This is a genomic window from uncultured Metabacillus sp., from assembly GCF_947503125.1.
Lineage (GTDB): Bacteria > Bacillota > Bacilli > Bacillales > Bacillaceae > Metabacillus.
This window is the reverse complement of sequence record NZ_CANNCR010000004.1, coordinates 1-57,671: the sequence shown is the minus strand read 5'-3', so window position 1 is coordinate 57,671 and position 57,671 is coordinate 1. Positions and strand designations below refer to the sequence as shown.

Annotated in this window: 53 protein-coding genes, 1 pseudogene and 1 riboswitch (1 of these 55 running past the window's edge); of the genes and pseudogenes, 50 read left to right on the top strand and 4 right to left on the bottom strand. The window is 38.1% G+C overall.

What is annotated here, in order from left to right; genetic code table 11:
- From kynB to hxlB, 29 genes and pseudogenes are all read left to right on the top strand, one after another.
- A protein-coding gene (gene kynB, locus Q1B07_RS04755; RefSeq protein ID WP_299089066.1) for an arylformamidase crosses the window boundary here: on the top strand, positions 1 to 52 show its 3' portion. Its footprint begins 575 nt before the window's first position; only the last 52 of its 627 coding nucleotides appear in the window; the start codon falls outside the window, past its left edge; the stop codon is at positions 50 to 52.
- A 205-nt stretch (positions 53 to 257) separates the two neighbouring features.
- Positions 258 to 1,937 (top strand): urocanate hydratase, encoded by a 1,680-nt coding sequence (hutU, locus tag Q1B07_RS04750; RefSeq protein WP_299089069.1) that lies wholly within the window; start codon positions 258 to 260, stop codon positions 1,935 to 1,937.
- A complete protein-coding gene (hutI, locus tag Q1B07_RS04745) occupies positions 1,934 to 3,190 on the top strand; it encodes an imidazolonepropionase (protein WP_299089071.1) in 1,257 nt (418 codons plus the stop codon). The genes hutU and hutI overlap by 4 nt, the downstream gene beginning before the upstream one ends.
- Before the next feature lie 4 nt (positions 3,191 to 3,194).
- Positions 3,195 to 4,169, top strand: coding sequence for an agmatinase family protein (locus tag Q1B07_RS04740; protein ID WP_299089072.1), 975 nt, complete (start codon positions 3,195 to 3,197; stop codon positions 4,167 to 4,169).
- Positions 4,170 to 4,247: 78 nt separating this feature from the next.
- Positions 4,248 to 4,357, top strand: a riboswitch (TPP riboswitch).
- A gap of 73 nt (positions 4,358 to 4,430) precedes the next feature.
- Positions 4,431 to 5,237, top strand: coding sequence for a hydroxyethylthiazole kinase (gene thiM, locus Q1B07_RS04735; protein ID WP_299089074.1), 807 nt, complete (start codon positions 4,431 to 4,433; stop codon positions 5,235 to 5,237).
- Between the two features lie 19 nt (positions 5,238 to 5,256).
- A complete protein-coding gene (gene thiD, locus Q1B07_RS04730) occupies positions 5,257 to 6,072 on the top strand; it encodes a bifunctional hydroxymethylpyrimidine kinase/phosphomethylpyrimidine kinase (protein ID WP_299089076.1) in 816 nt (271 codons plus the stop codon).
- A 14-nt stretch (positions 6,073 to 6,086) separates the two neighbouring features.
- Positions 6,087 to 6,746 carry a thiamine phosphate synthase gene (gene thiE, locus Q1B07_RS04725; protein ID WP_299089078.1) on the top strand — a complete coding sequence of 220 codons (660 nt, stop codon included), beginning with the start codon at positions 6,087 to 6,089 and terminating at the stop codon, positions 6,744 to 6,746.
- Positions 6,747 to 7,220: 474 nt separating this feature from the next.
- A pseudogene (locus Q1B07_RS04715) lies at positions 7,221 to 8,252 on the top strand (phosphotransferase).
- A 205-nt stretch (positions 8,253 to 8,457) separates the two neighbouring features.
- Positions 8,458 to 9,324, top strand: a complete 867-nt coding sequence (locus Q1B07_RS04710; protein WP_299089085.1) for a cation diffusion facilitator family transporter — start codon at positions 8,458 to 8,460, stop codon at positions 9,322 to 9,324.
- Between the two features lie 120 nt (positions 9,325 to 9,444).
- Complete coding sequence (locus tag Q1B07_RS04705; RefSeq protein ID WP_299089087.1) at positions 9,445 to 9,681, top strand: hypothetical protein; 237 nt, start codon at positions 9,445 to 9,447, stop codon at positions 9,679 to 9,681.
- 329 nt (positions 9,682 to 10,010) lie between these two features.
- Positions 10,011 to 11,216, top strand: coding sequence for an MFS transporter (locus Q1B07_RS04700; RefSeq protein WP_299832036.1), 1,206 nt, complete (start codon positions 10,011 to 10,013; stop codon positions 11,214 to 11,216).
- A gap of 339 nt (positions 11,217 to 11,555) precedes the next feature.
- Positions 11,556 to 15,293 carry a 5'-nucleotidase C-terminal domain-containing protein gene (locus tag Q1B07_RS04695; protein ID WP_299832034.1) on the top strand — a complete coding sequence of 1,246 codons (3,738 nt, stop codon included), beginning with the start codon at positions 11,556 to 11,558 and terminating at the stop codon, positions 15,291 to 15,293.
- A gap of 226 nt (positions 15,294 to 15,519) precedes the next feature.
- Entirely contained in the window at positions 15,520 to 16,920 is a 1,401-nt protein-coding gene (locus Q1B07_RS04690; RefSeq protein ID WP_299089095.1) for a sigma 54-interacting transcriptional regulator, read from the top strand.
- A 13-nt stretch (positions 16,921 to 16,933) separates the two neighbouring features.
- Positions 16,934 to 17,830, top strand: a complete 897-nt coding sequence (gene ablB / locus Q1B07_RS04685) for a putative beta-lysine N-acetyltransferase (RefSeq protein ID WP_299089097.1) — start codon at positions 16,934 to 16,936, stop codon at positions 17,828 to 17,830.
- Between the two features lie 193 nt (positions 17,831 to 18,023).
- Positions 18,024 to 19,421 carry a lysine 2,3-aminomutase gene (gene ablA / locus Q1B07_RS04680; RefSeq protein ID WP_299089099.1) on the top strand — a complete coding sequence of 466 codons (1,398 nt, stop codon included), beginning with the start codon at positions 18,024 to 18,026 and terminating at the stop codon, positions 19,419 to 19,421.
- A gap of 24 nt (positions 19,422 to 19,445) precedes the next feature.
- The gene (locus tag Q1B07_RS04675; RefSeq protein WP_299089101.1) at positions 19,446 to 19,718 is read left to right on the top strand and encodes a YokU family protein; all 273 of its coding nucleotides are present in this window, start codon (positions 19,446 to 19,448) and stop codon (positions 19,716 to 19,718) included.
- Between the two features lie 48 nt (positions 19,719 to 19,766).
- Positions 19,767 to 21,107 carry an aspartate aminotransferase family protein gene (locus Q1B07_RS04670; protein WP_299089102.1) on the top strand — a complete coding sequence of 447 codons (1,341 nt, stop codon included), beginning with the start codon at positions 19,767 to 19,769 and terminating at the stop codon, positions 21,105 to 21,107.
- A 12-nt stretch (positions 21,108 to 21,119) separates the two neighbouring features.
- Positions 21,120 to 21,818 carry a CoA transferase subunit A gene (locus Q1B07_RS04665; RefSeq protein WP_299089104.1) on the top strand — a complete coding sequence of 233 codons (699 nt, stop codon included), beginning with the start codon at positions 21,120 to 21,122 and terminating at the stop codon, positions 21,816 to 21,818.
- A 47-nt stretch (positions 21,819 to 21,865) separates the two neighbouring features.
- Positions 21,866 to 22,528, top strand: coding sequence for a 3-oxoacid CoA-transferase subunit B (locus tag Q1B07_RS04660; RefSeq protein ID WP_299089106.1), 663 nt, complete (start codon positions 21,866 to 21,868; stop codon positions 22,526 to 22,528).
- Between the two features lie 52 nt (positions 22,529 to 22,580).
- On the top strand, positions 22,581 to 23,885 hold the full coding sequence (locus Q1B07_RS04655) for a peptidase (RefSeq protein WP_299089168.1): 1,305 nt from the start codon (positions 22,581 to 22,583) through the stop codon (positions 23,883 to 23,885).
- 306 nt (positions 23,886 to 24,191) lie between these two features.
- Positions 24,192 to 24,938 carry a T7SS effector LXG polymorphic toxin gene (locus Q1B07_RS04650; protein ID WP_299089108.1) on the top strand — a complete coding sequence of 249 codons (747 nt, stop codon included), beginning with the start codon at positions 24,192 to 24,194 and terminating at the stop codon, positions 24,936 to 24,938.
- A gap of 162 nt (positions 24,939 to 25,100) precedes the next feature.
- Entirely contained in the window at positions 25,101 to 25,871 is a 771-nt protein-coding gene (locus Q1B07_RS04645) for a sugar phosphate isomerase/epimerase (protein WP_299089111.1), read from the top strand.
- Entirely contained in the window at positions 25,868 to 26,827 is a 960-nt protein-coding gene (locus tag Q1B07_RS04640; protein WP_299089113.1) for a sugar kinase, read from the top strand. The genes Q1B07_RS04645 and Q1B07_RS04640 overlap by 4 nt, the downstream gene beginning before the upstream one ends.
- A 1-nt stretch (position 26,828) precedes the next feature.
- A complete protein-coding gene (locus Q1B07_RS04635) occupies positions 26,829 to 28,112 on the top strand; it encodes an MFS transporter (RefSeq protein ID WP_299089114.1) in 1,284 nt (427 codons plus the stop codon).
- Positions 28,113 to 28,238: 126 nt separating this feature from the next.
- Positions 28,239 to 29,249, top strand: coding sequence for a LacI family DNA-binding transcriptional regulator (locus Q1B07_RS04630; RefSeq protein WP_299089116.1), 1,011 nt, complete (start codon positions 28,239 to 28,241; stop codon positions 29,247 to 29,249).
- Between the two features lie 303 nt (positions 29,250 to 29,552).
- The gene (locus Q1B07_RS04625) at positions 29,553 to 29,699 is read left to right on the top strand and encodes a hypothetical protein (protein ID WP_299089118.1); all 147 of its coding nucleotides are present in this window, start codon (positions 29,553 to 29,555) and stop codon (positions 29,697 to 29,699) included.
- Positions 29,700 to 29,892: 193 nt separating this feature from the next.
- Positions 29,893 to 30,528: an FMN-dependent NADH-azoreductase gene (locus Q1B07_RS04620; protein ID WP_299089120.1), complete on the top strand. Its 636-nt coding sequence runs from the start codon at positions 29,893 to 29,895 to the stop codon at positions 30,526 to 30,528.
- 234 nt (positions 30,529 to 30,762) lie between these two features.
- The gene (hxlA, locus tag Q1B07_RS04615) at positions 30,763 to 31,395 is read left to right on the top strand and encodes a 3-hexulose-6-phosphate synthase (RefSeq protein WP_299089121.1); all 633 of its coding nucleotides are present in this window, start codon (positions 30,763 to 30,765) and stop codon (positions 31,393 to 31,395) included.
- Positions 31,392 to 31,940, top strand: a complete 549-nt coding sequence (gene hxlB / locus Q1B07_RS04610) for a 6-phospho-3-hexuloisomerase (protein WP_299089124.1) — start codon at positions 31,392 to 31,394, stop codon at positions 31,938 to 31,940. Before hxlA ends, hxlB begins: the two co-directional genes overlap by 4 nt.
- Positions 31,941 to 32,028: 88 nt before the next feature.
- Here hxlB and Q1B07_RS04605 read toward each other — a convergent pair whose 3' ends face one another.
- Positions 32,029 to 32,964 carry a 3'-5' exonuclease gene (locus Q1B07_RS04605; RefSeq protein WP_299832021.1) on the bottom strand — a complete coding sequence of 312 codons (936 nt, stop codon included), beginning with the start codon at positions 32,962 to 32,964 and terminating at the stop codon, positions 32,029 to 32,031.
- Between the two features lie 206 nt (positions 32,965 to 33,170).
- On the opposite strand from Q1B07_RS04605, the gene corA reads away from it, so the two are divergent.
- Entirely contained in the window at positions 33,171 to 34,121 is a 951-nt protein-coding gene (corA, locus tag Q1B07_RS04600) for a magnesium/cobalt transporter CorA (protein ID WP_299089128.1), read from the top strand.
- A gap of 45 nt (positions 34,122 to 34,166) precedes the next feature.
- Here the strand turns inward: corA and Q1B07_RS04595 are convergent, their stop codons facing one another.
- The gene (locus tag Q1B07_RS04595; RefSeq protein ID WP_299089129.1) at positions 34,167 to 35,105 is read right to left on the bottom strand and encodes a magnesium transporter CorA family protein; all 939 of its coding nucleotides are present in this window, start codon (positions 35,103 to 35,105) and stop codon (positions 34,167 to 34,169) included.
- 401 nt (positions 35,106 to 35,506) lie between these two features.
- Positions 35,507 to 35,698, bottom strand: a complete 192-nt coding sequence (locus Q1B07_RS04590) for a hypothetical protein (RefSeq protein ID WP_299089131.1) — start codon at positions 35,696 to 35,698, stop codon at positions 35,507 to 35,509.
- A 214-nt stretch (positions 35,699 to 35,912) separates the two neighbouring features.
- Between Q1B07_RS04590 and Q1B07_RS04585 the strand changes: the two genes are divergently transcribed.
- From Q1B07_RS04585 to sdaAA, 15 genes are all read left to right on the top strand, one after another.
- A complete protein-coding gene (locus Q1B07_RS04585; RefSeq protein WP_299089133.1) occupies positions 35,913 to 36,110 on the top strand; it encodes a hypothetical protein in 198 nt (65 codons plus the stop codon).
- Between the two features lie 46 nt (positions 36,111 to 36,156).
- On the top strand, positions 36,157 to 36,648 hold the full coding sequence (locus tag Q1B07_RS04580) for a PCYCGC motif-containing (lipo)protein (protein ID WP_299089135.1): 492 nt from the start codon (positions 36,157 to 36,159) through the stop codon (positions 36,646 to 36,648).
- 174 nt (positions 36,649 to 36,822) lie between these two features.
- A complete protein-coding gene (locus Q1B07_RS04575) occupies positions 36,823 to 37,377 on the top strand; it encodes a GNAT family protein (protein WP_299089137.1) in 555 nt (184 codons plus the stop codon).
- Between the two features lie 134 nt (positions 37,378 to 37,511).
- A complete protein-coding gene (locus Q1B07_RS04570) occupies positions 37,512 to 38,801 on the top strand; it encodes a S8 family peptidase (RefSeq protein ID WP_299089138.1) in 1,290 nt (429 codons plus the stop codon).
- 494 nt (positions 38,802 to 39,295) lie between these two features.
- Positions 39,296 to 40,315 (top strand): DUF3231 family protein, encoded by a 1,020-nt coding sequence (locus Q1B07_RS04565; RefSeq protein WP_299089140.1) that lies wholly within the window; start codon positions 39,296 to 39,298, stop codon positions 40,313 to 40,315.
- Between the two features lie 484 nt (positions 40,316 to 40,799).
- On the top strand, positions 40,800 to 41,597 hold the full coding sequence (locus tag Q1B07_RS04560; protein WP_299089142.1) for an arylamine N-acetyltransferase: 798 nt from the start codon (positions 40,800 to 40,802) through the stop codon (positions 41,595 to 41,597).
- Between the two features lie 33 nt (positions 41,598 to 41,630).
- A complete protein-coding gene (locus Q1B07_RS04555) occupies positions 41,631 to 42,239 on the top strand; it encodes a dienelactone hydrolase family protein (RefSeq protein ID WP_299089144.1) in 609 nt (202 codons plus the stop codon).
- A 166-nt stretch (positions 42,240 to 42,405) separates the two neighbouring features.
- Positions 42,406 to 43,140 carry a PadR family transcriptional regulator gene (locus tag Q1B07_RS04550; RefSeq protein WP_299089146.1) on the top strand — a complete coding sequence of 245 codons (735 nt, stop codon included), beginning with the start codon at positions 42,406 to 42,408 and terminating at the stop codon, positions 43,138 to 43,140.
- 18 nt (positions 43,141 to 43,158) lie between these two features.
- Positions 43,159 to 44,898 carry an ABC transporter ATP-binding protein gene (locus Q1B07_RS04545; protein WP_299089149.1) on the top strand — a complete coding sequence of 580 codons (1,740 nt, stop codon included), beginning with the start codon at positions 43,159 to 43,161 and terminating at the stop codon, positions 44,896 to 44,898.
- A 56-nt stretch (positions 44,899 to 44,954) separates the two neighbouring features.
- Entirely contained in the window at positions 44,955 to 46,709 is a 1,755-nt protein-coding gene (locus tag Q1B07_RS04540) for an ABC transporter ATP-binding protein (RefSeq protein WP_299089170.1), read from the top strand.
- Between the two features lie 53 nt (positions 46,710 to 46,762).
- Positions 46,763 to 47,101 (top strand): antibiotic biosynthesis monooxygenase, encoded by a 339-nt coding sequence (locus Q1B07_RS04535; RefSeq protein WP_299089150.1) that lies wholly within the window; start codon positions 46,763 to 46,765, stop codon positions 47,099 to 47,101.
- Positions 47,102 to 47,198: 97 nt separating this feature from the next.
- A complete protein-coding gene (locus tag Q1B07_RS04530; protein WP_299089151.1) occupies positions 47,199 to 48,455 on the top strand; it encodes a sugar MFS transporter in 1,257 nt (418 codons plus the stop codon).
- Positions 48,456 to 48,515: 60 nt separating this feature from the next.
- A complete protein-coding gene (locus Q1B07_RS04525; RefSeq protein ID WP_299089152.1) occupies positions 48,516 to 49,553 on the top strand; it encodes a hypothetical protein in 1,038 nt (345 codons plus the stop codon).
- A gap of 382 nt (positions 49,554 to 49,935) precedes the next feature.
- The gene (gene sdaAB / locus Q1B07_RS04520) at positions 49,936 to 50,598 is read left to right on the top strand and encodes an L-serine ammonia-lyase, iron-sulfur-dependent subunit beta (RefSeq protein WP_299089153.1); all 663 of its coding nucleotides are present in this window, start codon (positions 49,936 to 49,938) and stop codon (positions 50,596 to 50,598) included.
- A gap of 24 nt (positions 50,599 to 50,622) precedes the next feature.
- On the top strand, positions 50,623 to 51,489 hold the full coding sequence (sdaAA, locus tag Q1B07_RS04515) for an L-serine ammonia-lyase, iron-sulfur-dependent, subunit alpha (RefSeq protein WP_299089154.1): 867 nt from the start codon (positions 50,623 to 50,625) through the stop codon (positions 51,487 to 51,489).
- A gap of 74 nt (positions 51,490 to 51,563) precedes the next feature.
- On the opposite strand, the gene Q1B07_RS04510 is transcribed toward sdaAA, so the two are convergent.
- Positions 51,564 to 52,016 carry a YndM family protein gene (locus Q1B07_RS04510; RefSeq protein WP_299089156.1) on the bottom strand — a complete coding sequence of 151 codons (453 nt, stop codon included), beginning with the start codon at positions 52,014 to 52,016 and terminating at the stop codon, positions 51,564 to 51,566.
- A 499-nt stretch (positions 52,017 to 52,515) separates the two neighbouring features.
- On the opposite strand from Q1B07_RS04510, the gene Q1B07_RS04505 reads away from it, so the two are divergent.
- The 5 genes from Q1B07_RS04505 to Q1B07_RS04485 all read left to right on the top strand — a co-directional run bounded on the left by Q1B07_RS04505 (position 52,516) and on the right by Q1B07_RS04485 (position 57,581).
- Positions 52,516 to 53,523: a LacI family DNA-binding transcriptional regulator gene (locus tag Q1B07_RS04505; protein ID WP_299089157.1), complete on the top strand. Its 1,008-nt coding sequence runs from the start codon at positions 52,516 to 52,518 to the stop codon at positions 53,521 to 53,523.
- Between the two features lie 203 nt (positions 53,524 to 53,726).
- Positions 53,727 to 55,052: a sugar ABC transporter substrate-binding protein gene (locus Q1B07_RS04500; RefSeq protein WP_299089158.1), complete on the top strand. Its 1,326-nt coding sequence runs from the start codon at positions 53,727 to 53,729 to the stop codon at positions 55,050 to 55,052.
- Positions 55,053 to 55,192: 140 nt separating this feature from the next.
- Positions 55,193 to 56,062, top strand: coding sequence for a carbohydrate ABC transporter permease (locus Q1B07_RS04495; RefSeq protein ID WP_299089160.1), 870 nt, complete (start codon positions 55,193 to 55,195; stop codon positions 56,060 to 56,062).
- Complete coding sequence (locus Q1B07_RS04490) at positions 56,052 to 56,939, top strand: carbohydrate ABC transporter permease (RefSeq protein ID WP_299089162.1); 888 nt, start codon at positions 56,052 to 56,054, stop codon at positions 56,937 to 56,939. Before Q1B07_RS04495 ends, Q1B07_RS04490 begins: the two co-directional genes overlap by 11 nt.
- A 30-nt stretch (positions 56,940 to 56,969) precedes the next feature.
- On the top strand, positions 56,970 to 57,581 hold the full coding sequence (locus tag Q1B07_RS04485; RefSeq protein ID WP_299089164.1) for a DUF624 domain-containing protein: 612 nt from the start codon (positions 56,970 to 56,972) through the stop codon (positions 57,579 to 57,581).
- Positions 57,582 to 57,671 lie beyond the last annotated feature (90 nt).

Genomic DNA, 57,671 nt, shown 5'->3' with positions numbered 1-57,671 from the left:
TGTTGAAGGGGATGGAAGCCCGGTACGTGCGGTCCTTAAAAAAATAATCTAATTTATCCAAATAAAAATAAGCGACTGACAAGGTCGCTTTTACTATCATTTTTTATTCATGTTGAAAATCTTTATGAAACTATTTATAAAAAATATGAGTTAATAAAATATAGTAAAATTATTTATAAAATAATCAATAAATTATAAATTACTTTTGAGATTACTCATTATAAAATGAAAGTAACAACAAAGAGGAGGAGAAATAAATGAAAGCGATAACAAATAACAAGATTATCCGTTTAAGAGGTACAGAATTAAATACAAAAGGCTGGCAGCAAGAGGCTGTGCTGCGTATGCTGATGAATAATTTAGATCCTGATGTTGCTGAAAAACCAGAGGAGCTTGTTGTATATGGGGGAATTGGAAAAGCGGCACGAAATTGGGATGCGTTTGATGCCATTGTTAAATCAGTAAAGGAACTAGAAAATGATGAAACATTGCTTGTTCAATCAGGGAAACCAGTAGTAGTTTTTAAGACTCACAAGGATGCCCCGCGTGTTCTTATTGCAAATTCCAATCTGGTTCCGGCCTTTGCTAATTGGGAAACCTTCCATGAACTTGATAAAAAGGGCCTGATGATGTACGGCCAAATGACGGCAGGAAGCTGGATTTATATTGGTTCTCAAGGAATTGTCCAAGGGACGTATGAAACGTTTGCTGAACTGGCGAAACAGCATTTCAACGGTACACTAAAAGGCACGATCACTGTAACGGCCGGCCTTGGTGGAATGGGAGGTGCGCAGCCCCTTGCTGTCACGATGAATGGCGGTGTCTGCATCGCCATTGAAGTGGACGAGACGAAAATTGATCGTCGAATTCAAACACGCTACACAGATGTTAAAGCGCACACGTTGGATGAAGCTATTCAATTGGCTACTGAAGCGAAACAGCTAGGGAAAGCATTATCAATAGGTTTATTAGGGAATGCTTCAGATCTTCTTCCAGAAATGATTGCACGAAACTTTATTCCAGATGCTTTAACAGACCAAACATCTGCACATGATCCACTTAATGGCTATATACCATCAGGTATGTCGCTTGAAGATGCAGAATACTTGCGAAACAATGATCCTAATGAGTATATAAAACGCTCAAAAGCATCAATGGCAAAACATGTTGAAGCAATGCTTATCATGATGGAAAAGGGAGCCATCACATTTGATTATGGAAATAATATTCGTCAGGTTGCAAAAGATGAAGGGGTCGAAAATGCATTTGCCTTCCCTGGTTTCGTTCCAGCTTATATTCGCCCGCAATTTTGCGAAGGAAAAGGACCATTTCGCTGGGTAGCTTTATCAGGAGATCCAGAAGATATTTATAAAACAGATCAAGCGATTTTACGTGAATTCAGTGATAACGAGCATTTATGCAACTGGATTCGAATGGCCCAACATAAGATTCAATTTCAAGGTTTGCCTTCCCGCATATGCTGGCTAGGATATGGTGAACGTGCCCGCTTTGGTAAGATATTGAATGATATGGTTGCAAGCGGTGAATTAAAAGCGCCGATTGTGATTGGACGCGATCACTTGGATTCAGGCTCTGTTGCATCACCTAATCGTGAAACAGAGGCAATGAAGGATGGATCAGATGCTGTGGCGGACTGGCCGATTTTAAATGCCATGGTAAATGCTGTTGGCGGTGCTACATGGGTTTCTGTGCATCATGGTGGCGGTGTTGGAATGGGCTACTCTCTCCACGCTGGTGTTGTCATTGTGGCAGATGGCACGAAAGAAGCGGAAGCTCGTATTGAACGAGTACTAACAACGGATCCAGGTATGGGAGTTGTCCGTCATGCTGATGCCGGATATGAGCTGGCTAAAAAAACAGCACGTGAAAAAGGGATTAAGATGCCAATGCTTGATATAGGAGCTGATCAAGAATGAGTAGGCCGATGTGGATTAAACATGCTGCCCAGCTGGCGACATTAGCTTCTGATGTAAATGGACCGCGTTCAAAAGAAGCCATGTCTAAGCTCGGTTTAATTGAGGACGGCAGCATATGGATTGAAAATGGAGTGATTCAAGCTGTTGGTACAACCAAAAAATTAAAGGAATTGTTTTCTGACAAACTTGATGAAGCAGAAGTTGTGGATGCTACAGGCCTTTTGGTTACTCCAGGACTTGTGGATCCTCATACACATGTTGTCTACGGGGGAAGCCGGGAACGTGAATTTGAAAAGCGGCTTGAAGGTGCTGCTTATATGGAGATTATGAACGCGGGTGGGGGGATTCATGCAACCACCCGCATGACAAGAGAAGCTTCTGAAGAACAATTAATGGAACAAACGATTAGTAGACTTGATTCCTTTCTCGCACATGGTGTGACGACGATTGAAGGAAAAAGCGGCTATGGAATGAACTTAGAAACAGAGCTTAAGCAGCTTCGAGTCATGAAAAAGCTGCAAGAACAGCATGTGATCGAAATCGTGCCTACATTTATGGGGGCCCATGCTGTTCCTCCAGAATTTAAAGGCCGTGAAAATGAGTACGTTGATCATTTGATACATGACATGCTGCCTGTGATTGCAGAGGAAAAATTGGCAGAATTTCAAGATGTTTTTTGTGAAAAGGGTGTGTTTACCCCTGAACAATCAGAACGAGTGCTGGAAGCAGGGAAACGATTTGGATTTATCCCGAAAATCCATGCCGATGAAATCGAGTCTTATGGTGGAGCCGAATTAGCAGCGAAAATAGGAGCCATATCTGCTGAACATTTATTGAAAGCCTCAGAGGCAGGCATTCAAGCAATGGCTCAATCAGGAACAATTGCTTGCTTGCTCCCGGCAACCGCCCTTTATTTACGAGAAGCAGCAGCGGAGGGAAGAAAAATGATTGATGCGGGTGTGGCTGTGGCCATTTCAACAGATTGTAACCCGGGATCATCGCCAACAACATCTATGCCTCTAGTAATGAATTTAGCTTGTATCTCGATGCGTCTCACACCTGCCGAGGCATTAACAGCAGCTACTTTTAATGCGGCATGTGCGATTAACCGCCAGGATAAAGTCGGTTCACTTGAGGTTGGTAAACAGGCAGATCTCGTATTATGGAATGTGAAAAATTATCAGGAATTGCAATATTTATTTGGTGTCAACCATGTCAATTCAGTGTGGAAAAAAGGTGTAAAGGTGGTGTAGCAGCTTGAGTGAACATTTTTTAAAGCAGCCTGAATGGGTGTGGAATGTATCGGGGAATGAAATGCCGACATATGTTCATCATTGGGTTAGGCCTCTTAGCGATCATAACCAACCTTTTGATTTGATCTTGTACGGTGCACCGATTTCCCGGTCTTCAATTAGTGTATCAGGAGCTTCTTTATATCCAACAGAATTTCGCATGATGTGGAAAAGTTTTGCAACCTATAATTTAGATGAAAATGTTGATCTGAATTCCTTTCGTGTTGCTGATGCGGGAGATGTAATGATGCATACAACAGATATTCTTTTATCACATCAGCGCATCCAAAGGTCAACTGCATTTCTTGCCGAACACTATCCAAACACACGAACATGCATGATTGGCGGTGATCATTCAACAACAGCCTGCGCAGTTCGCGGCATTAAAGAGGCATTTCCCGAAGACACGATTGGAGTGCTCCAGCTTGATACCCATCTTGATGTTAGGGACCCAAATGAATTAGGACCAGCAAATGGAACACCGATCCGTCAACTAATTGATGGTCACCACGTCTTAGGTGAGCATGTTATCAATATCGGCTTGCATGGCTATTTTAATGCAAAGCCGTTAATTGATTATGCAAATGAACATGGTATACAAATGATAACTCTGAACCAAGCACGAGGGCAGGGTTTAATAAAAACAATAAAGAGAGCATTAGACGACTTATCAAAAAAAGCTGACCGAATTTATGTAACAGTTGATATGGATGTGCTGGATATTTCTGTTGCCCCTGGCGTGCCGGCGTCAACACCAGGAGGAATGTCTGCGAGTGAACTTTTTGATAGCTTATTAGAAATCGGCAAACACCCTTGCGTCAAACATATCGATTTTGTTTGTTTAGACCCAAGCAAAGATTCGCATGTTTCTGAAACAGTGAAGATTGGAGTATATGCATGGCTGCAATTTATTACGGGCTTAATACTGCAGTCTAAATAAAGAATGAACCTGCCATTTTGTCATACTATTTAAATCAACCCTTGTTTTTTCTTGCTAGATTCAGTAAACTACCAATAAACTTATATTTTCGGGGGCTGGTGGAAGCTGGCTGAGATTGCAACTATTCCGTTGCTGACCGTTTAAACCTGTTGGATAATGCCAGCGTAGGGAATGTCATTAGGTATCTAAGAGCACTTTGCGCGGCATTGTGTTCTTTTTATTTTGCAGAAAAATGACCGAATAGCAGAAAGGAAAATAAAGATGAAGGTTGAGCAAATAATTAATACATTTGAAAAACTTAAACAGCAAAATCCACTAGTTCATAATATTACGAATGTGGTTGTAACAAATTTTACCGCAAATGGTTTGTTAGCATTAGGTGCATCACCTGTTATGGCCTATGCAAAGGAAGAAGTTGCTGAAATGGCAAAACTAGCAGGTGCTTTAGTATTAAATATTGGAACATTGACACATGATGAAATTGAAGCGATGGTGATTGCTGGGAAGTCAGCAAATCTTCATGATGTACCAGTTATCTTTGATCCAGTCGGTGCAGGAGCTACTGCCTATCGAACAGAAACAGCTCGACGAATCGTTAAAGAATTAGAGATATCAATTTTACGAGGAAATGCTGCAGAAATTGCAAATGTTATTGGGGAAGCGTGGACCATTAAAGGTGTTGATGCTGGACAAGGTTCCGGCAATACAATTGATTTAGCGCAAATCGCAGCACAAAAATTAAATACTCTTGTCATTATAACTGGTAAAGAAGATGTCATAACAGATGGCCAACATACCTTTGTTGTCTATAATGGTCATCCTTTGCTAACCAAAGTGACAGGAGCCGGTTGTTTGTTAAGCTCAGTCGTTGGGGCATTTGCTGCAGTGGAAAAAGACTTGCTCCAGGCTGCGGTTGCAGCACTTACGACATATGGAGTTGCTGCTGAATTAGCAGCTGAAAAAACGGTTCAAGCCGGACCTGGAAGCTTTCAAATTGAATTTTTAAATCAATTGGCAAATGTTTCACCAGAAGATGTCAATCAGTTTGCTAAAATAGAAAAACTGTAAGATAAAGGAGAGAATGAAAATGGCTATAAAAAAAGCTTTGACAATTGCCGGATCAGATAGCGGCGGAGGTGCCGGTATTCAGGCCGATCTAAAAACCTTTCAAGAATTAAATGTATTTGGCATGTCAGCCATTACTGCGGTTACTGCACAAAATACACTTGGCGTGCATGGGGTCTATCCATTATCTGTTGAAGCAGTTGTTAATCAAATAGAAGCGATTGGGAATGACTTAGGAACAAATGCAGTAAAAACAGGGATGTTATTTAGCGGTGAAATCATCAAGGCTGTTGCTGAGGCAGTAAAAAAGTTTCAATGGGAACATGTTGTGGTCGATCCAGTCATGATTGCTAAAGGTGGAGCACCTTTATTACAAAATGAGGCAGTAGCTGCACTTAAACAATATCTTTTACCTTTAGCGATGGTTATCACTCCAAATATTCCAGAAGCAGAAGTTTTGGCCGATATGTCGATTCGAACAATGGATGACCGGTTGGAAGCAGCCAAACGATTGTATCAATTTGGTGCAAAGCATGTTGTGATCAAGGGCGGTCATGATGAGGGGGAAGAATTAGTCGATATCTTATACAATGGCGAAGAGTTTACTTATTATAAAGGTAAGCGAATTGCAACGAAGAACACCCATGGTACAGGCTGTACATTTGCTGCAGCCGTTACGGCAGAACTTGCAAAAGGAAACACGATTGAACAAGCCGTTCAAACAGCAAAAAACTTTATTCAAGCTGCAATTGAAGATGACTTAGAAATTGGTAATGGCCATGGCCCAACCAATCACTGGGCTTATCAACAACGGCAGCAAGCAAAGATTCGACAATAAAGGGGAGATACGGTTTGGACAGAATTTCAAGAAGAGAAATGAATGAGTTATTGCGATTATATTTTATTATGGGCAGTAATAACTGTAAAATAGACCCACAAGTTGTACTTGATCAAGCGATCAAAGGGGGAATAACATTATTTCAGTTTAGAGAAAAAGGAACAGGTGCTTTCACAGGTGCTGAAAAAGTTGAACTTGCTAAACAATTACAAGCTATATGTAAAAACTATTCAATCCCTTTTATCGTAAACGATGATATTGAGCTGGCCCTTGCCATTAACGCTGACGGGGTTCATATTGGACAAGATGATGCATCAGCGGAGGAAGTAAGACAGAAGATCGGAAATAAAATTTTAGGTGTATCCGCTCATAATCTAGATGAGGTTGAAAAGGCGATCGCAGATGGAGCAGATTATGCAGGAATTGGACCAATCTACTCGACAAAAACAAAAGAGGATGCAAAAACAGCACAGGGAACAGCAATTATTAAGGAAGTTCGTAAAAAAGGCATTGATTTGCCAATCGTTGGAATTGGCGGGATTACGTCTGAAAATGCAGCACCAGTGATCGAAAGCGGCGGCAACGGTGTTTCCGTCATTTCAGCAATTAGTCTTGCAGAAAATCCAACAGAACGTGCTAGCGAGCTTAGATCAATTGTTGAACAGCTTTTATAGAAACTAATAATTATAAAGAGGAGGACATCTCCAAAAGGATTAACCCTTTGGAGATGTCCTCATTTTTATAATAATATCAGAATTTATATATTTTCTTAACATAGCTTGCGTTTCTGAATCTAGCTCCAGGCGCCATCGGCTATAGGGTCTAGTCAAACAGGAATTGAAGGTAAAGAACACCTTCTATTCCTGTTCGCCTTATTCTTGTCGCCGAATGCTTAGCGCCTTGCGCTTTTTTTTAAGTTTAATAAATAAAATTTTAACCTAGTTTTTGTTTCTAGCTCCAGCGCCTAGCCCCTCTTGGGTCTAGCCACTCATGAATTGAAGGCAAAGAACGCCTTCTATTCATGAGCGTCTTATTTGCCCTAGGCTGATCAAGGCGCTTACTCATTTCTTATGAAGGAAATAGAAAACTTAAGTAGAAGTATGATGGGATAAAGAGGTTGGATCCAATAATAAAGGTAGGGTGCTATTATGGAATTATCTACAAAGCTAATAAATATAATCAGAAGCAGCTATGGGATTGATGAGATCCTCGACTTCCAGCGCTTAGAGGGCGGGTATTGGAATGATGTATTTAAAATGAAAACAAAAAATGAAATGTTCGTGTTGCGAATAAGCCACCGTTCAACGAAAAAAGAAAGCCTAATGTATGAGCATATGTTACTGAACTATATGAATAAACAGATCAAGGAAATTCCGGCCCCAATAAAGCTCCACGACGCGACAACATTCTTTTTTCATTAAGGCAGAATCATGTCCTTATATCCTTTTATGGAGGGAGCAATTCCGGAAAAAACGAAAGCAACGAGAAATGCAGCCGCAGAAATGCTGGCAAAATTACATGTGGCAGCCCAACGATTTCCAAGCGAAAAACAAAATCCAGGACACACCTCCGTAAGACACCTCAATTGGAATCATAATCATATGTGGAATTGGGAAAAGCTTAAACGTCAGTTGGAGAAGCATGCACACCTCCTTTTTACATCACATAATGATCATCCATCCCAGCATGATAATATAACTAAGTTGATTACGATGCGCAAAGAAATAGAACGACAAAAGGAAGAAATCTCACAATGGATTGTTCAGTTATCCAATACAAATCCTGAATTACTCTTTGCTCCAACACATGGTGACTATTACCGAGGTAATATATTATGTATAAATGATCAAATTTCTGCGGTAATAGATTGGGATGAATGCAGACCAGATTGGCTGGTTTATGAACTAGCACGAGCGACCTGGGAATTTTGCAAGGATAAAAAGCAAAATACTCTGAATCGGGAATGGGCAATAGATTTTGTTCAAGTGTATAAAAACGCTGGAGGTCCTATTCCAGCAAATGAGCTGCAGCTTCTGATTCCTTTTATTCGTTCAGTAAGAATGATTGAAATATTGTTTTATTTGGATCAAGGTTTTCAAGGTGAACCATGGGATCCGGAATATACCTTGCATAATTTATACTCGCTTATCAATCTAACCACCTACCAAGATTTATTTTAGTTAAAGCATTAATAAATACGGAAGGGATGAATCAGACTAACAGACAAGAGAGAGTGAATTTGTACAATTATAAGAGATTTTACTTGAGGAAACTCTTTTGCCTGAGCAATACTAGTATAGAATAGAGAAACAAGGTTGCTCTAGACTCACACGATTATTAATTGTTATGATGTTCAAGGAATTGAATTGTGGAGGCTAGAAATGGATGGAACAAAAATATAACGACTTAAAATTAGGAGAACGAGGGGTTATCATTAGCATCATTGCTTATATCTGCTTATCCTCGCTTAAATTACTAATTGGATACATAGCAAATTCAGAGGCTCTTAAGGCAGATGGTTTAAACAATGCCACAGATATCATCGCTTCAGTTGCCGTCTTAATCGGTCTTAGAGTATCACAAAAACCGGCTGATAAAGACCATCCATATGGACATTGGAAGGCTGAAACAGTTGCTTCCATGGTTGCTTCTTTTATCATGATTGTTGTTGGTATACAAGTATTATTCGGCGCGGTTCAATCTGTATTTGCGAGCAAGCAGGAAGCACCCGACTTAATTTCTGCGTGGACCGGTATTTTTTGTGCCATCGTTATGTTTTTTGTTTACCGATATAATCGAAATTTAGGCAGGAAAATCAATAGCCAAGGCCTAATGGCAGCAGCAAAAGATAATCTGTCAGATGCTTGGGTTAGTATCGGAACCGTTATAGGGATTATCGGTTCACAATTTGCCTTGCCATGGTTGGATCCGTTAACTGCTTTCATTGTAGGATTGCTTATTTGTAAAACGGCATGGGATATATTTAGAGATGCTTCACATCATTTAACAGATGGATATGATACTGAAAAAATGGAGGCTTACAAAGAGACCGTTTTATCTCAGTTTGGGGTAAAGGGAGTAAAGGACATTAAAGCCAGGAACTATGGGAATAATTCTGTCGTCGATGTTGTCATTCTAGTCAACTCCAACCTTGGGATTCGTGATGCACATGATATTTCTACCGAGGTTGAAGAAGCCCTTAAAGTTGAGCATGGGGTTTATGATGTGCATGTTCATGTTGAGCCGAATTAACCATATTATTGATGGGGAAAACTTGTGTTAAGTCAGTGCTATACATAACTGGCATAAATTTTTAACAAATGCGCACGATATGGATTAGAAAATATTTTCATTTATCGGAGGCTAGCATGTATGGAACAACAAAACAATTTACTGCAAGCACAGCAGAACGTTCAAAAAGCACATCAGCAGCTGCAAATGAAAAATCAACAATTATTACAAGCGCAGCAACTGGTACAAACTGAAATACATCAGTTAAAACAAGCCCAGCAGCAGGTTGAGAAAGCACAACAAGATGTCCAAATTGCTCAGCAAAAACTTCAAGAAGCACAAGCCGCAGCAATGATCTATCAAAATCATCCCCAATAAAATACTGGCCATTACGAACGGTTGTGCAGATCTATAATAAAGGTCAAAGAGCAATCCGAAAATAGTGGATTGCTCGTTTACATATGTGAGGTGGTGGAGACATCTTGGTTTTGCATGATCTCCAATTTTGAATAAACCTAATCGTTATCTTAACACAATACACTTATTATTGTGAATGAAGCATCATGAAAGAGATCATTTATAACTGTTAACTAAGTCAACTATTAAGCAGGTATAAAAGCCTTTTTGTGGAATACATATAAAAAGGTCCCTGAGAGGTTACTGCTTATTGTAAAATTGTGAAACAACGCGAGAAGGGAGGAATAAACATGGAAAATAAGGAAGCTCCTGCTCTATGGACAAAATCATTTCTTTTACTTATCATCGGGAATCTCTTTTTATTTATGAGTTTTATGATGTTAATGCCTACCATGCCGCCGCAAGCAAAAGCACTTGGTGCATCTGATGTGCAAATTGGACTGGTCACATCGCTATTCGCCATTGCTGCCATTATCGTCCGGCCATTTATTGGTTTTATGCTGGAATCCTCTAGCCGAAAATGGCTTGTTGTTGTCGGGGCTGTTATTTTATTGCTTCTAACCATCAGTTATACGTATACTTCGGTCATCTTGCTTTTCCTTGCCGTCCGATTTATTCACGGGTTTGCATGGGGAGTCTCAACAACAGTTAATGGAACAGTGGCTGTTGAACTGGTACCGCAAAAGCGGATTGGTGAGGGGATGGGCTACTTTGGCTTATCAGTTACCATTGGAATGATCGTTGCACCAAGTCTAGGAATCTTTTTATATCAAAACTTTGGTTTTGGAACCTTGATTATTGGTTCAGTCATATTGGGACTGATTGCCATCGTCACTTTAGCGTTGGGTAAGTATCATACTCCTAAAGCTGTCCAGGAAAAGCTCTTTAATCCAAAGGAATTTTCTTTCTTTAAATCTTTAATCGATAAGGATAGCTGGTATCCTGCAGTTGTAACGATTCTTTCAACCTTTGGCTATGGAGCGATTGTTACATTCATCGTCATTTTTGGGGAAGAACGGGAAATTGATCAAATTTTTCTCTATTATTTCTGTAATGCTGTAATGGCAACCATTGTTCGTCCAATTTCAGGAAAATGGTTTGATTCAAGAGGTCCATGGTCATTGATTGTGGTTTGTGCCTTATTAACAATCGCAGGTCTATGGGTTTTATCCTATACATATTCTGTTGGAATGCTCATTCTTGCCGGGTGTTTATTTGGAATAGGCTATGGCTCAATGATGCCCGCTCTTCAAGCATGGGTATTATCAAAAACAAAGCCTGAGCAGCGCGGGATTGCCAATGGGATGTTTTATTCATCGATTGATTTAGGGCTCGGATTAAGTGCCATAATTTTAGGAGCGGTATCAGCATTTGTCGGTTTGGGGACTGTTTTCCAGTTTTCAAGCATTTGCTTTGTTCTTGTTATTTTAATGACATTGATCGATTTTCGTAAACAAAGACAGGTTAAGAAAAATCAATCAACGGTTGCTGTTTAATAAAAGCTTAACAAGAAAAGGAGGATGATCAAGATGATTATCCTCCTTTTGGTCATGTTTATAAGCAAACTATTTTAAAGAATAAGTTTTAGTAGATTATCAATAATTTCTAAGATTCTTTAGAAAAATAAATATAGGCTTTAATAGCTAATAATGAATAAGGAATCTATGTCTATTATTGTCGAAGTGTGAAGGCGTTAAATTCGAATTTCTAGTAAATTCGACTCGTTTTTTGCTGTCTGACTGCCAATCTATGAAATTTTTACATTATATTTACAATATCTAAATACTATTATTGTAAGTTTTAAATAGTGTGACAAAATAGTAAGGAGGAGAAGTATGGGGCAAAAACTTGTTAGTAGAGTCGTTTTATTTGTCATGATTTTTTCATTGGTTTTTCCAGGTATTCTTTTAAATTTTACAACAGGAGCAAGAGCGGAAGAAACTTCACTCACAGTAGATGAAGCGATTGCAAAAAATAATAGCGGAGAAAGTGCGACTGTAGAAGGATATATCGTAGGACATACGATCGGTACCGCGAATTATGATTTTGAAGCACCATTTACTAATGATAATAATTTTGCAATTGCAGATTCCCCTTCTCAAAAGGATGCAACAAAGATTATGCCCGTCCAATTATCTTCTTCGTATCGACCGTCATTTGGACTGCAAACAAATCCTGCCATAATCGGAAAAAAGGTTAGAGTTACTGGTAATCTGGAAGCATATTTTTCGAAGCCAGGTGTCAAAGATCCATCGGTAATTGAATTCTTAGATGGTACAGGCCCGACAGATCCCGATCCTGTAACACCAGGTGAGCCAATTTCAATCTCTGAAGCCCGCTCTAAATCAGGACAAGAGGTAACGGTTGTTGGAACAGTAACCGCTGACAACTCTGCGATTGGCGGCGGAAGATTGTCAACATTTATCCAGGATGAATCAGCAGGAATGAATCTATTTGCAATGTCTGCTGATCGTTTTCCTGATTTAAAGGAAGGTCAGCAAATTAAAGTGACTGGTACGATTACATCTTATCGTGGTTTAACTGAATTGACCCCAAAAGCAAATGGAATTGAAGTGATATCAGAAGATAATCAATTGCCGCAACCGAAAGAATTGACATTACTAGATGTAACAAATGCTAGTAGTGCAGAAGCTAAAGAAGGCCAGCTCGTTAAAGTAAAAGGCTTTGTTCAAAGTGTTCCTAGTTCACCAGCTGGTGGCGGATACAATGTGTCGGTTATAGATGAAAACTTTAATAGCACAACCATTCGCATTATGGAAGCGACAAATGCGATCTCTTCAGTTAAGACTGGAAAGTGGTATGAATTTACCGGAGTATTGAGTCAATATGATTCCTATCAACTATTACCTCGTAAAGTGAAGGATATTCAATTACTGGATCCACAGCCGGAAGCACCACAATCAGCTGGAGAATATACCTCAACTGTGGCAAGTGTAGTAGATGGCGATACGATCCATTTACAAACACCTGTATTAGGGACAACAAAGGTTCGTTATGTAAACCTTGATACACCAGAAACATACTATACACCACAAAATGAGGCTGATCAAAATCAGTTGGATCATGGAAATAGAGCAAAGGCTTATTTAAATGAGCTGTTGAAGCCTGGTGATGAGGTCATTGTTAAAGTTGGAGAGGAAGCAACAGATGATTATGGCCGTTTACTGGCTCAAGTCATTCGTAAAAGTGATCAATTAAATACGAATTTAGAAATGGTGAAAAAGGGATATGCTTCAACCTATTTTATCTGGCCTGTAGGCGATGAAGCGGATTACAATCTGTTTCAGGCTGCCGTTAAGGAAGCGAAGGATGCAGGATTAGGAATTTGGGATCCGGCCGATCCATTAATGGAATTGCCTTTTGCCTTTCGTGCACGAGATGAAGGGAAAGGATTTACTAGATTTGTAGGGAATTCAGAAACAAAAATCTATGTAAATCCTGAAGAGTGGGAAGAGGTTCCTGTTGAAAAACGGATTTTCTTTGCTAGTGCACAAGAAGCGGAAGACAATGGCTATATTGCAACTAATGGAAATGAAGAAAATGACAACATCAGCGTTCAATTATTAGGTGTCAATGATCTTCACGGAAAAGTAGATGTAACTGGAACCGTCAGCGGCGTTAATTATGGACGCATCGATTACCTTGCAGCATACTTGCGTCAGCGAGAAGCAACAAATCCGAACACGCTGATTGTCCATGCTGGCGATATGGTAGGAGGAAGCTCACCTGTTTCTGCCCTATTACAAGATGAGCCGACAGTAGAAATGATGGAGTCGATCGGTTTTGACGTAGGGACAGTCGGGAACCACGAGTTTGACGAAGGTGTTAACGAAATGCTACGGGTCATCAATGGCGGGGACCATGCAAATGGGACAGCGAACTACGATGGAATTGATTTTCCTATGGTTGCCGCAAATGTAGAGTATAAAGATTCAAGTCAATTAGTATTAGACCCTTATGCGATTAAAGAGGTTGGCGGTGCAAAGATTGGCTTTATCGGTGTGGCAACAATTGAAACACCAAACATGATTATTTCAAAAGGTAATGAACATATCCGTTTTACTGATGAAGCAGAAGCAATTAACAAGTACGTCCCAGAGCTTCAGGCACAAGGAGTTGAAGCAATCGTTATTCTCGCCCACGTACCTGGTAACCAATCAGGTGAAACTGCGACTGGCGACATTGCCAACATTGCAACTAAAGTAAATGATGCTGTTGACGTTATTTTTGCTGCTCACAATCATGTGAAATTAAATGCAGTTGTAGATAATAAGTTAATTGTTCAAGCATGGGAATATGGAAAGGCATTTTCTGATATTGATTTGGAAATTGACCGCATTTCAGGGGATATTGTAAAAAAATCAGCTGAAATTGTGGATGTCGTACAAGGAGGAACCAGCCCAGATGCAGAAGTAAAATCAATTTTAGATAAATATCTAGAAGAAGTGGGACCAAAGCTGAATGAGATCGTTGGAACAGCAGGTTCAGAAATGGCTGGAGGCTACACGCAAAAAGGATTAATTGGTGATAATGCATTAGGAAACTTAATCGCAGATGGAATGGCTGCTGCAATGGATAGCGATTTTGCTTTAATGAATGGTGGAGGAATCCGCGACGATTTAAATGCAGGCGATATTACATGGAATGAATTATTTAATATTCAACCGTTTGGAAACACGTTGGTCAAGCTTGAAGTAACGGGTGCTGATCTGCGTGCCATTCTTAACAGTCAATTTAGTAGTTATGGTCCTGATGTTAGTATAGCTGGATTTAGTTATACATGGGATAGTACAAAGGGAACCTATGGTGAAGTGATTAATATGTTTTTACCAGACGGTTCGAAAATAGATGAGGAGCAAACCTATACGGTTACAGTAAATAATTATATGTATCCTCATAGTAGTGATAAATATCTTCTAGGCAAACTTGGAGAAAATCCGGTTCAAGGTCCGGAAGATTTACAAGCAACTGTTGATTTTGTAAAAAGTCTTTCGGGAGAGATTAATTATACGGCAGAAGGACGAATTTCCGAGGACTTTACAGTACCTGTCACTTCACATACATTATCACAACCTGATAAAGCAATTGGTGAATATTCAAAAGAAGCAACTGTTTCCCTTTCCGCACTAGAAACAGGTGTAGGGCTGGATTATATTGAGTATAAACTTAATGATGGCGAATGGACAAAATATGAACAGCCTTTTACTGTGAAGGATGAAGGAGAATACACATTATCATACCGGGCAAAAGATAGAGTTCATAACCTGGAAGAAGTTAAAATAGTTACCTTTACAATTAAAGATACAACCATTCAGGATGTGAAAAATGCCATTCTAGAATCCAGCTTAAATAATGGTCTTAAGCGATCCTTCCAAAATCATCTTGAAAGAGCAGAAGGATATCTTGACACAAATACAAAACTCGCCAGAAATAAACTTCAGGATGTAAAAAAGAAGATTAGTCAATTGCCGAATACACAGGTGACAGAACAAGAAAAGCAAGAATTAATCAGCCTAATTGACGAATTCTTAATTGGATTAATAAATAAATGAAACGAAGAGTAAAAGCTGCTAGGATTCTCCGGCAGCTTTTTGCCTTTATCCATCAAAATATGCACGAAAAATCAAGCAAGATTAGACATCATATTTTAGTGGATTATGTGTGATAAGATGTACTTTTATCTCTGAAAGAATAGTTAAGAACAAGACTTAATAACAATAAATATAGAGCCATTTTCGGAAATGAAACAGTCGTGCTTGAAAACGAGGTGGGCTTACAATGTTTTTAGAATCATTTGAAACAAAACAGATGCTAGAAGCGATTTTGGGCAGTATTGATGAAGCGATTCATGCCGTTAATTCAGAAGGGATTACGATCTATTATAATAAGGTAGCAGCAAAGCATGACGGCGTTGAGATTGATGAGGTGCTGGGGAAGCATGTTCTTGACGTATTTCCATCATTAACAAGGCAAACGAGCACCCTTTTGAAGGTGATTGAAACAGGAAAACCAATCTACCAGCAATCCCAAACCTATAAAAATAGCAAGGGCCAACTGATTGATACAGTCAATACAACGATTCCAATAAAAGTTGGAAATCGGATTGCAGGAGCGGTTGAGATTGCTAAGGATTTAACAAAAGTCAAACAGCTTTCTGAAAAACTGCTTGAGCTTCAGCAAAAAATGAATAACAAAAAAACAAAACCGTCATCCTCATCGGGCGCTAAATACAATTGGGATGACCTCATCACAAACTGTGATTCAATGAAAAAGGTGATCAGCCAAGGGAAAAGGGCTGCCTTTAGCTCCTCACCTGTGATGGTTTATGGAGAAACAGGAACAGGAAAGGAGTTGCTTGTTCAATCTATTCATAATGCCTCTTCACGTAAATCAGGCCCATTTATCGCGCAAAACTGTTCATCTTTGCCTGAATCATTATTAGAGAGTATTTTATTTGGTACGACAAAGGGAAGTTTTACTGGTGCTGTTGACCGTGCCGGGTTGTTCGAACTTGCTCATGGCGGAACGCTTTTTCTTGATGAAATTCATACGATGCCTTTAGATTTCCAAGCAAAACTTTTACGTGTTCTGGAGGATGGCGTAATCCGCAGAGTTGGTGGTACAGAGTCATATATCGTGGATGTCAGAATTATCGTTGCTATGAATGAACATCCATACCGCTGTATGGAAAAGAAACTGCTGCGCTCTGATTTATTTTTTCGCCTAAATGTTTTTTTTCTAGAACTTCCTCCATTACGAGAGCGAGAAGGAGATATTCCTTTATTAGTCAATCATTTTATTAAAAAATATAATTATTTATTTAATAAACTGGTCATCCATATCGATGAGCTAGTGCAAGCAAAACTTGAAAAACATTCTTGGCAAGGGAATGTTCGTGAATTAGAGCATACAATTGAGTATGCGATGAATATGGCTGAAGGTGATAACCTTACAATGAAGGACTTACCTGATTTTTTAAAAGAAGTATCTTCAGAAGAAAAAATCAATCTATCACCATTAAAAGAAACGGTAGAAAAGGTAGAAACACAGTTAATTCAACAGGCATTAGCACAAACAAAGGGGAATGTCCTCAAAGCCTCAGTTATTTTAGAAGTTCCCAGACAAACGCTGCAATATAAAATGAAAAAATATAATATAGTAGTTGAATCGACAACATGAAAGGAAGATAAAGATGAATCCACCATACGAAACGATAACCAAAAAAACCATTCATTATACACTACAGATTTATCTTGATTATTTTAATGAGCGCCTTCGTGTCGATCAATACCAGGGAAATATGTCAATGATTCTGCAAGAACTCGATCAACTAGTAAACAAAAGCTCGTTTACAAAAGTGATTTTTTTTGCAAGACCGGAGCATTGGCAAAAATTGCTATCAACAGGATTTGAATTAGAGGCAATTATAAAGGGCTATTTTAATGGCACAGACAGTTATATTATGACCTGCTATAAAGATATCGAACGAAGAACTAGTAAATATTGGATCGAAGAGGATACGGTTCTTCAGGAAATCCAGAAAAAAACCACGAAGGAAGCAGCAATCATCCCTGAGCGATATCACTTCCGTAAAGCAGACGAGCAGGATGCAGAGAAACTTGCAGAATTATATAGGATCGTATTTGCTGTTTATCCGACACCTATGAATGACTCGGATTATGTAAAAAAAATGATCAGGTCAGGCACTATTTTTTATGTTGTTGAATGTAACAAACAGCTTGTAAGTACTGCTTCTGCAGATGTTAACAATACCTTTTACCATGCTGAGCTTACTGACTGTGCGACATTGCCGGAACATAGAAAATATGGATTGATGAAAAAACTCCTTATTCACCTCGAGGATGAACTAAAGAAGAGCGGGATATTTTGTGCATTCTCGATTGCCCGTGCCCTTTCCTTTGGCATGAATGCTGCTTTTTTTCAGCTTGGCTATCAATACAACGGAAGATTAACAAACAACTGCTATATATTTGACAAATTAGAGGATATGAATGTATGGGTAAAGGATTTATTAAAAAGTGAGATGACATATGATCTGCCGGTTTTTAAGCATGGTGCCGATTTTTAGGCAATAGAATGGCAGATTCATTTTTACGCTATGCCGAAAATCCAGCATTGAAATTAGGTTTCTATATCTGGCTAATAAAGCTAATTGTAAAAAAAGTATTTGCTGCAATCTCCCTTCTGATCTTTTTTCCTTCATTTCTGTTGGCATGAAACTTGCAAGATAAATGATGTACAGCAAAGAAGGAGGAATGATCATGCTACATGATTTATATAAACCGCAGCGTCATTGGAAAGACATTGAATTGTGGAAGGATGTACCTGAAGAAAAATGGAATGATTGGATCTGGCAGCTTACTAATACTATTCGCACATTGGATGATTTAAAAAAGGTTATTAACCTCACACCCGAAGAAGAGGAAGGGGTGAGGATTTCTACAAAAACAATTCCGCTAAATATTACTCCCTATTATGCAGCATTAATGAATCCCACCGATGTTAGATGTCCAATTCGGATGCAGTCTGTTCCAATTGGAAAAGAAATGTACAAAACAAAATATGATTTAGAGGATCCGCTTGAAGAAGATGAGGATTCACCCGTTGCCGGCTTGACGCACCGCTATCCTGACCGTGTGTTATTTCTGGTTACAAATCAGTGCTCAATGTATTGCCGATATTGTACGCGGAGACGCTTCTCAGGTCAGATTGGGATGGGCGTCCCTAAAAAGCAATTAGATGGAGCCATTGACTATATCCGAAATACACCAGAGGTTCGAGATGTGCTGCTCTCGGGCGGTGACGGACTTTTAATTAATGACAATATTCTTGAATATATTCTAAAAAATCTGCGTGACATTCCTCACGTTGAAATTATCCGGATCGGCACAAGAGCACCAGTTGTTTTTCCGCAACGTATTACAGAAAATCTTTGCAACATCCTAAAAAAATATCACCCTGTTTGGTTGAATACACACTTTAACACTTCCATTGAAATCACAGAGGAATCAAAACGGGCTTGTGAAATGCTTGTTGATGCAGGAGTTCCTGTAGGAAATCAGGCCGTTATTTTAGCAGGGATCAATGATAGTGTTCCGATCATGAAAAAACTTATGCATGATTTAGTAAAAATCAGGGTCCGCCCTTACTATATTTATCAGTGTGACCTCTCAGAAGGGATCAGCCATTTCCGTGCACCGATTTCCAAAGGTCTTGAGATCATCGAAGGGTTACGTGGACATACAAGCGGCTATGCTGTGCCAGCCTTTGTGGTTGACGCACCTGGGGGAGGCGGGAAAATTACCTTACAGCCGAACTATTTGATATCACAAAGTCCTGCAAAGACCGTGCTTCGTAATTTTGAAGGGGTTATTACCACCTATCCTGAGCCAGAAAACTATGTTGCGGGACGGGCGGATGATTATTTTCAATCCATTTATCAATCTCATGACCTAAAGCCGTCTAAATCAGGAATCAGCGGTTTATTAAACGATGAAAAGTTGAATCTGGTACCAGATACACTTGAGCGTTACGACCGTAGAGAAAGCTTCAAACAAAGCCCGACCTATTCAACTTTAAAAGAAAAGCGGGAAAAGCGTGATGAGCTGAAAGAGAAAAAATATCAGGCACAATTAAAAAAAGAAAAAAGCAAGGAATGAATGAGCTTGTAAGGAGGTTTGGAAATGAAATGTGAATGGTGTGAGCAATCGGATGCAAATGAAATTACTTGTACCGTTTATTGGGAATTGCCAGACGGCACACTCGCGATTGAAATAACAGAAACACCAGGGATGAAATGTTCGTCATGTGGAATGGAATATCAGACAGAAGAGACAATTCAACAGCTGGAGGATCAGCTGCTATTAATTGATACAACAAAGATTGGCAAGGAAATCTCATACGAAGCGTTAATGGCGCAGCCGAAATTTTTAAAAAGAAATTATTTTCGATTTTAATTATGTGACATAGTCCTGCACTTAAAATGAAAGGATTCGGTGACTTGGATGAAACGTTCGTTGCTAATTAAACCGATGATGAAAGATGCTTATCCAACAGCCACCCATGGTGATGGCATTTATTTATATGATGACACAGGTAAAAAATATATTGACGGCTCCTCAGGTGCTGTAACAGCAAGCATCGGCCATCGGGTCCCGGAAATTATTGAAGCCATGAATAATCAAGCAAAAAAGGTATCTTTTGTGTATCGCTCACAGTTTACCTCAGAGCCGGCAGAGATGCTGGCACAAAAACTAAATGAGCTTGTAGATGCAGGTGAGGACTACTGGTCATTTTTCGTCAATAGCGGATCAGAGGCAACAGAAACAGCGATGAAGATGGCGATCCAACATTGGCAGGAGCAAGGAGACTACAGAAAAACAAAAATCCTATCACGGTTTATTAGCTATCATGGCATCACCATTGGTGCGTTATCAATGTCAGGTCATGTGAAGCGGAGAGAACGGTTTGTACCGCTGCTGGAAGACTTTCCAAGTGCAGCGGCTCCATACTGTTATCGATGTCCATTTAACAAGACCTTTCCTGAGTGCCAGTTAAGCTGTGCCAATGATTTAGAAACAGCAATTAAGCGGATTGGAGCCGAGCATATCGCTGCCTTTATCGCTGAGCCGATCGTAGGAGCTGCTGGCGGGGTTATCGTTCCTCCAGAAGGCTACTATCAACAAATCTCAAAAATTTGTAAACATTATAATATTCTATTTATTGCTGATGAAGTAATGACTGGGATTGGGCGTACAGGAAAAATGTTCGGGATGGATCATTGGGAGATAAAGCCGGATATTATTGCCCTTGGCAAAGGAATGAGTGCAGGCTATACCGCGATGGCAGCAGCCCTTGCAAGTGAGAAGGTGATGACACCGATTTTACAAGGCTCGGGTTCGATTATGAGCGGCCATACCTATAGTGCCAATCCGCAATCTGCAGCTGTTGCTTTAGCAGTATTAAATTATATTGAAAAACATAGACTGCTAGATAAGGTGAATGATAACGGCGGCTATTTGCTGCAAAAACTAGAGGAAATAGCCGGAGATCTAAATATGATTGGGAATGTTCGCGGAAAAGGGCTGATGATTGGTGTCGAGTTTGTGTCCAACCGAATGACCAAGGAACCATTCAGCCAATCTGAAACAGTTACAAGCCGAGTTGTTGACAGAGCACGTGAGAAGGGTTTGCTTATTTATCCGGCATCTGCTGGTGAAGAGGGAGTTCATGGTGATGCAGTCATTATTTCTCCGCCGTTTATCATAACAAAACAAGAAATTGATCAGTTAGTACATCTTTTTAAAGAAACGGTCATAGAGATTCAAAGAGAATTAGATTGTTAGGGGGAAAGGACAGTGACGGCTCCAAAAAAATCAATCAGCAAAATAGGCACCCTTGAAGAAGCATTATCACATATTCATAATGGCTGTACTCTCATGTTTGGCGGTTTTGGGGGTATCGGTAATCCGCCATCATTAATCAATGGAATTCTCGAAAAAGGGATAACGGATTTAACATTAATCGGTAATGATACCGGATTTCCTGATATCGGGATTGGCCGGCTTGTAAGCCAAGGCAGAGCTACAAAATTAATCGTATCCCATATCGGCTCAAATCCAATCGCAGGACAATTAATGATGGAAGGAAAATTAGCAGTTGAATTTTCCCCGCAAGGTACGTTAGCGGAACGAATTCGTGCTGGTGGAGTTGGTCTTGGCGGGATCTTAACCGATGTGGGTCTTGATAGCATGGTGGAGAAAGGTAAGCAAAAAGTAACCGTTAATGGCAAGGAATTTCTGCTGGAAACCGCACTGACAGCAGATATTGCCATTGTAAATGCCAAAAAGGCAGATACCTTTGGCAATCTTATTTATGAAACAAGTGCCAGAAATACGAATCCGTTAGTTGCCATGGCCGGCAGATTTACCATTGCAGAGGGGGAAGAAATCGTTGAGATGGGTGAACTTGACCCGGAAATAATAGTGACGCCAGGGATTTACGTAGATCTTGTTGTTCAAAGTAATGGAGTGGATTGGAAGTGGGCTTGGGAGTAGCGTATGATCAAGACCAATGGGCTTTTCAGATAAAGGGGGGATTAAAGTTGAGCATGGATAAGGAGATCAGAAACCGAATCGCCAAACGAGCTGCAAAGGAAATTCAAAATGGGATGATCGTCAATCTGGGAATAGGGATTCCCTCTTTAGTACCCAACCATCTCCCTGAAGATGTACATGTCATGTTTCAAGCGGAAAATGGTATTCTCGGCATGGGAAAATCACCTGAAAAAGGAGAAGAGGATCCAACATTATGTAATGCTGGAGGCTTTCCTGTCACCATAAACCCTGGAGCGTCTTATTTTGACAGTGCAACGGCTTTTGGAATGATCCGTTCTGGTTACTTGGATGTTACAATTCTTGGCGGTCTTGAAGTTAGTGAAAAGGGCGATTTAGCAAACTGGATTGTACCTGGAAAAAGGGTACCGGGAATTGGCGGAGCTATGGAGCTGGCTAAAAAAGCGAAAAAAGTCATTGTCTTAATGAATCATTGTAATAAAAAAGGAGAACCGAAAATTTTGCAGGCATGTACATTGCCGTTAACTGCAAAGGAATGTGTCAGCATGATTATTACCGATATGGCTGTCATAGAAGTGACCAATCAAGGGCTCCTTCTAAAAGAAGTTATGGATCCTTTTACTGCCGAGGAAGTCGCTCAAAAAACTGGCGCTGCTTTAAATATTTCTGAAAACCTCAACGTGGTGAAATAAAAGGATATGGGACAGATAAAGGGGGATGAGTTGGTTGAGTGAGGAACGGAAGATGCTGCAATCCCATATAAATAAATGGTTAATAGCTAATCGAGAACATGGAATCAAGCTTTTGCAAAAGTTAGTGAGAGCAGCCAGCACGCAAGGAAATGAGGACCAAGCGCAAAAAATTGTTATGAAAGCCTTGTATAAAATAGGTTTAAAGGTGGATGTTTGGGAGCCTGATGGGGATGAGGTAATTAAGCATCCCTATTTTGCCTCGCCGCGAAATGAATTTAAAGGCAGTCCAAATGTTGTAGGTTTGCTAAAAGGCACCGGGGGAGGACGATCCCTTATTTTAAATGGTCATATAGATATTGTTCCTGAAGGAGATCCGCAGCAATGGGAATATGATCCCTTTGGCGGTGAAATCAGCAATGGAAGAATATATGGACGAGGTGCAACAGATATGAAAGGCGGTAATGTCTCACTTTTGTTAGCTTTATCCGCTCTGCGTGCACTTGGAATTCCTTTGAAAGGGGATGTGATTTTTCAAAGTGTCATTGAGGAGGAAAGCGGCGGCTTGGGTACATTAGCTGCTATTCTACGAGGATATAAGGCAGATGCAGCAATTATCCCTGAACCGACAAACATGAAAATCTTCCCGAAGCAGCAGGGATCCATGTGGTTTAGAATCCAGGTGAAAGGCCGCTCAGCACATGGAGGAACACGCTATGAGGGAGTTAGCGCAATTGAAAAAGCCCTTTTTGTTGTTGAACATATTAGACAGCTGGAAAAACGGAGAAATGAACGGATTACTGACCCTCTTTACAGTAAAATCCCGATCCCGATACCCATTAATATAGGGAAAATTGAGGGGGGAGATTGGCCTTCTTCTGTCGCTGATCTTGTAAAACTAGAAGGACGGATGGGAATTTCACCAGAAGAAACAATGGAGGCAGCTAAACATGAGCTGGAATGCTGGATGAACGAACTTAAGGAAATTGATTCTTGGTTTTCAGAGCATCCAGTTACAATTGAATGGTTTGGTGCTAGGTGGGTTCCAGGTTCAATTGATATCGAGCATGAATTAGTAAAATATTTATCAGCAAGCTTTCGTGAGGTAGTGGGACATGAGCCTGTGATCGAAGCCTCTCCATGGGGGACAGACGGGGGATTACTAACAAAGGTGGGAGCGACACCAACCATCGTATTTGGCCCAGGGGTTACAGAAAAAGCTCATTTTCCAAATGAGTATATTGAGATTGATAAGATGTTTGAAGCCGCTGAAATTATTGCGTTAACGATTGTGGACTGGTGTGGAACTTCTCCTGAATCTTGCAGAACATTGTCCCAAGTTAAAAACATGGAATCATAATAAAATAGCTGATAGACACTCCATCCATCTTTCGAAAAATGACAAAAATAATCGATCCTTTAATGATACCATAAAGTCCCATCACTGGTTTCTAAAAATTCCCCTTCAAATCATGTAGATATTTTGTGACATACCTTTTTCCTACTTTCAAGAGATGAAAATAGTACTTATCAGGTAAAGGATTTAAGGAAAAATGGTCCATTTGTTGAATGGAAATGCCTCTGTATAATATTACCTAAACCTAGTTAAATTTTAATTACCTAAAAAGTGTAAAGTGTAGTAAAAATATAGAAGGGAAAGGTACTTGTGAGGGTTTTTGAAGCAAAAAAATTAATCGAAGCAATGGAAGTAAGGGCCAAGCAGTACCAGGAACTTCTCGATAATCTTGAACAAGTAAAAAAGCAATGCTGGAATGTTGTGAATTTGGGAGAGCATTTTAAAGGTGAAGGCGCTGAGGCAGTTAAAGGGTTTTATCAAGCTCAAATCGATGTAATAGAAGCATGGGTGCTTCTTATCAATAAACGGATTGCTTTTTTTTGCGGTATTGAAGGAACGATAGAAGACCTAGATTTAGCAGGAAACACGATCATCCATGTTCCTTTTCTTGAAAATGATTTGCCTAACGCTGTAAATCTCTCTGAAGAAATTGTCTTAAACCAATATTTTGAATTAACAAAGATCCTAAAAAAGATAGAGGACTTAATTGATATAGATGCTTTCTCAAACAGCCGTTTTGAAGAAAGTCAGGATCGTGCTGAAAAGCAACGTAGAGACACACTAGCTGCATTAGATCACCTGGATCGTGAACTGATGGCTGAATACAAGTCGATAAATAAGGACGAGGAATATGTAATTTCACTTTTTCGACATCTCCAACAGGCTACAAGTCAAGGGGTGCAACTCTCTCCTATTCGTTTCAACGCTGAAGCCTATAAAGCAAGCAATGTATTTCAATTAAAAAAAGATACAGAACAACAAGCAAAGGATTATCTCTCCTATAAAGAGGAACAGAGCAATTTTAGGAATCAATTGAAATCCAAAAAAGAAACATAAATAATTCCGATGAAAACCTTAATAAGCTAATGCTTTTTAAGGTTTTTTCAATTTATTTAAAAATAAAAAGGAAAAAGGTATTGAAAAGCGCTTACATCTATTTTATACTACAATAAACCGATTTACTAAACCGATTTATAAATAAACTGAAAGGAATTATCCATGAATAATGTAATCGTTCCATTAAATGCTTTTAATAGAAATGAAGTATTGGAGAAAGGCCAAGCTGCATTTGTTAAAGACATTGCTTTATCCGGTGCATTTGGCATTGAGATTCGAAGAGAATTATTTTTGGAGGGGGATATAGCTCTCGAGCTAGTAAAAAGAGAAATAGAAAATGAACAATTATTTACCGTTTTCTCCTCTCCTATTGAAGTATGGGGAGTTGACCATACGTTAAATAATCTGCTTCTTCAAAGGACAATTGAGGAGGCGAAGCTTCTTGGAGCACAATGGCTAAAAGTCTCATTAGGACATTATCACCAGGAACATTCGAACGTAAGTGAATTAAAGGATCTACTAAAAAAAGAATCTATTCAACTATTTGTTGAGAATGATCAAACGAAGCATGGTGGTAATGTTGAATGCTTGAGAGTCTTTTTTGAAAACGCTTCGAATTATGAAGTGCCAGTGAAAATGACATTTGATAGCGGAAATTGGTATTACACTGAACAATCGATTCAAAAAGCTCTTGAGCAATTATCACCATATGTCGGTTACTTGCATCTCAAACATGTTGAGAATCGTGGAGGTTCCCTTGTGACGCTGCCGCTTATGGATACAAGTGACGCAGAATGGCGAAAAATAGTGAGACTTTTTCCCCATCATTTGCCAAAGGCATTGGAGTTTCCGATCGATCCAGTTTCAAAAACGAAGGATTTTATTAAGTTGGTTCAAGAAGCAGTTCTTGAAGAAAGCGAGGGAATTATATGAATCAATTCGATGTCATCACATTCGGTGAAGCAATGGCCATGTTTATCGCAGATGAGCAAGGTCCGCTTCATGAAGTGAATCATTATACACGCGGTCTTGCCGGTGCGGAAACAAACGTTGCGATTGGCCTTGCCAGATTAGGTCTTCGTTCAGGCTGGGCCAGCAAGGTAGGTAATGATTCATTTGGGAAATTTATTATTCAACGGTTAAAAGAAGAGCATGTTAATATTGATCATGTTATTATCGATGAAAATTATCCTACAGGTTTTCAAGTAAAGTCAAAGGTTTCGGAAGGAGATCCTGAAGTCCAATATTTTCGTAAAGGCTCTGCAGCAAGTCAAATGGGTGTAAATGACCTTCAGGAAGCTTATTTTTTAAAAGCTATTCATTTGCATATGACGGGAATTCCGCTTGCATTATCCAGCAGTACGCGAGAGTTTGCGAAGCATGCACTTACCTTAATGAAAAGCAATAATCGGACTGTATCCTTTGATCCTAATTTACGTCCGTCACTATGGCAATCAACACAGGAAATGGTGAGAGAAACGAATGAAATTGCCTTTCAAACTGACACCTTTCTTCCAGGACTAGCAGAAGGTGTAATCTTAACAGGTTACAAAGCTCCTGAAGATATTGCCGCATATTACTTAGATAAAGGCGTCAAGTTAGTTATCATAAAGCTGGGTGAAGAAGGGGCTTATTATAAAACCATAAACGATGAAGGAAGAATAAATGGATATAAAGTTGACCATGTCATTGATACGGTTGGCGCCGGCGACGGGTTTGCAGTAGGGGTGATCAGCGGATTATTAAACAATATGTCAATCTCGGAAGCTGTAAGGAGAGGGAATGCCATTGGCGCATTGGCTGTGCAATCCCCTGGGGACAATGACGGTTATCCAACCACTCATCAGTTAGAGCAATATATGAAAAACCATTTACAAGGAGTGAAGTAAAATGGAAAACAAATTAGCAAAACAAAGATGGCTTCGTTTAATCCCTGTTGTTTTTATTACGTACAGTCTTGCTTACTTAGATCGGGCAAACTATGGCTTTGGTGCGGCAGCAGGTATGGCCGAGGATTTACAAATTACACCGGCCATCTCCTCATTATTAGGCTCCTTGTTTTTCCTAGGGTACTTCTTTTTCCAAATTCCTGGAGCACATTATGCGGAAAATAAAAGTGCGAAAAAGCTTGTTTTTTGGTCATTAATTTTATGGGGTGGATTAGCAACTGCGACAGGTCTCGTTAGCCATGTCGGTTGGCTAGTTGTCATAAGGTTTACACTAGGTGTTGTTGAAAGCGCAGTTATGCCAGCAATGCTTGTATTCCTTAGCCACTGGTTTACAAAAGCGGAGCGTTCTCGTGCTAATACCTTTTTAATTCTAGGTAATCCTGCAACTGTATTATGGATGTCAATTCTTTCCGGCTATCTGTTGGAAGCGTATGGCTGGAGATGGATGTTTATTATTGAAGGTCTTCCAGCAGTCATTTGGGCGTTTATTTGGTGGAAAGTTGTCAATGATGAGCCAAAAGAAGCAAAATGGCTTACAGAACGTGAAAAAGCCTTGCTTCAAGAAGAGCTTGAGAAAGAACAGCAAGGATTGAAACCGGTTAAAAATTATGCAGAGGCATTTAAGTCGAAAGCAGTTATTCTATTATGTGCTCAGTATGCACTATGGAGTGTAGGAGTATATGGTTTTGTTATGTGGTTGCCATCCATCATTAAGGCTGCCCCAAATATGGATATCGTTGAAACAGGCTGGCTATCATCTGTCCCTTATATTTTGTCGATTATTCTCATGTTAACGGTTTCTCACTTCTCAGATAAATTGCAAAACAGGAAAGAGTTTGTTTGGCCATTTCTACTAATTGGAGCACTGGCTTTCTATGGCTCATACTTAGTCGGAACAAGCAACTTCTGGTTATCATTCTTCTTGTTGATCATAGCTGGCGGTGCAATGTATGCTCCATATGGTCCATTCTTTGCGATTATTCCGGAAATACTGCCTCGGAATGTAGCAGGTGGGGCAATGGCCTTAATCAACAGCATGGGGGCTCTTGGTTCGTTTGCTGGTTCTTACTTCGTCGGGTATTTAAATGGAGCAACTGGAAGTTTTAGCGCATCGTATATCTTTATGGCAGGATCGCTATTCCTATCAGCCCTATTAACAATTTGGGCGGTAAATGCCGCAATAAAGCCTCAAGATGTGAAAAGCGGTAAGATGGTTGCTTCATAATAAACTAAAAAAGTTACAGTAAAGGATGCCCAAAAAGCTACGGGTATCCTTTTTTCTGTTTTTCTAGCTTATTTCACTATTAATAGGTAAAATAAAAGAATAAAAATGCAAAAAGAGGACGATTTCATGGCTATAACGATGGCGGATGTGGCGAAACGTGCAGGAGTTTCAAAAAGCACGGTTTCACAATTTTTAAATAAACGATATGAATATATGAGTGAGGAAACAAGATATAAAATAAGGGATGCGATCAAAGAGCTTGGTTACCAGCCAAATTATGTGGCAAGAAGCCTAAAGCAAAAGCGGACATCGATGATTGGAATTATTGTCGCCAATATTATGCACCGTTTTTCAACTGAAGTTTGCAGGGCTTTGGAGGATTACTTTAATAATTATGACATGAATGCAATTATATGCAACGCAGATAATGACCCTGAAAAAGAACGAAAATATATCGAAATGCTTCGTGCCAAACAAGTGGATGGGTTAATCATTTTTCCAACTGGTCAAAATATAGAGCTCTATCAAGAAATGATAAATGCTGCCTATCCTGTAGTATTTATGGACAGAAAAGTCAAAGACTTAATTGTTCCAACTGTTGTTGTAAATAATAAGGAAGCAACCAAGCACGCGGTAGAGCACTTAATTAAGAAGCAATACACAAAAATAGCCATTGCTACAGAAGAATTGACGATCTCTACAAGATATGAACGGAAGCAAGGCTATATGGAAGCATTAAAAAATAACAATATGCCTGTATTGGAAGAATATATGATAAGTACTCCCATACATTTGATGGCAGAGGAGCTCGAAAAATTGTTTTCATTAGAAGAACCTCCAACTGCCCTTGTTGCAGCAAATGACTTAGTGTTTTTGGAAGTACTTAAATTTGCGAAAGAAAACGATATCAAAATTGGGAAACAGCTCGGTTTAATTGTGTTTGATAATATCCCTTTTGCGAACCTTGTTAGCCCCACAGTTACTACCATCAGCCAGCCTGCTTACGATATGGGGAAAAAAGCAGCAGAGCTGTTATTAAAGCTGATTAATAAAGAAGAAGTAACCTACAAAAATACTGTATATTCTTGTGAACTGTATGTAAGAGAATCGACAAAGGGTCCAGGAAACTTTCTATAATTAAATAATTGAAAAACTGTTAAGCAGTGGATTCCATATTGGAATCGCACTGCTTTTTTAGTGGTAAAAAGAGAGTTTTTATAAATAAATTTTGGATATTACATAATGAGACAAAATACTTATTTTTAACATAGTATAATATAATCACTAATAGTGATATATAGGTTTTTATTCTTGTTTTTTATTTAGTGCATTATATCTAATGAACTAGATTTTTCCAATGTGAGGGGAATAGGTTTGCTTATTTCAGTAAATAGTAAATATGTAGTTCTATCCCTAGCTTTTTGATGGAGGTGATTGACTATGGAAGAAAAACCGTTGCATTACGATGGTAGTGTTCAAAATGGAGAAACCTCAAGTGACTTAACCTCTTATGAGCCCGTTAAATTGACTGATGAAATGAGAAAGATGATTAGCAGCAACCCTTACGTGATTGAAAATAATCAATAATTTGCAAAAAGGATTTGTCATACACGGGCAAGTCTTTTTTTCGATTGTTTTTAGGCAAAAAATTTGCTTGGAAGTATAATCTTTTATAAAATTACTTTGAATTAAAATAATATTAATTCAGTGTATGTTGAATAAACCATCATTTTTTGTGAAAAATATGATCGTTAATTTATTTGAAAGGAAAGGTAGATACATGACAAAAGTATTGTATATTACAGCTCATCCACATGATGATACACAATCTTACAGTATGGCAGTAGGGAAGGCTTTTATTGACACTTATAAAGAAGTAAATCCAGACCATGAAATTGTCAATCTAGACCTATACAAGGAAAATATTCCTCAAATTGATGTCGATGTTTTCAGCGGTTGGGGCAAACTTCAAACTGGAAAAGGATTTGAGGAGCTGTCAAATGAAGAAAAAGCAAAGGTTGGACGTCTTTCAGAACTATGTGAACAATTCATTTCCGCAGATAAATATGTATTTGTAACTCCTTTGTGGAATTTTTCCTTCCCGCCAGTTATGAAAGCATATCTTGATGCTGTTTCTGTAGCAGGAAAAACATTTAAGTATACGGCAGAAGGTCCAATCGGTTTATTAACTGATAAAAAAGCCTTACATATTCAAGCACGCGGAGGCATTTATTCAGAAGGACCAGCAGCTGAAATGGAAATGGGGCACCGCTACCTGAATATTATGATGCAATTCTATGGTGTGCCATCCTTTGAAGGAATATTTGTTGAAGGTCATAACGCAATGCCTGAAAAGGCTCAAGAAATTAAAGAAAATGCAATTGCACGTGCAAAAGATGCAGCTCATACGTTTTAAAGATCTGAGAGTCAACTTTGATGGTTGGCTCTTTTTTGTGTTATTGGATAAAGGAGGGCTTACGATCAGCGCTCGGCCGAAAGATATCGACATTCCAAAGTGAGAATAACAGCGACTTCCTTAAGCAAGTAAAGTGACTTTCACATTTCTTATTGTAAAGCCCTTTCATTTGCTTTATAATAGTTTCATAAATCGATTTAGTAAATAAGGTAATAAAGCTTTAGAGGAGTAAATATGTATATTCAACTAGCGTTAGATCGATATTCGATTGATGAAGCGATTGATCTTGCAAAGGCTTCAGAGGAATTTGTAGATTGGATTGAAGTGGGAACTTCTTTAATCAAAGAATACGGTATGGAAAGTGTAAAAAGGATAAAAAACGCTTTTCCTCATAAGGTGATTGTTGCAGATATAAAGACAATCGATAATGCATTGTACGAATTTGAAATGTGCTTTCGTGCTGGGGCAGATGTAGCCACCGTAATGGGGGTGTCTCCAAATGCGACGATCAAAGCCTGTGTCGAAACGGCTGAAAAAATGGGCAAGAAGGTAATGATTGACTTACTGAATACAAATGATGAACAAAAAGAAGAATTGCTTAAATACAAACAAGCCATCTTTTGTGCACATGTCAGTAAAGATGAGCAGGAGATGTCTGGAAAATCAGCAATTAATATTAGCCATATGTATGACTGGACTGGAATGCTAGCGGTCGCAGGGGGAATAAATTTAGAGTCGTTTGATCAATTTCAAGAGATAAAGCCTGATGTTGTGATTATTGGTTCAGCCATTACGAAGGCGCAAAATCAACGATTGGCTGCAGAAATGTTTATGAAAAAGATCAATCAATGGAGGGAGAAACGATGAAAACAGTAGAAAGCATTCTTTCAGAAATTCAAGGTGTTATAACTCAAATAAGTGATGAAAGCCTGCAAAGCATTGCCGTAAAATTAGCCGATGCAAACAGAATATTTGTAATTGGTGAGGGTCGTTCAGGCTTTATGGGAAAATCATTTGCCATGAGACTAATGCATTTAGGAGCAACTGTTTATGCTGTAGGGGAAACGATTACCCCTTCTATTGCTGAGGGAGATCTTCTTGTTGCCGTTTCAGGCTCAGGGAAAACAAAGAGTGTTGTTTCCACTGCAGAAAAAGCGAGTGAGCTAAATTGTCATGTTGTTGCTGTTACAACAGCCCTCGAGTCACCGCTTGCCCTTCATTCAACAAATGTGCTTCATATACCAGCATCCACAAAATATCGGGTTGAAGGGGAGAGACAGTCTATACAGCCTCTCGGTTCTTTATTTGATCAATCAGTCCACATTGTGTTTGATAGCATTTGCTTACTCTATTCTAACTTAAAAAAGCATGGCCACAATGAGGCGTTTCTCCTTCATAGCAATTTAGAGTAAAAATAAGGAGACTGTTCTCCCTGAGACAGTCTCCTACTGTTTAACACAAATTTACGAGCAGAATAAACCTGCTGATGGAAGGCTCACCTTATCGAATATTAGAAAGCTCTTTTATTGGCTTGAGCATATATTCATCAAAAATAATGATTTTTGAAGAATAAGTGATATGCTCATTGTATGATCGCAGCATTTGATGATAAAAGGCCACCAAACACTCAGCATATAGAATATTCTCTTTTGAAAACAATCCGGAACGATTAATTAGCACATTTTCATATTTTTCAATGATTCTTCTTATCGGTTTTATTATTTTTTTTGCATCTCTTATTTGATAAACTTCACGAACCTGTTCGGTTAACAATTTGGCATCTTGTCTTAAACGCTCCCCTAGTTTTTTATTGATAAGATCGACATCATGGAGGAACTCTTCTTCAAAGATAAATTGCTTCAGCATGATTAAGTCTGATTGGACCGGCTCGTTTAAAAAGCTTAAATAAATCCTCAGTGTATTATAAGCATCATACATTGGATGATGCTTTTCCCCGATAAATTGTAATCCATAAAAAGATAAAGCATCTTCAACAGAAACATTATGCTTAGCAACTCTCTTTTTAAAAATTTGCTGAAAATCGATATACCGTTTTTCAATCTTAGTGATAGTACGAAGAGGGACGTTGTGTTTATCTGCATCGATTTTCAAGCGAGATAAATCACTGGTTGACCAAGAAAAATAACGGGATTTTTTCACGCCGCCAACCCAGTCAAGAAAATCGGCAAAGACTAGTTTAAAATTGTCGGCATGAGCCAAGTCTGCATCTTCGATTCCTGTTAATGCTTTGCAAAATTCCGATAGCGGTTCCTGATTTTCTGGTTTAATCATACGATCAAAATAACAGATTTCTTCAGTTTCAAGATCATATTTCACAGCCCCTAAACGGATAGCTTCCATATTTTCAAAAGCCATACCGGAATTAGAACAAAGCATTTCAAAATCAAAAAAGACATATTGCTTTATTTCTGCCATATATCTTCATCCTCCCCAACAGGTTATTATAATAGGGAAATGGGAGAAGGGAAAGTTCCAATTACTGGTTCTGATTTCTTTTGATTGGGACCTATTATTGAAAACTTAAGCAAGATGAGCTTAAACAACCCAAATATATGACCAAATTTGAAAGTTGTCCACTTAATGTTTTATGATAATAGAAAAAGCTTATATGGGAGATAGCAGTGATAAATTGTATAGCAGTAAGTCATAATCTGGAATTAATCATAAATTGTCCGCTAGATGAACTGGATCAAGAGCATATTAAATGGTTTTGGATTGATTTTAATAAACCGACTGATGAAGAAATCGGAGAGCTGGATCGTTCTTTACATTTTCATCCGTTAGCAATTGAAGACTGTATTCACAAGTTGCAAAGACCAAAATTGGATTACTATGAGGATTATTGCTTCTTTGTCACACATAGTTTAAATCCGTATGAGGTTGAGAAAGAAGAGATTAACTTTTTTCTAGGGGAAAATTATATTGTTTCGTTTCACCATCAAGAATCCAAGCCGGTCTATGATGTTTGGGAACGATTAAAAGCTGCAAAAAAGGTAAGCAAATGGGATCAAATCCTCGTCCTTTATCATATTATTGATAAGCTGGTTGATAATTATTTTCCGATCGTCTACCAATTAGAAGAAGCATTGGATCAAATTGAAAACAATACGGCAGAAAAATCGATGGAGCAGCTTCTTGAACAATTGTTTGACACCAGGCACTATTTGCTCAAGCTTAGGCATACTGTAATACCGATGAGGGATTTACTTTATCGGATGCTTAATTCACATCGGTTAAAAGGTATCAAGCTAAAGCAAGAGTATTTCGCAGATATTTATGATCACCTGTTAAAGTTAACGGAAATGATTGAAGCAAACCGGGAATTAACAAATGATATTAGGGATAGCTATCTTTCATTAAACTCACATCAAACCAATCGCATTATGAGAGTGTTAACGGTCATTACAACGATCTTCATGCCGCTTACGTTTATTGCAGGGGTGTACGGTATGAACTTTGAAAATATGCCTGAATTAAGATGGGATATAGGCTATTTCGTCATATTGTTTATCATGCTTGGCATTGGCATTGGGATGTTCTTTTGGTTTAAAAAGAAAGGCTGGTTTAATTAAAAATAGGATGACGCCTCATGAGGTGTCATCCTATTATAACTCTCTTTAAAAAAAACGCTTCTTCCAAAAAATTACCGCAGTAATGCTTGATAAAATAAAAGAAATGATAATCGCTACAAAAAAGGAGTATGGGTAGTTTTGAAATGGAATCGGCACATTCATTCCGTAAAAGCTTGCTACCATGGTAGGCAATGCCATGATAATCGTAATCGATGTCAAAAACTTCATAACAATATTGACATTATTAGAAATGACCGATGCAAATGCATCCATCATCCCGCTTAAAATGGTCGTGTGGGTTTCTGCCATTTCAATAGCCTGCTGATTCTCAACAATAACATCCTCAAGTAATTCTTGATCATCCTCATACATTTTCAAATAATTGCTTTTAAGCATTTTCTGCATTACTATATTGTTTGACTTTAGTGAAGTTGTAAAATAAACTAAGCTTTTTTGCAAATTTAATAAGGAAAAAAGCTCTTTATTTTTCATCGATTGATGTAGTTCATTCTCAATCGTATCTGTCTTTTTACTGATTTGCTTAAGATACTTTAAAAAGGAAGTTGCCATCAGATAGAGGATTTGCAATGAAAACCTCGTTTTTTTGTATGTGAAAAATTGTTTTACTTTATTTTGTTCAAACAAATGAAAAATCGGATTGTCTTTTAAACAGACGGTAATAAAACAATGTTTCGTGATAATCATACCTAATGGAATCGTGTCATATATAGGGATGTCATTTTCGTCCTGTGACACCAATGGAATATTGACGATAATAAGCATATTGTCGTCGTCTTTTTCGATTCTGGACCGTTCCTCCTCGTCTAAAGGATCTTTTAAAAAGTCCAAAGGAATCTGCAATTTATTGGCTACCTCACTGATTTCCTGTTCGGTAGGCGATACGAGATTAACCCAGCATCCATTGCAAATCTCATTTGTTTCTTGATGAACTCCATGTTCATTTGTTAAGTAAATTTTAATCATACAAACCTCCTCAATTTTTAGAGGAAGTCAAAAATGGCCCTGTCATACATAAGGAGTTGAATTTTTATCAGTATTCACCCTTAAGAGGATTGGTTCGTTCATGACTTCCTCATTTGTCGACCCGGGCTCTGGTTCATTACAGCATTGACTACTCATAAAATTTCAACTCCTTTTCCTGTATAATAAGAAGAATCCCTTACATATCATACTCCGACTGCTCATGATTGTAAACTTGAAGTTTTTATCATGAATCATGGAAATGGCTGTCTCATTGCATGATCCAACAAGAGACAGCCTTCATCTTTTACTAATTAACCTAATTCATTTCTGTGCCATTTGATTTCTTTTATCTGTCTGTAAGTAAAAAAGACGCCATTCGAAACTGAATAGCATCTTTTTGGTCATTTTTTAGAGAAGAGCCATTTAAAAAATGGATGAAGCTCCTTATCGACAATTTTTAATTCATCCATGATTAGTTTCTCTTCGTTGTCCGTAATCCAACTTTTTAATTCTTTTTTATTATTAAATTGGGTATAGTATGTTTCTCCACCTTTTCCAACCGCATTGACAACATACCTGCATGTATTCCCCATAATGCCCACCTTTAGATAATGTATTGTACTATTTGCATTATAACAAGGTTTAAAATTATTTCTAGTCTTTTTTTAAAAAAATTCACCGTAAACTGCACATTTACAAATTGCTAAAAAAATTAATAAACATGAAAAATTAATGGAAACGAGAAAAAATTAAAAGCATGTTATGCTAAAATAGTTGGAGAGAAGCTTGGTCAAAGGATGTGGCGTTGTGAATCGCATTAGAATCGTTATTCCAACTATGATTGCTGTTTTGATCATGGCAATGTGGTTGCTTGAAAAGGATTTTTCAACTATATCAATTTATGTACGTGTTTTCATTGCACTTGGAGGGGCACTTTTATCAGGTGTATTAACTTTTATTCTTATGAAACAGGATGTTAGTGGCAGTGATAAGAAACCTAATTAATAAATGTGTATGGAATCGGCTATGATTCGCAATAAGGAGTGGCAAAATGAATTTCAAACTTTTATTTATTAGTCTAATTGTAACGATCATGATAACGGCGTGCTCTGGAAAAGCTAATGTTGTTGAAAAAATGAACGAGCATACAACACATGAAGAACATGTCATCCATGATATTCGTGAGGAAACGAAAAATAGTGATGATATGCCTCAATTTTTAAAAGATAAACCAGAGGATATGCAAATTCTCTATTTATCAGCAGCAAAAAATAGAGAACTGCTAGAAAAAATTCCATGCTATTGCGGCTGTGGTGAATCTGCAAATCATAAAAATAACTATGATTGCTTTGTTTATGAGAACAAGGATAATGGAGCAATTGTCTGGGATGATCATGGAACAAAATGTGGGGTTTGTCTTGAAATTGCTGCCCAATCAATCATAGATTATCAAGAGGGAAAAAGCATAAAAGAAATTCGCTCTAAAATAGAGAACATGTACAAAGAGGGCTATGCAAAGCCTACTCCAACTCCAGAAGTGTAAAGTTAAGGAGCTGTCTTAACCTTTAAGGCAGCTCTTTAAATTTTCCTCATAATTGACCAAGCCTCTATAGAAAATTGCTTTTCTTTACCATTTTCATCTTCAACATTTATAATATTTCTTGTACTCTATCTTTTTTTTATGATATTTTTACCTAAAAGGGAAGGAGCAAGTAAATTGATCAAACTTAGTTTTTTCGAACGTTCCGATTTTAACCAGCTTATATCCTGGATCGATTCACCAGAGTTTTTACTCCAATGGGGAGGTCCTGTTTTTAATTACCCTTTAACAGAAAGCCAGTTAGAAACATACATAAAGAATGCAAACGGAGAACATGCCAATACATTCGTATACAAGGTCGTGAATGATAAAACATCAGCTGTGATTGGCCATATTTCTTTAGGTCAGGTTGATAGGAAGAATAGATCTGCAAGAGTAGGGAAGGTGTTAATAGGTGATCAAAAGGCTAGGGGACAAGGCATAGGGCAACAAATGATGACTGAAATCCTTAAAGTGGCATTTGATGACCTTCATTTGCACCGGGTTAGTCTTGGTGTGTTTGATTTTAATACAGCTGCGATTGCTTGCTATGAAAAAGCGGGATTTAAAAAAGAAGGCTTACTTAGAGATGCAAGAAAAATAGGTGATGAATATTGGAGTCAATGGGAAATGAGCATTCTTGAGGCTGAGTGGTTTAACAAAGAAAATACAAACCATGCGATCAAAAAATAGAAAAGAATCAAGGCTAATCTATTAATCTAGTAGATTTCCGCCTTTTTTGTTAGTTGCTATACGAATTAATTATTCGCTCTCTTAATGTTCTGCGTACGATAAAGAGAACAATCTATTAAGAGAGGATGAATGTTATGCTAGGTTTATCCATGATTCAACTCGTCCGCCGTGCAGGCGGAAAGCTTGATCGTGATATGCGTCAAGAGCTCGTTCAATTTTACCGTCCCTTTCGAAAAATCCCATGCTTCTTACAGCGTCCCTATGAGACAATGAAGAAAAAGGACAAAAGTCTGCCGGTAATTATTGAGTTTGAGCAGGATGCGTTTGATCATGGTATTAATGATGTAAAAAACACGAAATGCCGCTCCCTTCATCAGTTCCCTTCGATGTCTAGTTGTTCTGCCAAGCTTTCACTTGAGAAGATAGAGCATTTACTAGATAACTGCCTTCATATCAAGAAAATCTACTATGATAAAAAAGTAACAACACTTCTTGATACAGCTACTCCATCTATCCACTCAGATCAACTGCAACAAACAGGTTTAACTGGAAATGATGTAACGATCGCTGTCATCGATACTGGGGTGTATCCCCACCAAGATTTAGAAGGAAGAATCACTGGTTTTAAGGATTTTATTAATAACCGAACAGCTCCTTATGATGATAATGGTCATGGGACCCATTGTGCCGGAGATGCTGCGGGCAATGGACTCTTATCAGGCGGCAAATATAAAGCTCCTGCACCTGAGGCAAACATCGTAGGAGTTAAGGTTCTTGATAAAATGGGTTCAGGCTCCCTTTCAACCGTTATTGCTGGAATTGATTGGTGTATTCAAAATAAAACCCAATTAAAGATCAATATTCTTTCATTATCATTAGGGTCAACTGCTACACAGCCTGCTGCTGATGATCCGGTAGTAAAAGCTGTTGAAAAAGCATGGGATAATGGCTTGGTTGTATGTGTCGCTGCTGGTAACTCAGGGCCTTCCCAAGGTACAATAGCAAGCCCGGGAATAAGCCCTAAAGTAATTACAGTAGGAGCTGCAAACGACCATAACTCCATTGATCGTACTGATGATGTGGCAGCAGACTTCTCTAGTCGCGGACCAACAATTGATGGTTTGGTAAAACCTGATTTATTAACACCTGGAGTCAACATTATTTCATTACGTTCACCACGATCTTTTATTGATAAGACAAATTCTGGAGCACGTGTCGATACAAACTACTTCTCACTCTCAGGTACTTCAATGGCCACACCTATTTGTGCGGGTGTTGCTGCACAACTTCTTCAAAAAGAACCAACATTAACTCCTGACCAAGTGAAACAAAGACTAATAGGTGCATGTGAAGATTTGGGACAACCACCTAATATACAAGGTCATGGCTATTTAAATGCCGCAAAATTGTTATTAACAGTTTAAAGTGAGGAAAACGGTAACATTTTTAACGATGTTGCCTTTTTTCATTTTAATGAATGTACTCCTTTTCCATGATCCAATTATTTTGCCTGAAAAAAATGCTTATCCACTCCGGTAGTATATCTTGGATGCTATCGATTATTTTAATAGGCATTCATACAGCATTTGGTCATTCTGTTTTCGAACCAACTCTGCTTCCGGTCCTTATAGGAATCTTGTTACTTTTGTGGATGGCAATAATGATTATTGCATTCATGCTATTTATAGGGGAAACAAGAACATATCTATGCAAGAAAATCAAAAACTGCTTGAAAAATAGGGGACTGCTTAATTAACAGATAAGTGATAAAAGTTTGGCCAAACTCCAATCCACTTTAAACTCTTCAAGCTTGCTAAGGAGACTTTGCCTTTTTTATTTTCATTATTTAAATAATTTATTTATTCTTTGCAAAGAATAAACATCATATTGAAAATGTATTCCTTGGAGGAAGTAAGCTATGACAGAAAATCATAAAATGCTGACATCTGCTGAGATTGCCTGTATTTGGACTGCTTTTATGAACGATAGTATGTCCAAGTGTATTCTAGGATATTTTTTAAAACATGTTGAAGATGAGGAAATTCGTTCAATTGTTCAATATACATATGACCTTTCAGCCACCCATATTGAAAAATTAACAAGCTTATTTCAAAAAGAAGGAATCCCCTTACCGACAGGGTTTACAAATGAAAAGGACATAAATAATAATGCTCCCCGTCTTTACACCGATTTGTTTATGCTTACTTATATTAATCATATGGCAAAAGTAGGTTTATTTGCATACAGCGGTTTTATTGCCATGAGCGCAAGAAAGGATATTAGAGCTTATTTTAGAGAAGGACTTCAAGAAACCTCAAATTTATATGATGAAAGTTCAGATGTTGCCCTTTCAAAGGGAGTATTTGTTCGTGCTCCCTATATCGCGTATCCATCTAAAACTGATTTTGTCGATAATAAAAAATATTTAAGCGGGTTTTCAATATTTAGTAAACAGCGTCCGCTAAATACAATTGAAATTTCCCATTTATTTATGAATATCCAAACAAACGTGATCGGAAGTAAGCTTGCCATTAGCTTTGCACAAATTTCACCTGACGAAAAAATACAAAAATGGATGATCAGAGGCAGTGAAATTTCCAAAAAACATGTTCAAATATTTACAAAAGCATTAATTAACAATAATATCCAACCACCTATTTCATCAGATATATCCATTTCAGATTCAACCATAGCACCATTTTCAGATAAGTTGGCCATGTTTCATATGTCCCTATTAAGCACAGCCGGAATTGGCAACTATGCAACAGCGGCATCTGCAAGTCAAAGAAGCGACCTAGTTTTGAATTATGAACGTTTATCATTAGAAATCGCTCAATATGCTAAGGACGGCGCTGATATCATGATTCAAAACAACTGGTTAGAACAGCCCCCAGGAACGTTAGATAAAGAAAAACTGTCGAGAATGAAAGAAACATAATCGATTGATCAAATTAAAATGTATTTTTTTCGAATTCGTAGATAAAACGTACATTGATTTTTGCTTATGCAAGCATCTTGAAGATTGCCTTTTATGTTCTCTGTTGTATAATAATAGTAATCAAAGCAGAATACATTAAAAAAGACCGCTGGTGCTGGAACACCAAACGGTCCTGCAATAGACGGTTCCTTTTTAAAGGAGTCGGCCAAATGGTAGAAGAATCCACCTGAGCCACTAACTCAAGGGTGGATTATTTTTTTGAGTCAAATGATAGGATCGCTACGATTAGACTTGCAAAAGCAATCGAAAACATCAATGATTCAAAAATCGTCAATCGGCCTCACCCCCTTTACCAGGAGTGTGCCGACACCCTTGAGAAAACCTACTATTGTCCCATTTATTGTACCATGATAATTGGAATGGATGTTGGTCATTTGGACAATAAGTCTGTATACATATTAGAAAATCTAAGGAGGGACTCTAGATGAATCAACATGAATATGATGTTGATCAATTATTTCGTAAAAGAATCAATTATCCAGAAAATGAAATGATAACCTTTGAAAAATTGGATGATATCCTTGAAAAAACAGCAACAGTCATCCCTTTTGAAAATTTATGTATCATCGCAAATGACACGAGTGAAATCACAAAGGAATCCTTGCTAAACAAAATTGCCATAAAAAATGAAGGCGGTCTTTGTTATGAACTAAATGCTTTTCTTTATTTCTTCTTTTTAAATAATGGTTTTAACGTCCAGTTAATTCGTGGAGTTGTCTATAATGACAAAGAGAAACGCTGGAACTCTGTAGGGCGCACTCATGTCGCAAACCTGCTAGAGTATAAGGGGGAGACATACCTTATTGATACCGGCTTCGGGGGAAACTTGCCGTTAAAGCCGGTTCCATTAAGCGGCAGGAGTGTAGCATCCAGAAACGGCGAGTTTAGAGTAAGAAAGCTAGCTACAGAGCATGGCAATTATGTTTTTGAAATGATACGAAAGGATAAAGATCAAGAGTGGACATTAGGGTATGCTTTTGATTCAAACCGAATAGTTAACACTCTTTCAGAATTAAATGAGATCCAACAAACGATTCTAGAACATGAGGAATCGCCATTTAATAAAAGAAAGCTTGTGACAAGGTTAACGAAAAATGGAATGAAAATATTGACAGACACTTCATTAACGGAATGGATTGATGGGGTGGTGAAAAAAACAGAAGTTGATGAACAAGGATTTAAAGCAGCAGCAAAGGAGCATTTTGGATTATTTCGATCTTGATAGTGTAATGAATAACAAAAGGCGGGAATTGGGATGACAACAGATATCATAGGAAAAGGGTCCTCCACACTAGTTATTGTTCTTCATGAAATCTATGGTTTGAACCAATTTATGAAGGAAACATGCAGGTTGATATCAGAGCTAGGTGCAGATGTTGTTTGTCCTAATTTAATTGATCGTGAAGTTCCTTTTGATTATTCGGAAGTAGACGAGGCTTATCGGCATTTTACTGAGAATATTGGATTTATCACTGCAATGAATAAGGTAAATTCAATTATTATGGACTTCAACGCAAATTATGAAAAAATCCTTATAGTAGGGTATAGCATCGGTGCGACTATTGCTTGGCTTTGCAGTGAGGATGAAAAGATTGATGGAATTATTGGCTTTTATGGTTCCAGAATAAGAAATTATACAGAAATATCACCAAAATGCCCAACACTGCTTTTTTTTCCGGAAAAGGAGCATTCCTTTCAAGTAGATGAGCTACTAAAAAAATTAGAAAAGGAAAATGTCCAGGTCCTTAAACTTGAAGGATTGCATGGATTTAGTGATCCGTATTCTCCAAATTATCATCCAGCTTCTGCACAGAATGGATTCGACAAATTACTGGATGTTGTCCAAACCGCAATAGATGACTAACTCTCTAGATTTGCTTCAAAATTCATAGATAGAAGAACTTAACACTAACGGCTCTATTAATGGGGCCGTTTTTTTTATGTCGATAAAAATAATCGATATATCTCTTGTATTCCATCAATATATCGATTAAGATTAATCGTAATTAAAACGATATGGAGGTTTCGTGGTGTCAGTTTTTAATAGACAGGATATTCTTACTATCCTAATTCATATAAGCCGTGAGGATATAAGCAGGGAAAGATTACAGGAAATTTTAAGAAACGAAATACCCACGGTAGGTGAGGTCATTGATTTTTTGCTTCAGGAAGAAATCATCTTATCGAAAAAGAATATGTTGTCCTTATCTGAAAAGGGCTTGAAAAGGTCACGTCACTTCTTTGAAAAGCCTTCACATTTAAGAGACAAAATGAAATCAAAATTTGCAAAGAGACGGGGGCTGATCCAACTAGCGATTCTCCAGCTTCTTAAAGAAGAGCCTAGACATGGTTATCAAGTAATGAAACTGTTGGAAGAGCGAAGTGGCGGGTTCTATTCCCCGAGTGCTGGTACGGTGTACCCTGCTTTACAGGATTTATTAGATAAAGAGCTGATATCAGTAGATGAACAAGCTGATAAAAAAGTGTATGCCTTAAAGCAGGAAGGATTGGAATTTCTAGAAGATCTTGTCCAGGACGATGACGAAGTATTCTGGGAGGAATGGCGTCTCCGCTTAATGTGGAAGCAATCTACTGAAGCAGCAGTGGTCAAAGCAGAAATGGATAAGTTTCAGCTCGAATTTCATTATGCGATGAGAGCTGTATTAACGAATCCAGCACTTGCAGAGGAGCTCGTCTCAATTATTAGGAAGGGAAGAAACGAACTCATTCAATGGTCAAATGAAACGGATAAAAAGGAAAAATGATAGGTAGGAGTAAAGATTATGAAATCTGTCAAAAAACTGTTATCGTTCACAAAGCCATATAAACTATTTGTCTTGCTTGCCCCGTTATTAATGGCGTTGGAGGTCACGATGGATCTCCTGCAGCCAATGATTATGCAAAAAATGATTGATAATGGGATTGCTAATGGTGATATGAATTATGTCATAAGCATGGGCATTCTTATGATTGGTGCTGCGGTAATTGGCCTCTTTGGGGGGGCAGGCTGCGCAATTTACAGTACACGTGCTGCGGTCAATTTTGCTACTGATATTAGAAGAGATGTGTTTAAAAAAGCAACATCTTTATCAAATGAAAATCGTGATCATATTGGTTCAGGTAAATTAATTACGATTTTAACTAGTGATATTTCCGTGGTTCAAACAGCATTGATGATGACGCTCCGTGTGTTTGTCAGGGGACCGCTGCTTTTTATTGGCAGCATTATCATTGTCTTTTTTCAGGCACGAGAGCTGTTTCCTCTATTGTTCATTCTAGTTCCGATTCTGCTATTTTTTATTATCCTGCTTTCCAAAAAGGCCGGTGTCTGGTTTAAGCGGGTTCAGGAAGGGATGGATCAGCTTAATACAAAGCTGCAGGAAAACATCGCAGGAATACGGGTTGTCAAAGCGTTTGTCCGGAAAGATTACGAGATTGGCCAGTTTAAGATTGTAAATGATACATTAACAAAAACAACAATACATGCTGATCAAATCATTACGGTCCTTATGCCGATTTTGCTGCTCGTCATTAATATTGGTATTGTAATTTCCCTTGTTCTAGGTGTCATGCCAGTGAATGGAGGAGCGCTTCAGGTTGGTGTGATCCTTGCGTTTATCAATTACTTGAACATTATCCTTATGGCTTTAATGTCAAGCAGTATGGTATTAATGCAGCTGATTCGTGCTGTACCGTCGGCTGCTCGGATTCAACAGGTGCTGGAAACAGAAAATAAGCTTGAAAGCAATACAGTTTCTGCCAATAACTTTTCGACCAATGGAACCATTGAGTTTAAGAATGTTTCTTTTTCCTATAGTAAAAATGGTGAACATGTTTTAAGGAATATTTCCTTTGTTGCTCAAAATGGTGAAAAGATTGGGATTATTGGTCCGACAGGCAGCGGAAAAACGACGTTAATGAAACTGCTGCCTAGATTGTACGACCCTGATGAGGGAGAAATTCTTATTGATGGAAAAAACATAAAGACGATAAATTTAGAAGATTTGCGTGCTTCCATTGGGTATATTTCTCAAAAACCGTTTTTATTTTCAGGAAGTATCAAAAGCAATCTCAAATTTGGAAAAACCTCTGCAACATTTGAGGAGCTAACAGCCGCATCAGAGGATGCATGTGCAGCTGAGTTTATTGAAAAGTTAGAAACAGACTATGAGCATCAGTTAACACAAGGTGCGACAAATCTTTCAGGTGGACAAAAGCAGCGCCTATCGATTGCGAGAGCCTTTATTCGAAAGCCGGCGATGTTGATTTTAGATGATGCTACTTCAGCAGTTGATGCACGTTCAGAAGCCAGTATTCTAAAGGCTTTGGAAACAAGGTATCTTCATACAACAACCTTTATCATCGCTTCTAAACTTTCATCAATTATTCATGCAGATAAAATCCTTGTGCTGGATGAAGGCGAAATGGTAGGACTCGGCACCCACCAAGAATTGCTTAGAAATTGCCCAGTCTATCAAGAAATATATCATACACAAGCACAAAAGGGAGGTGTAGTAAGTTGAGCAATCAATCCCTATCACGAATACAACAATCAACAGGCATCGGTCCAAAAGGAAGAATGACAGGACCAGCTGCTAAAACGAAGGATACGAAAGCAACCCTTTTGCGAGTGTGGAATTATATGGAGAGACATAAAGCAGGTTTGGTGTTATCTGGAGTTTTCGTCATCATTTCCTCCTTATTGAGCTTATTAGGACCTTATTATATTGGCGTGATTATTGACCATTATATTATCCCTGGGGATGTTACTGGGACAATCAGAATGGCAGTGATGCTGCTGGGAATATACATTGGTGCATCTCTTTTTACATGGCTGCAGGCGTATATGATGGTCAATGTATCGGTAAAAACAATTGGGAACTTGCGCGAAGATTTATTTACGAAGCTTCAGACACTTTCCTTACACTTTTTTGATCGTCATAAGCATGGAGACTTGATGAGCAGGTTTACAAATGATATTGATAACCTGAATCAGGCATTAAGTCAAAGTGTGATCCAAATTATCTCTTCTATCTTAACCATAGCCGGAGTGACGATCGCCATGTTTTCATTGGATTGGATACTTGCGCTTGTATCTTTTGTGACGATTCCGCTTATGCTGTTTGTAACAAGGAAGATTATCGGGTTCAGCCGGGAAAACTTTTCAAGACGACAAAAAGATATAGGAGAGCTGAACGGTTTTATAGAGGAATCGATAAGCGGCGGTGAAGTGATCACATTATTCGGTAAGGAGGAGGAAACATTTACACAATTTCATTCAGTGAATGAACGGTTACGCCAATCTGCGATGCGAGCTGATATGTTCTCAGGCTTCCTTGGTCCAATTAATAACTTCCTAAGTAATCTTGGATTGGGGCTAGTTATCGGTGTTGGTGCAATCATGGCGTTAAAAGGGATGACAACGGTGGGGGTCATCGCTTCCTTTGTTACCTATTCAAGACAATTTACTCGACCGATTAATCAGTTGTCAAACCTGCTTAATTCGATTCAAGCTGCTTTAGCAGGTGCGGAACGCGTTTTTGAAACAATGGATGAAGTTCCAGATCTAAAAGATAAGAAAGACGCACGTCCAGTCAATCGATTTCAAGGGGATATTACATTTATCGATGTTGATTTTAGCTATAACAATGATAAGAAAATCCTTTCGAATATTCATTTTTTCGCAAAAGCTGGTGAAATGATCGCCTTAGTGGGACCAACAGGCTCTGGTAAAACAACAATCATTAATTTGCTTATGCGCTTTTATGATATTCAATCTGGAGAAATTCTTATTGATGGCAGGAATATCAAGGATTATAGATTAAGAGAATTACGCAAAAGAATTGGAATCGTTTTGCAGGATCCTTATTTATTTTCCGGAACGGTAATGGAAAATATCCGCTATGGCAAATTGGATGCAACAGAGGAAGAGGTTATCCATGCGGCGAAAACAGCATCAGCCCACGGATTTATTAAACATTTGCCGGATCAATATAACACGGTGATTAAATCAGGAGGATCAAATATTAGTCAAGGACAAAAGCAGTTTCTTTCAATCGCAAGGGCGATTCTGTCCAATGCAGATATTTTAATTCTTGATGAAGCAACGGCAAATATTGATACTCGAACAGAGGTAGAGATACAAAAAGGGCTTCGCAATCTGACTAAAGGAAAAACATGCTTTGTAATCGCACACCGGCTTAAGACAATTGAGCAGGCTGATCGGATATTAGTTATCAAAGATGGGGAAATCATCGAGCAAGGAAACCATGAGGAATTATTGAATCAATTCGGGTTTTATCATGATCTTTACACAAATCAGCTGAAAATATAAGGATTATAAGATTGCTAGATATTATTATGAATAGATTTGAAAGGATGATCTACATGTTTGTTAACACTGCTGTTTTTGAAATTGAAAAAGCTTATGAGGAACGTCTTGTAAGAAAGCATGAAAAAGATAAATCAGAGCTTGGAAAGGCAAAAGGACTAGTTAATTTTGAATGCTGGCGCCGAGAAAACAAGGACACCGTAGAATTTGTTTACGTATCAAAATGGGAATCACATGACGCATTTAAAGCATGGATCTCAAGAGAAGAACATGTGAACGAACATAAAGAAATGAACAAACGGAAGAAAGAAAACCCACAAATAGAACAAGTAAAAATGAAAAAAACAATACGTGCATACGAACTTTATGAAGGGGACAGTCCCTCACTACTTTAAAGCGATGGGGGACTGTCCCCTTTTTCAAAAACCTTGTATACTAGTAAATAGTAAGTTTATGGATTTTAAAAATAAATATATAGAAAGGTTTTTGTGAATGGAATTAGAAACAGTACAACAGGTTCGTCAAAGCAGGCGATACATACCACTCCCTTTTCTCGTCATTTTTATTGGGTATTTAGTCTTTGGCTTTTCTGAGAATATTAAGGGACCGGCAATCCCGCGAATGCAAACGGATTTTGTGATCGATGAACTGCAAATTGGTATGCTTTTGGCGTTTAATTCACTTGGATTTTTGCTTGCATGCAGCTTTACAGGAGTTTTAACATCTAAATATGGAATTAAGCTTTCGAGCTTATTAGCATTTGGTTCCATGACGTTATCTGGATTTTTCATTTATTTTTCAAGTCATTATGCGATGTTTTCGCTTTCCTATTTCTTAATGTATATTGGCAACGGAATGCTTGAAATCGCTTTAGCGATCTTGGCTGCGAGGGTTTTTACGAAAAATACCGGATTTATGATGAATTTATCGCATTTCTTTTATGGATTAAGCTCAACCGCTGCTCCAATCATGGCGACCGGTCTAATGGGGATGCATCTTTTTGGTGGTGAATTAGGTTGGCGCGGAATGTATGTGCTAATGCTGTCCCTTTGTTTAATTCCGATGATTCCAGCTATTTTCAGCAGGTTTCCAGAGGATCATGCGAAAATTGAGGAAAGAATACCCTTAAAAGTGTATATAAAAGACCCTGCAGCATGGTTAATCATCACAATCCTTTCCTTAGGGGTGATTGCTGAGTTATCAATCGCCGGCTGGCTTGTTAATTTTTTAGAAAAATCTTATCAGTGGAGCGCGACCTCTTCATCTGTTATGTTATCCGTATTTTTCCTATGCTTTATGCTAGGAAGGCTTTTGCTTGGATTCGTGACAGATAAAATTGGATTTATGACCTCACTGATCATCTTTTCTGCCATTGCAGGTCTTGCAACAATTCTTGCTACGTTAATCGGTTCAACTGCAGTATGGTTATTTGCCCTTGCAGGTTTCGGAATTGCACCGATCTATCCTACAGTGATGGCATTATTAGCAAAGCGCTATCCAAATGGTATTGATGCAGCGATTTCCTTTACAGTAACCTTAATGGGGATTGCTGTTGTAGTGGGGAATTTTCTAATTGGCGCCATTATTGATATTTTCAAAGAATGGTTTAGCGGCCTTTATGGTGCGGAGATTGGTTTAACCCGAGGATTTCAGGCAGGTTTTATTTTTATTGGATTATGTGCTTTACTTTGTTCGGTAGCGAGTGTGATATTATATCGTTATTTGCAAAAAAGAAACGAAGTGTTGTAAAAGAATTGATCCCAGATGTACTTTATTCCATCGGTCAAATACTAATGAGAGGTGTTCTTGATGAAGGTTAGCAAGGCCATGTCAATTGCAACTGAATGGGTTTTACAGAATGCCAGTAAGGAAAAATGGTTTATGGGAGCGTATTTCAGCGGATCAACGGTGGGAATGCCTGAAGATGCAGAAATGTCACCGTATTCTGATGTGGATGTTGTCGTGGTCACTTCCAAAGAGGAAGTACCGCTTAAGCTTGGTAAATTTGTATATAAGAATGTATTGTTGGAAGTCACCTACTTATCATGGGATCTGTTCGGTACAGTCGAGGAGGTTTTAACTTCCTATCACCTTGCAGGCAGTTTCCGAGTGAATACCATCATTGCTGACCCGACAGGACATTTTCAGAAACTTTATACGGAAGTATCGAAGCAATTTGCTAAACGGGAATGGGTAACAAAACGTTGTGAAAATGCAAGAAGTAAAGTTGAAAATGGTATTCGCGGGTTCGATCATTCTGCGCCATTTCATGATCAAGTGACATCATGGGTGTTTCCGACTGGTATCACTACACATGTCATTCTTGTTGCAGCATTGCAAAATCCAACGGTAAGGCTTCGCTATCTCGCTGCTCGCAAAGTGCTTATGGAATACGGGTTTGCTGACGTCTATACAGAATTAATGGAATTGCTCGGCTGTGCCGACCTAACTCCTCAGCAAGTTGAAGGGCATCTTGATCAGCTTGCCCAAACATTTGATCTTGCTGCAGCAGTTTCAAAGACACCTTTCTTTTTTAGTACAGATATTACTTCAGCGGCAAGACCGGTTGTTATTGATGGAAGCCGTCATTTAATTCGTACAGGATATCATCGTGAAACAGTTTTTTGGATTGTCGCAACATTTGCACGGTGCCATAAAATATTAGCTGCAGACGCACCGCAAAGTTTGCAACGTGAACGAACTCCAGCCTTTGAAGCACTCCTTGCAGATATCGGAATAACAACTACAAGTGATCTTATTCGCAGAGGAAACGACGTGATCCAGTTTCTTCCTAAACTATGGAAGACAACGGAAAAAATGATTGATGCCAATACTTCTGTCTTTTAAAATTAGGAAAATATGAAAAGGCCGCTAAGGAATTATACTTTAGCGGTTTTTTCTCTATTCCGAATGATAAAATAATTCTACAGAAATAATATTAATTTCTGCTCTAATTGCCTTTCAAAAAGAAATGGTAGAATGTTACGTTCAATTAATATTAAGTTTAAATTGAATTTTACAAAATTTTCATAGGGGATAAAAAAACATTTTTAATATGTATATATTATGTTAAGATACTTTTGTGAAAAGGAGTTATGTGAAATTCTATCCATTCGGTAACATATACCTTGAAAGCGATTACAAAACGAAAAAATATATACTTGAAATAAATAAAAAGGGGTTCACAGTTTGTAAAAAATGCTGCATAAACTATTAGGGGTGAGAACAAATGAAATATAAATCTGCTTTTGATATTATCGGTCCGATCATGATTGGACCATCAAGCTCACATACTGCTGGGGCAGCACGTATCGGTCGTGTTGCAAGAACATTATTTGGTCGTGAACCAAAACGAGCTGTTATTTCCTTATATGGCTCATTTGCTAAAACATACAAAGGACATGGAACAGATGTAGCAATCGTTGGCGGTTTGCTCGACTTTGATACTTTTGATGAACGAATTCCCAAAGCCTTGCAATTAGCTGAGCAAGCAGGGATTGAAATTGAATTTATCGCTGAAAATATTGTGACTGATCATCCAAATACAGTTAGAATTCAATTATCAAATGGTGAACATAAGCTCGATATTGTAGGAATTTCAATTGGCGGCGGTTCAATTGAAATTACAGAATTAAATTCCTTTAAACTTAAATTGTCAGGCGAATATCCGGCGATTCTTGTTGTACACCAAGATCGTTATGGAGCAATTTCAGGTGTAACGAATATTTTAGCAAAATATCAATTAAATATTGGACGGATGGAAGTATCTCGTAAGGAAAAAGGCAATATGGCAATGATGGTCATTGAAGTGGATCAAAAGATCGATGACGTCGTCATACAGGAGATTGAGAGCTTGCCGAATATTACTCAAACGATCCGAATGGTCGAGTAATGACAGTTCTTTGGAGGGATAATGATGTTTAGAAATGTAACAGAGCTTGTTGCGCTTGCAGAAAGCAAACAAGTGAAAATAGCAGAAGTGATGATCCAACAAGAGATCGAAGTCACAGGTCTTTCAAGAGAAGAAATTATTGAAAAGATGGACCGGAATTTAACGGTGATGGAGCAGGCAATTGAACGCGGATTGAAAGGTGTTCAATCCTTTTCAGGACTTACAGGCGGGGATGCCGTCTTACTTCAGAATTATTTAAAAACTGGAAAAGCCTTGGCGGGGAATGTATTGTTAGACGCGGTAAGCAAGGCAGTCGCAACAAACGAGGTAAATGCAGCAATGGGAACCATTTGTGCAACACCCACAGCTGGTTCAGCAGGTGTTGTTCCAGGTACCTTGTTTGCCGTTAAAGAAAAGTTAAATCCAACACGAATGGAAATGATTGAATTTTTATTTACGGCAGCAGCGTTCGGGTTTGTCGTAGCAAATAATGCATCCATTTCAGGTGCAGCTGGCGGCTGTCAGGCGGAAGTGGGCTCTGCAAGCGGCATGGCAGCGGCGGCAATTGTTGAGCTAGCTGGAGGTACACCTGCACAATCGGCAGAAGCTATGGCAATTACATTAAAGAATATGCTTGGATTAGTCTGTGATCCTGTTGCAGGCTTGGTTGAAGTGCCATGTGTAAAGCGCAATGCAATGGGAGCTTCAAATGCAATCACAGCTGCGGATATGGCATTAGCTGGCATTAAAAGTAAAATACCTTGTGATGAAGTAATCGATGCCATGTATAGAATCGGCCAAAGGATGCCAAATGCTCTTAAGGAGACAGCAGAAGGAGGTTTAGCAGCAACTCCAACAGGAAAGCGGCTCGCCAAAGAAATTTTTGGCTAAATAGAGATATCGTTCAACAATAAAACCAACTGAAATCTAAAACGCAGTTGGTTTTTTGCATTCAAACGAGTTTTTTAATTTTTGTCTGATTTTTTTAGATCTGTAAAATCCTCTTCTTCTCCAAATTCTGTCCCAAAAGCTAATGAAGGATTTATCCCGGCATTTCTTCTTTCTGGAAGAGCTCCTGTAACACGCTCCTGTAAAAATAAATGAACAAAAACCTCAACTGCTGTTATAATCACGGCAGATATAATGCTCCCCCAAGCAATTTGCATATAGTTCTCTAAGAGGATGCTTCCGAAAATCCATACGCTTAAGTAGGTTAACACGAAATCTGCAACTGTTGCTGCCCGTCTCCCTAATTGCGGCAAAATAATACGATCTCCTAAAACATACGAAACAATAGTTACAAATAAACTAAAGGAAACAATATCCACTATCGTTGCATCAAAAAATAAATCTAAACCAAGGCCAAAAGCAATCATACATGTAACAAACTTTATAAGTAAAATCGTTAGTTGGTTCATTTTCATTACCTCCCTTTCATTAGTTTAGGTAAAAAATAAAGCGTTCATACATCGATCCGATAATTTACACCATAAAAAGACTCAAAAATAACGTATTCCAAAGCTAATTTGCAAGGACAACATTAAAGTCAAATTTTAAAGAAATTTAGTAAATATGGTTATGTTTATTTAGTATGAATACGCAATATAATAGGATTATTTTACTATTATAAAGTTAAGTTTCACTTGTCAGTTATACGAAAAGATAGGAGAAAAAATTTAGAAAAAGTAGTTGTAAGCGTTTGAATTTTCTGTTAATCTCTAAGTATGAAGTAAAAATTAGTTAATAAATAGTAAAAAACATTAGTATTTAAGTTAACTTGTTAACCTGATTTCATAACTATCCTTTAAGCAGCAATTTTTAGAAAAAAGGAAAAAATAGTATTGACTTGTTTCCCACCTTCGATTATATTCTTAGTTAAATAGATTAAAAGAAAACGTTTTCTTAAAAGGTGAAGAAATGAAATCAACGATAAAAGAAGTGGCTAAAAAGGCTGGTGTTTCGATTTCAACCGTTTCTCGAGTCTTGAATAACAATCAAAAGGGATATTCAAGGGAAACAAAAGAAAAAGTCTTAAAAGCAATAGCTGAATTGCAATTTTCACCAAATGCAATTGCCAGGGGACTTGTTAGGAAAAAGACGCAAACAATAGCTGTTATTATGCCAGAGCTCTCTTCTTTATTTTCCACAAAGGTCCTGCATGGGATCGAGGAAACAGCAAATGATCATCATTACAGTGTCTTTATTTGCAATGCATCCCTTAACGGTGAAAGAACCCTAAGATATGTTGAATTTTTAAAAGAAAAACAAGTAGATGGCATCATTTTTTTGAGTCAGAATTTAACAGAGCAAGTACATCAAGCACTTGAAAAAACCGACATACCAGTCATTCTTGTATCATCAATAAGTGAAGAATTTCCTTATCCTTTTGTAAAAGTTGATGACTATCAGGCTGCTTATGATGCAACAAGCTTCTTAATCGACAAAGGTCACACATCAATTGCCATGATAAGCGGTACGTTTAAAGATGCAATAGCTGGCAAGCCAAGGTTAAAGGGTTATCAACAGGCTTTGGCTGATCACGAAATAGAGCTGAATGATGAATTAATTGAATTTGGTAATTTTTCATATCAAAGCGGCAGTGCTTGTATGGAAGCATTATTAAATAAAAACAGTAAATTTACAGCAGTTTTTGCGGCCAGTGATGAAATGGCTGTCGGTGCTCTTAATAAGGCACACCAATTTGGAATAAACGTTCCAGAACAGCTTTCAATCATCGGCTATGATAATACACAACTTGCTGAAATGTCGTTTCCACGTCTGACAACGTTATCGCAATCATTAGAAAAGATGGGGGAGTTAGCTGTAGATCATCTTATCGCCATAATGAAGGATGAACCATTTAATCAAACCTGTATTCTCCCGCACTCGATAATTGAAAGAGAGACTGTAAAATCATTATTGTAGTCGACTTATTAGACAGGTTTATGGAACGATAAGTTCAGTCTCTTTACCACAACTAACAGAAATGAAAACGCTTTCTATTATTTCTAAGAACTTAAGGAGGTGAGGCATACTTATACATGTAGATTTTATCAAGCTTTTTTAGGTTTCGTTACTAGAAAGTGTCTAATCAAAAGTTACCGAATTATAAAATAGGGGGTAAATGTATGAAGAAAACAAAACTTGCATTTTTATTTCTTGTATTATTGCTTGTAATGGTACCGGTTCTACAAGGCTGCAGCGATTCTAGTAGTTCTAGTTCATCTTATTCAGGTTCAAATGGTTCTGGTGAAACGATTAATTTGACATTTTCAGCATGGGGAAATCCAGCAGAGATTAAAGTTTACCAAAAAGCTGTTGATGGATTCATGAAGGAAAACCCAAACATCAAAGTGAAACTTGTGCCAATCCCAAGTGATGGGTATATTCAAAAATTGCAGACACAACTTCAAGGAAGTCAAGCTCCAGATGTATTCTACGTGGGTGACGGTGATATTTCAAAAATTATCGAAACTGGAAAATTAGCTCCGCTTAGCGAATTTATGAATAGTTCAGAAAGCTATGCAAAACCTGAGGAATTTGCTGAAGGTTTATGGGGTGCTGCGAAAAAAGATGATGAAATTTACGGTATTACTGTTGACTGTAACCCAATGTTACTCTACTACAACAAAAAATTATTCTCAGAATTAGGTATTAAATCTCCTCAAGAATATTTCGATGCTGGTGAATGGAATTTCGCCGCAATGGAAGAAGTGACAGACCAATTACGTGATGGCGGAAAATATGGATTTATCGCAGATAACGGCTGGGCTTCTTTATTTAGCTGGATTTGGGCGAATGGGGGAGAAATTTATGACAAAGAAACTGGTGACTTTGTATTAGACCAAAATCCTAAGGGAACCGAAGCAATGGAATTCCTTGCAAAAATGGTAAAAGACAAAAACTTCACGTATACTGGATCTCTTCCAAAAGGTCAAGGAGCAGAAGCAATGTTTATGTCTGGACAAGTTGGAATGGTTGCTGCAGGCAGATGGTTTACACCATTATTCCACGAAAACAAATCTTTAGAGTGGGATTATATTTCTTGGCCATCAAACACTGAAAACAAAACCGAGCCAGTTGCAATCCCAACAGCATATATGGCTGTAAATAATGATTCTAAAAACAAAGAAGCAGCGATGAAATTCGCATCTTACTATACTTCTACTCTTGGACAAAAAGACCGTTTAACTGGTATTGGTAACGCAATTCCATCTGTCAACGGTATTGATGAAGTTGTAACAGAATCAAAAGTTCCTGAGCACGTAGACGTCATCATTAATGCTCGTGAGCAAGGATTTGCTAATGCTATCCAATCAACCATTCCAGGATTGGACAAAGAGGTTAATGACATTATGGACTTAATGTATCTCGGTAAAGACGATGCTAAAACAACAGTAGACAAACTTGCTAAAAAAGCAAAAGCAATGATTGAGGAACACAGAGCTGAGTAATTAGTCAATTAGGGGCCTGTCTTAAAAAGGGTCTGACTCCTCCAATTTACAAATAGTTCTGCTATATTGTATTCGGTGAGTTTTGACCCTTTGATTTAGAGACAGTCCTCTCCTTATCAATACAAAAGAAGGTGATACCATTGAGAAGTCGTCAAAATCTCTGGGGTTATACGTTTCTTGCACCTCAGTTAATCGGTTTATTAGCATTCTCATTAATTCCAGTGCTTTTCACATTAGCGTTGAGCTTTATGAAATGGGACGGATTTGGAGCAAAAGAGTTCATCGGTCTAGCAAATTATAAAGATCAATTCACAGAACCTGATTTTTGGAAAGCATTAATAAATACTGTATACTACACCATTCTTGTTATTCCTTTTAGTATCGGAATCTCATTAGCTGTTGCTATTGCTTTAAATAAAATTAAGGGAAAAGACTTTTATCGTTTGTTTTATTTCATGCCAGTAGTAACAAGCTCTGTATCAATCGGGGTCATTTGGATGTGGATTTTAAACGGTGATTTCGGAATCCTCAACCAACTTTTGGCGAATATTGGAATTGAAGGGCCGAAATGGCTGACAGATACAAAATGGGTTATGCCTTCAATCGCTTTGTTAAGTATCTGGTGGGGATTAGGTCATAACATGGTTATTTTCTTAGCAGGGCTCCAAGGGATTTCAAGATCCTATTATGAAGCAGCTGAAATTGATGGTGCAAATAAATGGCAGCAATTCCGTCATATTACATTGCCGTTATTGTCACCAACAACATTCTTTATCACGATTATGGCGATTATTTCATCCTTCCAAGTCTTTGACCAAGCGTTTGTTATGACAAGTGGAGGACCAGCAAAATCAAGCTATACATTCGTCTATCATATTTATGAAGCAGCATTTGTTGACTTTGAAATGGGCGTGAGCTCGGCTGCTGCGATGATCCTATTCGTTATTATTCTATTGTTTACTTTACTCCAGTTTAAGATGTCACAAAGGTGGGTTCATTATGAAGACTAGTGATGTTCAAACGAAAACGGTTGTTGATCGAAATATTTCAGTGAGCCTTGGTAAGAAAATTAGACCAACAAGAATATTGCTTCACATTGTGTTAATCATCGGTGCTTTTTTAATGGTCGCGCCATTTTTGTGGACCATTAGCAGTTCGCTTAAGGATATGTCACAAATTTTCCTTGTTCCGCCGAAATGGCTGCCAGACCCAGTAACCTTCCAGAATTATCCGAACTCATTAACAGCCATGCCATTTGGAAAAGCGTATTTTAATAGTTTTTATATTACTGCCCTGGTTGTGTTTTTAAATATATTAACTTGCTCTATGGCTGCATATGCCTTTGCAAAAATTCGCTTTCGAGGTTCAAATGTTTTATTCATATTATTTTTAGCAACGATGATGATTCCAAAGCAAGTCACAATGGTTCCGCTTTATATAATTATGGATAAACTTGGCTGGATTGATACCCATTTGGCTTTAATTGTGCCCGCTGGTTTATTTAATGCTTTTGGTGTGTTTTTATTACGCCAATTTATCAAAGGGATTCCAAATGAGTTGGAGGAAGCTGCTGTCATAGATGGTGCAAATCCTTTACGTATTTATTGGAGTGTTATTTTACCTTTAATACGCCCAGCTTTGGCTGCGTTCGGTATCTTCTCTTTCATGGGCATTTGGAACGGTTTCCTTGAGCCATTAATTTATTTGTCAACACCTGAAAAGTTTACCGTGCCTTTACTGTTAAATACATTTAAAGGTCTATACTTTACAGACTGGTCATTAATGATGGCAGGAACAACGATTTCTATTATTCCGGTCCTTGTCGTATATGTCATTGCGCAAAAACAAATTATCGAAGGTATTGCTTTGACTGGTTCAAAGAGTTAATAAGTAAAAATGTGGAACGGGGTGGTTCATATGAATAAATTAATGAACATATTTGATTGGATCTATCGCTTACTCTACCTGAATGCATTGTGGGTATTATTTACACTTGCAGGTTTGGGTGTCTTTGGACTTTTCCCTTCCACAGTATCAATGTTCTATATTGCAAATGAATGGATGAGCGGAAATAAAGATATACCAGTTTTTAAAACATTTTTCACTAAATTCAAAGAAGAATTTCTTCGTTCACAGCTGCTTGGAATACTTTTAACAGCGGCTGCTGGACTCCTTTATTTTAATCTTCAATTCTTTTTTCAAAAAGAAGGAACATTCTTTTTTATGCTTCGTTATCTTATGATAACTGTAGGCTTTTTATTTATCATCATGCTCCCGTTTATGTTCCCGCTTTTTGTCCAAAAAAGACTTTCGCTTAGAGAATTTTTAAAAAATGTCTTATTTGTAAGTATTACAAGAATATTTCATAGCGTTATGATGGTTGGAGGATGCTTAACGATCTTTGTTGTCTTTACCAAGTTTGCCGGTTTGTTTATTTTTTTCTTTGGAAGCGCTATGGCTTTTTGGTTAACATGGAACACCAAGGTTGCCTTTCATAAAATTCAACAAAAGCGTACTGTTTATCAATGATCCTATTATAAAACCTGAATTATTCATACCTTCTCTCAGGTCATGCATTTAATCAAAAATTAATTACATTTCTAAGTTTTTAAAAGAATG

Coding starts and splice junctions, on each gene's coding strand:
- hutU (WP_299089069.1), top strand. CDS start 258: ATGAAAGCGATAACAAATAACAAGATTATCCGTTTAAGAGGTACAGAA.
- hutI (WP_299089071.1), top strand. CDS start 1,934: ATGAGTAGGCCGATGTGGATTAAACATGCTGCCCAGCTGGCGACATTA.
- thiM (WP_299089074.1), top strand. CDS start 4,431: ATGAAGGTTGAGCAAATAATTAATACATTTGAAAAACTTAAACAGCAA.
- thiD (WP_299089076.1), top strand. CDS start 5,257: ATGGCTATAAAAAAAGCTTTGACAATTGCCGGATCAGATAGCGGCGGA.
- Q1B07_RS04710 (WP_299089085.1), top strand. CDS start 8,458: ATGGAACAAAAATATAACGACTTAAAATTAGGAGAACGAGGGGTTATC.
- Q1B07_RS04705 (WP_299089087.1), top strand. CDS start 9,445: ATGGAACAACAAAACAATTTACTGCAAGCACAGCAGAACGTTCAAAAA.
- Q1B07_RS04700 (WP_299832036.1), top strand. CDS start 10,011: ATGGAAAATAAGGAAGCTCCTGCTCTATGGACAAAATCATTTCTTTTA.
- Q1B07_RS04695 (WP_299832034.1), top strand. CDS start 11,556: ATGGGGCAAAAACTTGTTAGTAGAGTCGTTTTATTTGTCATGATTTTT.
- Q1B07_RS04690 (WP_299089095.1), top strand. CDS start 15,520: ATGTTTTTAGAATCATTTGAAACAAAACAGATGCTAGAAGCGATTTTG.
- ablB (WP_299089097.1), top strand. CDS start 16,934: ATGAATCCACCATACGAAACGATAACCAAAAAAACCATTCATTATACA.
- ablA (WP_299089099.1), top strand. CDS start 18,024: ATGCTACATGATTTATATAAACCGCAGCGTCATTGGAAAGACATTGAA.
- Q1B07_RS04675 (WP_299089101.1), top strand. CDS start 19,446: ATGAAATGTGAATGGTGTGAGCAATCGGATGCAAATGAAATTACTTGT.
- Q1B07_RS04670 (WP_299089102.1), top strand. CDS start 19,767: ATGAAACGTTCGTTGCTAATTAAACCGATGATGAAAGATGCTTATCCA.
- Q1B07_RS04655 (WP_299089168.1), top strand. CDS start 22,581: ATGCTGCAATCCCATATAAATAAATGGTTAATAGCTAATCGAGAACAT.
- Q1B07_RS04645 (WP_299089111.1), top strand. CDS start 25,101: ATGAATAATGTAATCGTTCCATTAAATGCTTTTAATAGAAATGAAGTA.
- Q1B07_RS04640 (WP_299089113.1), top strand. CDS start 25,868: ATGAATCAATTCGATGTCATCACATTCGGTGAAGCAATGGCCATGTTT.
- Q1B07_RS04635 (WP_299089114.1), top strand. CDS start 26,829: ATGGAAAACAAATTAGCAAAACAAAGATGGCTTCGTTTAATCCCTGTT.
- Q1B07_RS04630 (WP_299089116.1), top strand. CDS start 28,239: ATGGCTATAACGATGGCGGATGTGGCGAAACGTGCAGGAGTTTCAAAA.
- Q1B07_RS04625 (WP_299089118.1), top strand. CDS start 29,553: ATGGAAGAAAAACCGTTGCATTACGATGGTAGTGTTCAAAATGGAGAA.
- Q1B07_RS04620 (WP_299089120.1), top strand. CDS start 29,893: ATGACAAAAGTATTGTATATTACAGCTCATCCACATGATGATACACAA.
- hxlA (WP_299089121.1), top strand. CDS start 30,763: ATGTATATTCAACTAGCGTTAGATCGATATTCGATTGATGAAGCGATT.
- hxlB (WP_299089124.1), top strand. CDS start 31,392: ATGAAAACAGTAGAAAGCATTCTTTCAGAAATTCAAGGTGTTATAACT.
- Q1B07_RS04605 (WP_299832021.1), bottom strand. CDS start 32,964: ATGGCAGAAATAAAGCAATATGTCTTTTTTGATTTTGAAATGCTTTGT.
- Q1B07_RS04595 (WP_299089129.1), bottom strand. CDS start 35,105: ATGATTAAAATTTACTTAACAAATGAACATGGAGTTCATCAAGAAACA.
- Q1B07_RS04590 (WP_299089131.1), bottom strand. CDS start 35,698: ATGGGGAATACATGCAGGTATGTTGTCAATGCGGTTGGAAAAGGTGGA.
- Q1B07_RS04580 (WP_299089135.1), top strand. CDS start 36,157: ATGAATTTCAAACTTTTATTTATTAGTCTAATTGTAACGATCATGATA.
- Q1B07_RS04570 (WP_299089138.1), top strand. CDS start 37,512: ATGCTAGGTTTATCCATGATTCAACTCGTCCGCCGTGCAGGCGGAAAG.
- Q1B07_RS04565 (WP_299089140.1), top strand. CDS start 39,296: ATGACAGAAAATCATAAAATGCTGACATCTGCTGAGATTGCCTGTATT.
- Q1B07_RS04560 (WP_299089142.1), top strand. CDS start 40,800: ATGAATCAACATGAATATGATGTTGATCAATTATTTCGTAAAAGAATC.
- Q1B07_RS04555 (WP_299089144.1), top strand. CDS start 41,631: ATGACAACAGATATCATAGGAAAAGGGTCCTCCACACTAGTTATTGTT.
- Q1B07_RS04545 (WP_299089149.1), top strand. CDS start 43,159: ATGAAATCTGTCAAAAAACTGTTATCGTTCACAAAGCCATATAAACTA.
- Q1B07_RS04540 (WP_299089170.1), top strand. CDS start 44,955: ATGACAGGACCAGCTGCTAAAACGAAGGATACGAAAGCAACCCTTTTG.
- Q1B07_RS04535 (WP_299089150.1), top strand. CDS start 46,763: ATGTTTGTTAACACTGCTGTTTTTGAAATTGAAAAAGCTTATGAGGAA.
- Q1B07_RS04530 (WP_299089151.1), top strand. CDS start 47,199: ATGGAATTAGAAACAGTACAACAGGTTCGTCAAAGCAGGCGATACATA.
- Q1B07_RS04525 (WP_299089152.1), top strand. CDS start 48,516: ATGAAGGTTAGCAAGGCCATGTCAATTGCAACTGAATGGGTTTTACAG.
- sdaAB (WP_299089153.1), top strand. CDS start 49,936: ATGAAATATAAATCTGCTTTTGATATTATCGGTCCGATCATGATTGGA.
- sdaAA (WP_299089154.1), top strand. CDS start 50,623: ATGTTTAGAAATGTAACAGAGCTTGTTGCGCTTGCAGAAAGCAAACAA.
- Q1B07_RS04510 (WP_299089156.1), bottom strand. CDS start 52,016: ATGAACCAACTAACGATTTTACTTATAAAGTTTGTTACATGTATGATT.
- Q1B07_RS04505 (WP_299089157.1), top strand. CDS start 52,516: ATGAAATCAACGATAAAAGAAGTGGCTAAAAAGGCTGGTGTTTCGATT.
- Q1B07_RS04500 (WP_299089158.1), top strand. CDS start 53,727: ATGAAGAAAACAAAACTTGCATTTTTATTTCTTGTATTATTGCTTGTA.
- Q1B07_RS04490 (WP_299089162.1), top strand. CDS start 56,052: ATGAAGACTAGTGATGTTCAAACGAAAACGGTTGTTGATCGAAATATT.
- Q1B07_RS04485 (WP_299089164.1), top strand. CDS start 56,970: ATGAATAAATTAATGAACATATTTGATTGGATCTATCGCTTACTCTAC.